Here is a 47,481-nt window from a genome sequence, read left to right on the forward strand (position 1 = left end):
TTCGAGCCCGAGGGCGAGCGCGTCCGCTACGGCCTGACGACGAACATCGAGACCCACAACCCGGTCAAGGTCGCGTACCACGAGTGGTACGCGCTGACGCGCGACGTCCGGCGTGCGCGGGGCTGGCGCGACCGGGTCTCCTACCTGCTGCGCGGACCGGGTTGGGCACCGGCCGGGGAGGCCGATCCCGCAGCGGACGCGGCGCCCCTGCGGACCGGGGGCACCTCTTCCGGGGCGGTCCCCGCGGGCTGACGGCGGGCACCCCGGGTGGCGCCGCGCGGCCCGGCCTGCCAGCCTGCCCGCATGGCCAAGGAGGAGACGACGATCGAGGTGGCCGGACACGACGTCCGGCTGTCCAACCCGAGCAAGGTCTTCTTCCCGTCCCGGGCGGACCGCGGGGACGGGCTGGGGCCGGAGAAGGCGATCACGAAGCTCGACCTCGTCGAGTACTACCTCGCGGTCGCGGGCGGACCCAGCGGCACGGAGCAGGCCGGCGGCGCCGTGCTGCACCTGCACGAGCGCCCCGGCGCGCTCAAGCGATTCACGGACGGCATCACGAAGGAGCCGTTCTTCCAGAAGCGCGTGCAGGACTCGGCTCCCGAGTGGCTGCAGACGGCCGTCGTCAGCTTCCCCAGCGGGCGCACCGCCCGCGAGCTCGTCGTGAACGACGCCGCGCACCTCGTCTGGGCCGTGCAGCTCGGGGTGATCGACTTCAACCCGTGGCCCGTGCGCCGCGCCGACCTCGACCACCCGGACGAGCTGCGGGTCGACCTGGACCCCTCGCCCGACGTCGGTTGGCGCGAGGTCCGCCTCGTCGCGATGGTGGTCAAGGACGTGCTCGAGGAGCACGGCCTGACCGGGTTCCCGAAGACCTCGGGCTCGCGCGGGATCCACATCAACGTGCGGGTGAAGCCCGAGCACGACTTCACGGGCGTGCGCCGCGCCGCGCTGGCCTTGGCCCGCGAGGTCGAACGCCGCGTGCCGGACCTGGCGACGTCGAAGTGGTGGAAGGAGGAGCGCGCGGGCGTCTTCCTCGACTACAACCAGAACGCCCGCGACCGCACGGTGGCGTCGGCGTGGTCCGTCCGCCCGACACCCGAGGCGCGCGTGTCGATGCCGCTCACGTGGGACCAGGTCCCGGACGCGGAGCTCGAGGACTTCCGGCTCGACACGGTGCCGGCGCTCTACGCGCAGCACGGCGATCCGCACGCGGCGATCGACGCCCACGCCGGAAGCCTGGAAGGGCTGCTCGACCTGGCCCGGCGGGACGAGGAGGGCGGCCTGGGCGACGCTCCGTGGCCGCCGCACTTCGCCAAGGGCGCGAGCGAGCCGAAGCGCGTGGCCCCGAGCCGCGCGAAGCCGTCGGAGTCGCGGGCGAAGAAGCGGCCCTCCGTCGCCGCGAAGAAGGCGGCGACGAAGAAGCCGGACCCGCGAAAGGATCCGGAGGCCCGGAAGAAGCGCGCGGAGGGCTGAGCGCGCCGGCGCTGCCGCGCGGCGCCGCCCAATCGGGCTGGGGTCGTCCGGAGGGTGCTGCGGCCGCGACTAGCGGCGGCGGCTGCGGAGCAGCGAGCGCAGCGCGCCCGCGCCCGCAGCGCCGGCGGCGCCCCGGCCGCCACGGCCGCGGCCCGCGCCGCGGCCGCCGCGCGCACCGCGCCCGGACGCCTGGGAGCCCGCGCTGAAGAGGGAGAAGAGCCGGCGGATGATGTTCATGCGTCCTCGGCTACCCGGGTGCGGTCCTGCCAAACGAGCGGTTGTACGCCAACGGATCGGGCGGCACCGGGGCGGATCCGGCGGCGAGGGGCGGGTCGCGCGATGCCGGGCGGGTCGCGCAGCGACGGGCGACCCCGTCGGGCGGCCGCGGTGGGTCAGCGCCCGATGGAGCAGCAGCGCCCGCGGCCGCGGGATGCGGTGGGACGTGCGTCGTCCGTCCGGGGGCCGGCGTCCGGCGAGGCCGCGCGCTCCGCCGGGCTCTCGCCGTCGCGCCGCGCCACCGCGGTGGCGACGGGCCGGGTGACGGAGCGCAGCGACACGACGGAGGGTGCCGGGGTCAGCGCGAGCGTGCCCGCGGCGGCCAGGCCGCGGCGCAGGAACGGGACGGGGGAGCGGCGGGGGGCCACGGCGATCGCCAGGCCCAGCAGCGTGACGGCGATTCCCGCGACCGCGTCGAAGAGGTAGTGGTTGCCCGTGGCGACGACCGTCAGGGCGATGATCGGCCCCCAGGCGAGGCCCAGCAGGCGGACGGGCCCGGAGCGGAAGGTCAGCGCGGCGGCGATCCCGACCGCGAAGGCGAACGCGACGTGGAGGCTGGGCACGGCGGCCAGCGGGTTGTAGAACGCGGTCGACAGCCCGGAGGTCAGGGCGCCCGAGCCGCTCGCGGTGATGGTGTCCGTGATCCCGATGTCGGCCAGCCGCGGCGGCGCGACGGCGAAGAAGGCGTTGACCGGGGTGGCGATGATCCAGGTGGCGACGAGCGTGTCGCGCAGGCGGCGGAACGCGGTGATCGACCGGGTGCGGACGAGGAACAGCACCGCCGGGACCACCAGGAACTGGGCCGCCATGTAGAGGTGGTTGAAGATCCAGATCGAGACGGACCCGTCGAGCGCCCGCTGGACGGGCCCCTCGACGTCCACGCCGAGGCCGCGCTCGAGCTCGACGACCCACAGCGCGTTGCTGCGGGCGACGCCGAGGTCGTCCGCGCCGACGAGCTTGGCCAGCGTGTAGCTGGCGTAGGCGATGACGAGGGCCAGCAGCGTCGTCCGCCACGTCCACGCGCGGCCGGACGACCAGGCGATGCGGCGAACGGACGGCCGGGCCACGGGGACGGCGGCGGAGCGCGGGGGCACCGTCGGTGACGGAGCGGCGGCGGGCTCTGCGCGGCGGCGTGCGGCGGGCGCCTCGATGGTGGACATGCGATCGACCTCACGCCGCGTGCTCGCGACGGCTCGGGGTGTTGGTCGGAGGCGGAGGATCCGTCGGCGGCCGGTGGTGAAACAGACGGTATCAGATATTTATCTGCGCAGGCAGCTAAATCGGTACTCTCGGGTCATGTCCGATGCCCCCCTCACCCAGCTGGAGCTCTCCGCCTGGAAGGGCTTCCTGCGCGCCCAGGCGTACCTGCGCAAGGAGCTCGAGGCCCGGCTGACCGAGGTCGGCGGCGGGCTCGGGATCGGGGAGTACGACGTGCTGATGGCGCTCTCGCAGGCGCCGCACCGCGCCTCGCGCATGAGCGACCTCGCCCAGCGCGTGGTGATGACGAGCGGCGGGTTCACGCGGCTCGTCGACCGGCTCGTCCGGGCGGGTCTCGTGGCGCGCAAGCGGTGCCCGGACGACGGTCGCGGCTCGCTCGCGGTGCTGACGGACGAGGGCGTCGCCCTGGTCGACCGCCTCGGCCCGGCGCGGGCCGAGCAGGTTCGCCGCCTGTTCCTCGACCACCTGGACGAGGAGGACCTGCGCCGCATGTCCGCGGCCTGGGAGCGCATGCTCGGCCCGGAGCCCGACGTCGCGTCCGACCCGTGCGGCGCGGCCATCGACGCATGCGCGGGCGAGGTCGAGGCCGGCCGCCTCACCCCGGCCCCCGTCTCTGCGCGAGGCTGAGCGCCCCTCACCCCTCCAGTTGGTCCACGGTGCAGGCGGCGGCCGGCTTGTCCTCCCGCCAGCGCTCGAGCTTCGCGCCGTGGCGGATGCGGCCGCCGGAGACCTGGTCGAAGCTCACCTCAACGACGAGCTCGGGCCGCAGCTCGACCCACTCGAGCTCCTTCTCGGACTTCCAGCGGCTCGGCTCGCCGGCCTGGACCCGGCCGGTGCCGTAGGGCTCGAGCTCCCCGACGAGCTCGCGCTTGCGCTTGGCGGAGAAGCTCGAGGTGTGGCCCACGGTGCGCAACTCGCCGTCCGGGGCGTAGAGGCCGAGGATGAGCGAGCCGACCGTGCCCTCCTCCTTGCCGTGGCGCCAGCCGACGACGACGCAGTCGATCGTGCGCTTGCGCTTGATCTTCACCATGCCCTTGCGCTCGCCCGGCAGGTAGGGCGCCCCGGTCTCCTTGGCCACGACGCCCTCCGTGTCCTGGAGCCAGCCCTCGGCCTCTGCGGCCGTCGTGACCGCGGGCGTGATGGAGACGCTGGAGTCGCCGAACTCCGGCTTGGCGAGGAACGTCTCGAGCGCGGTGCGGCGCTCGGAGAACGGGCGCTCGAGCAGCGCGAGGTCGTCCACGGCCAGCAGGTCGAAGGCGACGTAGCGCGCGGGCAGCTCGACCGAGAGCTTCTGGATCCGCGACGCCGCCGGGTGGATGCGCTGGGAGAGCGCGTCGAAGTCCTGGGCGGCGCTCGCCTCCGGGATGCCGGCGACGTCGGCACCGTCCGCGTCCGGATCGGGGTCGGCGGGCAGGTCGACGACGATCTCGCCGTCGAGCACGTAGCGGCCGGCGGGGAACCGCAGCTCGGGGAAGTACCGCTCGAGCGCCTTGCCACCGCGGGAGAGCAGCACGACGGACGGCTCGTCCCCCTCCTCGGGCACGTCGACGAAGGCGATCGCCCGGAACCCGTCCCACTTCGGCTCGTACGACCACCCTTCGCCCTCGGGCAGCGACGGCCGCGCCCGGGCGAGCTGGGGGGCGAACGGGGGCTGCAGGGGAAGGCTCACCGCGCGAGCGTAGACCGCGGACGGGCGGCGGAGAAGGGCAGGGCGCCGTCGCCCACGGTCCGGCGGACTACCGCGGGCGGAGCGTCACCACGGTCGCGAAGCGCTGGCGGTTGCCGGCGCCGTCGGTCGCGCGCAGCGTCAGGGCGTAGCGGCGGCCGGGGACGAGGCCGCGGAGGACGATGGTCCGGCGCCCCGCCGCCGAGGCGAGGCCGGAGTGGTCGCGGGCCCGACCCCGGGCGCACGGCCGTCCCGCCCGGCAGCGGCGGGCGAGGGTGCGCAGGCTCGCGCGCACGGTCAGCGGTCCGGCGGCCGCGGCGGGAGCCGTGACGCGGACCCGCACGGTGCAGCGGGTCCGCGTGCAGCTCCGCGCGTCGACCCGCAGGGCGGGGCGGAGGACGTCGCGGTCGGCCGGAGCCTCGCGCGTCGGCGCCGGGACGGGAGCGGGCAGACCGGCGGCGGTGCGCAGGAACGCGCCGACGTCCGGGTCGGCCACATGGGTGTAGAGGCCGGGACGCCCGGCCTGCGCGCAGCCGCTGCCCAGGCTGACGATGCCGACGAGGACGGGCGTGCCGCCGTCGTCCGCGGTCAGCGGCCCGCCGCTGTCGCCCTGGCACGCGTCGGCCCCGCCGGCGGGCTCGCCCGCGCAGAGCTGCCGGGCGTTCACGCGGATGCCGACGGCGGCGTACGTGGCCGTGCAGCCCGTGCGCGGCACCACGCGCACGTCGGCGACCTGCAGGTCCTGGGGATAGTCGTCGGCGCCCTGGCCGCCGGCCGTCTGCGGGGCGCGGTTGCCCCAGCCCGACACGCGGACGGGTGCCGTGCTCTCGACGCCGGCCACCGCGGGGAACGCGGTCGGGTCCGCCGGCGCGATCGGCGCGATCGCGGCGGTGCCGTCGGCGGCGGGCGTGCCCTCGTAGAGCGGCGCGTCGAGGGTGAGGACGGCGGCGTCGCCGTCGAGGTTCTGGAGCGTGAAGCCGGGCCGGGCGACCATGCGGAGCACCCCGACGTCGCGGGCCGTGGGCGCCTCGGGCTCGGTGCCGCCGCGCAGGCGTGCGGTGCCGGCGAGCACCCGGACGTCACCGACGGCCCGGGCCAGGCCGGTCTGCGGGTCGAAGAGGCAGTGCGCCGCGGTCACGACGTGGGTGGCGTTCAGGATCGCCCCGCCGCAGAACTGCCCCTGGTAGGGCGTGCGGGGCAGGTGCAGCGTGCCGCCGCGCGGGGCGTAGAGCGCCACCTGGAACGGACGGGCCGTGATCGGCGCGGCACTCCCGCCGACGACCCGCGGGGTGGCGCGAGCGGGGGACGCCGGGTCAGCGTGGCGCGGCGACGTTCCGGCGGCGTCCGCGCCGCTCGGAGCCGCCGCGGCCGAGCCGAGCGCCACGACGGCGGCCAGCACCGCGGCGACCACCGTCGCCCGTCGCCCGCCCGATGACCTCGTCCGCACCACGTCCACCCCGACCCCTTCGCTCCCGCCCCGCGGTGTCCTCCGTGACGACCGGCACGACCGGCGCCACCGGCACCGCGGCGGCCGAGGCGACCGTCGCCTCCTGAGCCGGGAGCGCTACCGCCGCACGATGACCCGCGCCGGGCGCACCTTGCCCGCCGAGACGCGCACGCTGAGCGTCGTCGCCGAGCGGCGGCGCAGGGCCTTGACGGTCGCGGGACGCAGGCGCACGCGGGTGGTCCAGGAGCGCTTGCCGCGGGCGACGCTCTTCGTCGCCACGACGCGGGAGCGCAGGCGCAGGCGCTTCGCCGTGGCCTTCGACACCGTGATCCGGACGCGCACGCGGCGGGCGTTCGGGCGGGTGCCGCGCAGCAGGACGCCCGAGCGGCGGACGGCGGCGAGGCGCAGGCGGCGCGTGGCGGGCCCGAGGCCGGCGGACGGTCGGGCGCCGGGCTTCGCGGTGCCCCCACCGGCGCCGGGTCCGGGGCCGGTGCCCGGTCGCGTGGCCGAGCCCGCCAGCACCGGGTCGGCCGGCGTGCCGGCCGGGTCGCCGACGGGCAGGGTGACCGTGGCGTCGGCGATGTCGACCGACCCCACGTTCGTCGTCAGGCCGTACACGTTCGTGCCGTCCGTGATCTGCAGGCGGTAGCGGCTCTTCGGCGTCAGGTGCATCGCGACCGCCTCGAGGCTGCGCTCCACCGTGTGCTCCTGGCCGTCGAGCGCGACGGGGATCGGCGTGGCCTGGTTGCCGACGACGACGCGCCGCTCCTCGTCGACGATCTGCGCGTAGACGTGGGCGTTCGTGAGGACCGCGTTGCCGCGGTAGCGGAACCGCAGCACCGGCTCGCCGACGACCTCGCGCTCCGCGGTCTGCGCCGGGATCGGCAGGTCGACCCCCGTCGCCGCGGGCCGCGCGGCGACGAGGATCCCGTTCAGCGTGGAGATCGGCGTGAGCGGCAGGGTGCCGGCGCCGCGGCCGGTGATCGTGCCGGCGTCCTTCAGCGGGAAGTCGTTCGCGGAGCGCACGACCCCGTCGTCGGCGACCCACTCGAAGCCGGGTCCGATGTCGGCGCCGGCGTCGTCGCGCAGCCAGCGGTCCATCCAGGCGAGGACGCGCGGCTCGATCTTCTCGCCCAGCGCGTTGCCGGTCTGGCACAGGCCGTGGCCGCCGCAGAACCAGAGCATCTTCGTCGGGGTGCCGGCCTTGCGCAGCAGCCGGCGCATGTCGACGGCCTGGCTCGGGGTGAAGAGCGTGTCGGCGGTGCCCTGCAGGATCAGCGAGGGCGCCTTGACGTTCGCGATCGCGTCCCCCGTCGAGCGGGCGGCGAAGAAGTCGTTCAGCCCCTGGTCAGCGCGGCCCGACACCGCCGCCCCCGCGGCGAGCGTCGTCAGCTCGAGCGGGAACCCGCCGAGTTCGAGGCCGTGGGGCGAGAGCGCGCCGAGCGCCGTGGCGGTCGGCAGTCCGAGGCCGATGAGGGGCAGGCCCCAGCCGAGCTTGAGCCGGCCCTCGCGGCCGAGCGCCTGCACGAGCGACGTCCACGAGATCGCAGGAGCGAGCGCGTCGATGCGCCGGTCGCGCGAGGCGGCGGCCCACTGCACGCCGCCGCCGTAGGACGCGCCGTGCATCCCCACCCGCGGATCGCCGGCGCCGTCGAGCTGCGCCTGCGGCCGGTTGGCCACCCAGTCGACGATCGCGGACGCGTCGCGCCCCTCGAACTGTGGCGCGTCGAGCTGGACCTCGCCGCCGGAGCGGCCGAAGCCGCGCGAGTCGAACGTGACGGTGTTGAAGCCGTGCTTGCGGAAGACGCCCGCGCCGACCTGGCCGAGGTCGCCCGAGGTCGTGTCGCCGTCCGCGGTCTCGCGCGTGGCTCCGAAGCCGTGGGTCAGCAGGATCGTCGGCGCCCGCTGCCCGGGCTTCAGGCCCGTCGCCGGTTGCCAGTCGGCGTCGATCTTCGTGCCGTCGAACGACGTGATAGCGACGTTCTCCGCCGACGCGACGGCCGGCGTGAGCGCCCCGAACGCGGCCACCAGGGCGACCGTTCCCCACCTGCGAGTGCCTGACATGGCGGCACCCTACTCCCGGTAGGGAGGGTCCGGGGGAGAACGTCGGGCGCGCACGAATCCGGGCCGGGCGGTCCTCCGCCGGGTGGCGGACGGGCCATGCCGGCCAAGAAGCCCGGGGGCCTGGAAGACCGGCCTGGACGACCTCGGCCTGGAGGACCGGCTCAGAGACCGGCCTAGAAGACCGTGACGTTCCAGGGCGCACGGGCGGTACGCGCGGCGTGGTCGAACGCGGCGGCCGCGCCGGGCGTGGCCTCCGTGACCATCCCCGCGTCGACGGCGCGCACGAGGGAGCCGCCGCCCAGGAACGCCGCGCCCAGCTCGGCGACCGGGAGGGCGAGGTCCGCGGGCTCGTCCGTCCTGGTGCAGCGGCCGCCGTCCGGGCCGAGGTCCAGCCGCCAGCGCCCCGCGTTCTGCGGCAGCAGGTCGTCCTCGAGCTCCACGGTCAGCCGCGCCGCTGCGGACCAGGTGCGACCCGCGATCGCGGCGGGGACGTCGAGCAGCCGCAGCCAGAGGGCGTCGTGCTCCGTCAACTCCGCTGTGCGCTGGTTGCGGAGCAGGGCGACCAGCGGGTCGTCGACGGGGAGCATCGGCACGTTCAGGCGACCGGCCAGATCGATCGACAGCAGGAACGCCCAGAGGTCGCATCGGGCCTGGGGTGTGAGGGCGACCAGCTCCTCGACGTCCACCACGCCGGACGCCTCCTCGGGTTGCGTGTCGTCGACGCGGACGCGGTAGAGCGCGTAGCCGTCCGCCGGCTCCCCGGCGGCCACGACGCGGAGCCGGCCGCCTCGGCGTTCGTCCTCCGGGTCCGCGAGCACCTCGTTCTCCCACCAGGCGGCGTCACGGCGCAGCACCCCCGCGCGCTCAGCCGCGAATCGCGCGTGGGCGCCGTCGAGCTCGGGACCGGCCGTCGCCGGGTCGAGCATCCGCACCGGCCGGGGGCGAAGCCCGTCGCGCAGCCCAGAGTCGCGGTCGCGGAGGCGGACCTTGGCGCTGTGGTTCGCCGTCGCGACGCCGAAGCCGAAGCGGCTGTAGATCGTCGCCTCGGCGGCCCACAGCACGGCCAGCGGCACGCCGCCTGCGGCCAGGCGACCCAGCTGGCCTTCCATCATGGCCCGCATCAGGCCGCGGCGACGGTGCGTCGGCGAGACGCCGACCCACGAGATCGCGCCGGACGGCAACGTTCCGCCCGGGACCGACAGCGACTGCGGGTAGACGACGGAGGACCCGACCAGCCGGTCCCCGTCGTAGGCGCAGAGCGTCTCCTCGTGCCGGATGACCGCGGCGTGCCGAGCCCGTCGCGCGGCCGGCCGCGGCTCGTGGAACGCCAGCTCGTCCAACTCGAACAGCTCCTCGAGCGTGTCGCCCACCGGGAGAGGTCGAAGCGCGATGCCGTCCATGGCGACGAGCCTATGCGCCCGGTCGGCGGGCCCGCGTCCGGCGGTGGACCACTGCGCAACGGCGGCGTCCGTCCGACGGCGGGAGGGACCTCTCGCCACCCCTCAGGCGTGCGCGGCGAGCAGCAGGTCGACCGTGCGGCGGTCGGCGATGCCGGTGCAGGGCAGGCCGCGGTGGCGCTGGAACGCGGCGACCGCGTCGGTGGTGCGGCGGTCCCAGTGGCCCGAGAGCGCGCGCGGGTCGAGCTCGCCGGCGCGGACGAGCAGCGGTTGCAGCTCGACGGCGCGCAGGGCCGGCACGACGTCGGCCGCGGCCTCGCCGGGGATCAGCGCGTCGACGAGGGCCCGCCACAGCGCGCGGCGCGGATCGCGGCCGCGGGGCATCCCGCCCGCCCAGTCCGGCAGGCCGGTGGGGGCGGGCACCGCGGAGCCCGTGGCGAGGACGCGCGCAACGCCGGGTCGGCGCTCGGGCCATCGGCGTCCCCGGAGGACCCGACGCCCGACCGAAGGAATGGCTCGCCGTTGCATGCCGGAGCTATCGGCCGCGGCCGGTGGAAGTCGCACGTCCATCGATCATCTGCGGAGCGCCGCCGCGGACGGCCGCACCGCCGGCGGTCCCACGCGTCACCGCCGGAGCCGCTCCCGCGCGACGACGCGCCCCGCAGCGTCGTACTCCGTGAGGACGAGGGGGCCCGCCCCCGGCCACGGCTCGGTGAACGCGAACACGCCCTGGTCGACCCGGAACCGGCGGGTCACGGCGCGCCGCAGGCGAGGGTCGGCGGCGCGCCGTGACCCGGGCGCGGGACGGACGACGACACGTACCGTGCGCGGGTCCGCGAGGCCCACGAATCGCTGCCTTCCGCGGGCGTGGCTCGACATCGCCACCCCGGTGGGCGTCTCGCCGCGAGGCGTGACCGAGATCCCAGTGCTCCCGACCCCGCCGGGACCCGTCGCCCGGCTGGGGAGGTCGGAGAGCCAGACGGTCTGCGCACCGGGAGCCGTGTCGCGTCGGTCGGCCAGCAGGACGAGGGCACGCGCCGTGACGGGGTCGTCGTCGCGCGCCCCCGCCCGGTGCTGGGCCCCCAGGAGGTGCTCGCGGCGCGCACGGGCGCACCCGGCTCGGTCCGGTGGGCCCCCGACGACGTCGGAGGTGCTCACGAACATCAGGATCCGGCCACCGTCGGGGAACCGCGCCACGCGCTCCGTTCCCCGGAGGACCGCCGATCCGACGCCGACCTGCAACCGCCGCGCGAACGCGAGCGCGCGGGCGGCCTCCCGGGCCCTGCCGCGCTCCCGAAGCCCCGGCGCGACCTCCGGTCGCGGCGCGAGGGCGGGCAACGCCCGGGCGATCTGCGGCAGGGGTGCGTCGTCGACCGGGGCCCGGTCCGGGATGTCGAGGGGCGCGCCGACGCGCCGGTCGGGGTCGCGGCACGCCGGATCCCGCCACGTCGCGGTGACGGCGGCCTGGACGAGCCGGGCTGCGGCTTCGTCCGTCCCCGGGCCGCCGACGAGCCCCGCGGCGCCCGCGGCCCCGGCGGCCAGCACCGCCGGGACGGCGAGCAGGCCGAACCACCGGCGTCGGGTGCGCCTCCGCGCTCCGTCGCCCGCCGCCTCAGATCCCGTCGCTCGCTCCCGGACGCTGCGCCGCAGCTGCCGCTCCAGGTCGTCGTACTCGGTCATGCGCGATCCTCCATCCGGGTGCGGAGTCGTCGCAGCCCGCGGTGCACGCGCTGGCGGACCACGGACGGCGAGCACTCCAGCTCGCGCGCGATCTCCTCGTACGGTCGTTCCTCCACGACCCGCGCCAGCACCGCATCGCGCTGCTCGTCCGGCAGGCCGTCCAACGCCTCGTGCAGCGCGGCCTCGTCGGCGCGGGACGCCTGCTCCTCCACCCGAGCGAACCCCGCGTCCTCGAGCTGCACCGGGTCGAGCCCGAGGTCGCGGCGGGCGCGATCCTCGACCTGGCCGCGGCGCAGGCTCTCGCGCAGCTTGTTGAGTGCGATCCCGTACAGCCAGGCCGTCGCGGGCCCGCGGTCGACGTCGAAGCTCGGCAGCCCGACGACGACCGCCGCGAAGGTCTCGGCCGTCAGGTCGAAGGCGAGCTCCGGCCGACCGGTCCGCCGCAGGTGGAACCGGGTGACCCCGGGGAGGTGCCGCCGGTAGAAGACCGCAAACGCGTCGTCGTCCCCGCCGGCCGCTGCGCGCAGGAGCGCCGCGTCGTCGGGGGACGGCGATCGCGGCGCGGCGGCGACGCTTCGGGACGGAACACGCATCACCTGGGTATTTGCGCGGCTCGCCCGGGTGTGACCGTTTCGGATGGTGAAGGCGCTTCGCCGCGAGCCTGCCGGACGGAGCACGGCCCGCCGACGACGCCGCTCTTCCCGTCGAGGCCGCTCGACGTCTCGGGCCGGGCTACTCGCTCACCTCGCGCGTCGCCCCTGCGTCGGTCGCGGCCCGTCCGCGGTCGCTCTCGGCCGCGGACCCCGCGGGCGGGGCGGCGGTCCAGCTCGCCAGCAGGGCGAGCGCCTCGGCGGAGCGCGAGCCCGGCGCCACGGTGTAGACGAAGAGGGTCTGCTCCGGGTCGCCCGCGACGGGGAAGGCCTCGTAGTCCACGGTGAGCTCGCCGACGACGGGGTGGCGGTAGACCTTGGTGCCGTAGCCGTGGCGGAGGACGTCGTGCTGGGCCCACCAGCGGGCGAAGTCCTCGTCCTTCACGGTGAGCTCGCCGATGAGCGCCGAGAGCTCGGGGTCGTCGGGATGGCGCCCCGCCTCCATCCGCAGGACCGCGACGTTGTCGCGGGCGACCGCCTCCCAGTCGGCGTAGAGCTCGCGCGATGCGGGGTCGAGGAAGACCCACCGCGCGTGGTTGCGCTGCGCCGGCGGCAGCGCGTCGAAGTCGCACAGGAGGGCGCGGGCCAGGTGGTTCGTGGCCAGCACGTCCAGCCGCCGCCCGGTGACGAACGCGGGGGTGGGCAGGCCCTCGACGAGCCGCCGCACGCCGGGCCGCACGCGTTGGGGGCGGGGGGCGGCGCGGCGACGGGCGGGCGCGGCCGGCTTGGCGAGGGTGAAGAGGTGGGCGCGCTCGTCGTCGTCGAGGCGCAGCGCGCGGGCGATCGCGTCGAGGACGGACGCGGAGACGCTCGTGCTACGGCCCTGCTCCAGGCGGATGTAGTAGTCGACGCTCACGCCGGCGAGCGCGGCGAGCTCCTCCCGGCGCAGGCCCGGCACGCGTCGCCCGCCCTCGCCGGGCGGCAGGCCGGCGTCCTCGGGCGTCAGCCGGCCGCGGCGCGTGCGCAGGAACTCGCGGAGCTCGACGTTCTGGGCCACGCACGGAGTATGCGTCGCGGCGGGCCCGTCGTGGGTGGTCAGGATGGACCTACGTTCGCGCCGACCCGGGGTCGATCCCGTCGCTGGTGGGGCCGCCCCGGCGCTGGTGTCCTGGCTCCATGACCCCCACCATTCCCCGCACCCTCGACGGCCGGATCGCCGTCGTCACCGGCGCGTCCAGCGGCATCGGCGAGGCCACGGCCCTGGCGCTCGCCGAGCGCGGCGCCGCCGTCGTCGTGACCGCCCGCCGGCAGGACCGCCTCGACGCCCTCGCCCGCCGGATCGCCGACGCCGGCGGCCGCGCCCTCGCGATCGCCCTCGACGTCACGGACGCCGACGCCGTGAACGCCGTCGCGTCCCGCATCGCCACGGAGCTCGGTCGCGTCGACCTCGTCTTCGCCAACGCCGGTGTGATGCTGCCCGAGCCGATCGAGCGTTTGACGCGGCAGCAGTGGGACCACCAGATCGACCTCAACCTGAAGGGCCTGCTCTACACGATCGAGGCGTTCGTGCCGTCGCTCGTGGACGCCGCCGCGGACGGCGCGACGGCCGACCTGGTGCTCACGGGCTCCATCGCCGGGCAGCACCTCTTCCCGGGTTTCGCGGTGTACTCCGCGACGAAGGCGTTCGTCTCCCACCTCGGCGACCACCTGCGGATGGAGCTCGGCCCGAAGATGGTCCGGACCTCCGTGCTCGAGCCCGGCATCGTGAAGACCGAGCTGAAGGACCACACGAACGCCGGGACGCAGGAGTGGCTCGCCGGCATGGACGAGCAGATCGAGCTGCTCCTGCCGCAGGACGTCGCCGACGTCGTGGCGTTCGTGGCGGAGCAGCCGCGGCGCGTCAACCTCTCCCACGTTCGGGTCATGCCCACGCAGGAAGAGGTCTGAGCCGCCGCCGGGCCGCGGGGCTGCGCAGCGCCCCGGTCGCCCGGCCTACAGTCCAGCGATGCACGTTCGCCGGTGGATCGCCGTCGCGGCGGTCGCCGTCGCGGCCGCCGGCACCACCGTCGTCCTGACCGGCGACGACGAGCCCGCACCCGCCCGCGCGGCGACCGTCCCCGGCGGGCCGCGGTTTCAGGCCGTGCGGCGGACGATCGAGCGCGTCGACCGGGCCGACGCGGTCCGCTACGACGTCAAGGACGACCGGGGGCGCAACCTGGAGGGCCTGAAGGTCGTCGCGACGGGCGAGGCCGGCGGGCGGCGCTACGTCGGCGTGTCGCACCACGCGCGCGGCGGCACGCTCGACGTCCAGGTCGTGACGAGCCGCGACCTGCTCACCTGGCGCGGCGGGCGGACCCTGCAGCGCGACGCGTCGCAGGCCACCGTCCGGCGGCTGGGCGACGGGTCGTACCTCGTCGCGTGGGAGCGCCACGCGCCGCGCAACCACGTGGCGCTGCGGCACTACGCCGACCTCGACGCGTTGCTGGCCGCGACCCCGGACGCGCGCTTCGACGCGCCGCTGACGCTGGCGCCGACGGCGGAGGGCACGCCCGACATCCGCGCGGTCGACCTGCGGGACGGCACGGGCGACTCGACGATCGAGCTGGGCCTGCACCACTACGCCGACGGCGACGTCGACCGGCAGGCGCTGGCCACGCTGGAGGACTTCACGCGCTGGAAGGCCCGTCGGCGGACGGCGCTGGACGCGGACCTCGACGCGCTCGGGCTGCGCGGCAACCACGGGGACCGCGACACGTTCGCGGTCGACGGCCGCGGCTACGAGGTGCTCGAGGCGCAACGCCGCAAGGACGACTGGTCCTCGTGGCGCACGTACCTGCGCGACGGGGCGACCGGCGCGCTGGCGCCGCTGCGCATGCGGTTCCGCTTCGGGCAGGCGTCCTACGGCAACCCGACGGCCTCGGTGCTGCCGGGCCCCGGCGGCGGGACGGTGCTGTTCACGAGCGTCTTCCTGTTCACGGAGGCGGCCCCGCGCGGCGCCGGCTCCGCGATCGCCTACACGCGGCTGCGCTAGTCGCCGCGGACCACGGCGTGCGCGACGGGCGCCGGACGCGCGCCGATCGCCGGCCGGCCCGTGGCGCGGAACGCCTCGAGCTCCAGCGCCTCGCGCCCGCGCGCCCGGACCGCGTCCTCGCGACGCCGGGCGGAAACCGTGTAGCCGACGCAGGCCGCGGCGCCCGCGGGCAGCACTGTCAGCGCGACGGCGGCCTGGGAGGCGAACGCCGAGGCGCCGCCGGCGACGAGCGCGACGACGAACCCCCAGCCCGCCAGCGCGTAGGCGGCGTGCGCGGCGGCCGATCCGCGCAGCACGCGGAACAGCACCCGGGTCGTGGTGGCCTGCACCGCGGTCTGCGCGGCGACGCCCGCGGCGGCCGCGACGGCGTGGGGGGCGGCGAGCAGCACCAGCGCGGTCCAGCCGACCACGACGCCGAGCGCGGCGCCGAGGAGCAGGGCGACGGAGAGGACGGCGGCGCGGGGAGAGGAGAGCGGCGAGGACATGACGAGGGGGTGGGCCGCGGCACACCGTACCCCGCGCACGGCCGGTCCCGGAAGGCCGAGATCCGTCCGGGGCCCGAGGCCGCCGGGCCCCGGGAGACGCCCGGACGTCCAGCGGGACCGAACCCGATCGGGCGCGGGGCGTCCAACCGCGCCGGACGCCCGGCCCGGTTCGCGGCGCCCGGCCGCGCCTGCCGGTCGAACCCTCGTCCGTTCCCGGAGCGCCGGGCGCCCGGCCGGTAGCGTCCCCGCCCGCGTGGTGTCCGTCGATCCCACCGCCCCGGTGTCGCCGGGCGGCCCCTGACCGTGCTGCGCCGGGCGCTCTCCGCCGGGGTCCTCGGGACCGCCGGCCTGGTGTGGATCGTGCTCGTGACGATCGCGCTCGGCGGCGTGTGGTCCTCGTTCGAGCGACCAGCGCGCCGGACGATCGCGACGCCGGCGCCGAGCCTCGCCGCGCTGGACCGGGCGATCGCGCTGGCCGAGCCGTTCATCGACGGGCTGTACGCCCCGCGCGCCGACGGCACCGCGGCGATGGCCGAGTACTACGGCCTCCCCGTCCGCGTGCGCCTCGACAACGGCCCCTGGCTCCTGCCCGGCGCGGGTGAGAACCGCGTGGTGCGCGTGTCCTCCGTGCGCGACCGCGACGTCTCCGACGTGACGTTCCGCGCGGGCGACGCCGTCCTCCGGGGCCGCCTGACCGTCGACTGGGCGCCCGCGCCGGCGCCCGCCCGGATCACGTTCGTGCCGCGGGCGCTGGACGGCGCGCGCCGCGCGACGCTCGCGCTGCAGGAGCGTCCGCTGGCCACCGTCACGCCGGGGGACGTCGGCCGGCGGCTCGTCGCGCTCGTCCCCGGCGACCGACGTGGGCTCTACCGCTCCTTCCGCTTCACCGTCCGCCACGCCACGAACGACGCCGAGCAGTACGCGTTGCTGCGCGGCGACCGCGACCGGGCCGCGCGCCTGGGGAGCACCGCGCGCGCCGGCGGATTCCCCGCGGGGCGCGACATCTACGCGGCGCTGTGGAACGCCTCGGGCGCGTGGGGCGACGACATGCCGGTGTCCGCCGCGGCCTACGCGGACTGCGACCACCGGCTGGCCCCGGACGACCGCTCCTACCTCTACCGCTCCAAGACCTGCTCGCTGCCGAGCCGCGCCTACCTGTGGCTGTCCACGTTCGACCCGCTCGTCGGGATGCTCCACGGCCTGCACGTGCTCCAGCGCCACCACGACCCGGGACGCCGCTACGGCGACCTCGACCGGCAGGGCATCAGCGTGGCGGACGAGATCGGCCGCTGGGAACGCCTGTTCCGCGCCCAGGACGGCATGCCCCGCTGCTCGCCCGCCGCGTGCGACCTGACCTGGAGCTCCGGGGTGCGGACGGCGGTCTTCGGCGCGCTGGAGACCGAGCTGGGCTACGGCCACGACGACCGCATCAGCCGCACGTACGCCGACCGCACCGCCGCCGTGATCCTCGCGACGCAGATCCGCCCGCCCGGCGTGATGGACACCGCCTACGGCACCCTCCAGCGCCCGCTGCAGGTCGGCGGCTTCGCGATCGCCTGGCGCCCCGGGGGCCGCCTTGGGTTCTCGCCCAAGCTGCTGGCCCGCAGCGTCGACCGGGCCGCGGACGCCCTGTCGATGCCGAAGGAGTACACGGGCTTCGTCGCCTCGAACGCCGAGTCGGCGCTGGCGGCCTACGCGTTCCTCGTCCGCTACCGCTGCCGCAAGTACGCCGTCGGGTGCCGCGGGCAGTTCGCGATGCCGCGGATGCGCGCAGCGCGGCGGTAGAGGCGGACGGCGCGGCGGTAGGGGCGGCACGGCGGCGCGGGCGGAGTACGGTCGTCCCATGAGCCGAGCCCTCGTCATCGTCGACATCCAGCGCGACTACTTCCCCGGCGGGAAGATGCCGCTCCACGAGCCCGAGGCGGCCGCCGCCAACGCGGGGAAGGTCCTCGAGGCCTTCCGCGCCGCCGGCGACCCCGTGTTCCACGTCCAGCACCTCAGCCCCGCGGGCGGCGGGTTCCTCGAGGAGGGCACGGACGGCGCCGACATCATGGCCCCCGTGACGCCAGCCGAGGGCGAGCCGGTCATCACGAAGCACGCCCCGAACTCGTTCCTCCGCACGGACCTCGAGGAGCGCCTCCGCGAGAAGGACGTCGACGAGGTCGTGGTCGTCGGGATGATGACCAGCATGTGCGTCGACGCCACGACGCGCGCGGGCGCCGACCTGGGCTTCTCCATGACCCTCGTCCCGGACGCCTGCGCGGCCCCGGGCCTCGAGTACGGCGGCCGGAAGGTCGACGCGCAGGACGTCCACGCCTCGTACGTCGCCGCGCTGGGCCAGTTCTACGCGACGGTCACGCCGGCGGACGAGCTGGCGTAGGGGCGTCGAACGCCGCCAGGACCCGCTTCGGGGCCCGGGTCCGCCAGGCGTCCTCCAGGTGCTCGGCCAGCTCCGCCCGCCCGACGGCGGCCAGGCGGAGGAGCACGTGCGGGTGACCGTCGTAGTGCGGGGTCGTGAAGCAGATCGGGGGCTCGGCGGCGAGGAGCAGCTCCTTCGTCTCGAGGTCGGCGCAGCGCAGGACGAGCACGCCGTCCTCGCCGTCCCACACGCGGGCGAAGAGCTTGCCGCGGACGTAGAACCCGGGCGTGCCGTAGCAGGGGCGCTCCGTCGTCTCGGGCAGCGCCAGCGCGGCGGCGCGGGCGTCGTCCTCGTTGCACCCGAGCGAGTCGTCGGCCATGGCGACATCCTCGTCGCCAGCGGTGGGGGCGTCCAACGGCCGGTCGGCGCCGGGCGGGTCGTCGGCCATGGCGGCATCCTCGCCGCCACCGGCGGCGGCGTCCAGCGTCGGGGCCCGACCGGCTCTCGGGGGTTCCTCAGGGTCGCCCCAGGTCTCTCCCGCAGGCCGGCTCCAGGCTTGCCCCATGAGCTCCCCGACCCTCCCCGCCGCGCGGTCCGTCGCCCTGGCCGCGCGTCGCCCGGACGACCGCCGGACGCCGGTCGTCGAGATCGTCGTCCCGGTCCACAACGAGCAGGCCGCGCTGCCGGGCTCGATCCGGCGCCTGCACGACCACCTCTCCGACGGCTTCCCGTTCGGCTGGCGAATCGTGGTGGCCAACAACGCGAGCACGGACGCGACGGCCGACGTCGCCCGGGCGCTGGCCGACGACCTCGACGGCGTCGCCCTGCTCGACCTGCCGGAGAAGGGGCGCGGACGCGCGCTGCGGGCCGCCTGGTCCCGCAGCGACGCCGACGTCCTCTGCTACATGGACGTGGACCTGTCGACGGACCTCGCCGCGCTGCTCCCGCTCGTCGCGCCGCTCGTATCGGGCCACTCCGACCTGGCGATCGGCACGCGGCTCGGGCGGGGCGCCAACGTCGTCCGCGGCCCGAAGCGCGAGTTCATCTCCCGCGCCTACAACCAGATCCTGCGGCTCTCCCTGCACGCGCGGTTCACCGACGCGCAGTGCGGGTTCAAGGCGATCCGCCGCGACGTCGCGGGGCGCCTCCTGCCGCAGGTGCAGGACCAGGCGTGGTTCTTCGACACCGAGCTGCTCGTGCTCGCCCAGCGCGACGGCCTGCGCATCCACGAGGTGCCGGTGGACTGGGTCGACGACCCCGACTCGCGCGTCGACATCGTGCGCACGGCGACGGACGACCTGAAGGGCGTCGCGCGGCTCCTGATGGGTGCGCCGATGGCGCGCTTCGTGGCGATCGGCGTCGTCTCGACGCTCGCCTACGCGCTGCTCTTCCTGCTCCTGCATCCGGGCCTGGGCGCCGCAGCGGCCAACGCCGTCGCGCTCGCCGTCACCGCGGTGGCCAACACCCAGGCCAACCGCCGGTTCTCCTTCCGCGTCCGCGGGCGCGAGGGCCTGGTCCGCCACCACGCGCAGGGTGCCGCGGTCTTCGTGCTCACGCTGCTGTTGACGAGCGGTGCACTCGCCGCCCTCCACGCCGTCGACCGGACCCCGGGGCACGTCGTCGAACTCGTCGTCCTCGTCGCCGCGAGCGTGCTGGCCACCGTCTCGCGCTACGTCGCGCTGCGGTTCTGGGTCTTCGCGCACCCGGCCGCCGAGCGGGCGTCGCTCGAGATCGGCGGTCCGGCCCCGGCGAGCGCCGCCTCCCCGGCGCTCGCCCCGGAGCGCCCCGGCCGCTGACCCGCACGCGGCGCCGGACCCAGCGCCGCACACCGTCCTCCCTCGACCACCACGGAGCACCCCATGGCCATCCAGACCCCGCCGCCCTCGCTGCGCCCTCGCGGCGCGCACGACCCCGCCCACGACCACCCCACCCGGGCCACGGACCCGCCCGGCGACGACGGCGCGTCGGCCCCGGTCCGCCGCGGTCGCGCCCGGAACGTCGCCGCCGCCCTGCGCGCCCGGCCGGAGCTGCCGGCCCTGCTGCTGCTCGCGGCCGTCCTGCACCTGTGGGGGCTCTCCGTCAACGGCACCGCGAACGACTACTACGCCGCCGCGGTGCGCTCCATGACGCAGAGCTGGCACGCGTTCCTCTACGGCTCGTTCGACGCCTCGGGCGTCATGACGGTCGACAAGCCGCCGTTGGCCCTGTGGATCCAGGCCCTGTCGGCGCGCGTCTTCGGCTTCTCGTCCTGGAGCCTGCTCGTCCCGCAGGCGTTGATGGGGGTCGCCACCGTCGGGCTGACGTACGACGTGGCGCGCCGCGTCTTCGGGCGCGTGGCCGGCGGCGCGGCGGGTCTGACCCTCGCGCTCACGCCGATCGCCGTCGCGATCTCGCGCCACAACAACCCCGACGCGCTGCTCGTCCTCTGCTCCGTCGCGGCCCTGTGGTCTCTCGTCCGCGGGCTCGAGGACGGCCGCACCCGCTGGCTGGCGCTCTCCGGGCTGATGATCGGCCTGGGGTTCGAGACGAAGATGGCGGCGGCGCTGACGATCGTCCCCGGCATCGTGCTCGCCTGGCTGTGGGTCGCCCCGCGCGGCCGGGTCGCCGCGGTGCGCGGGCTCGGCGTGTTCGGCGCCGTCGCCGCGGTCGTCGGGCTGGCCTGGCCCGTCCTGATGTGGCTCACGCCCGCGTCGAGTCGCCCGTGGATCTCGGGCACGAACGACAACTCGATCTGGTCGCTGATCCTCGGCTACAACGGCCTCGGCCGCCTGTTCGGGCAGAGCGGCGGGCCCGGCGGCACGGCCGCCGGCACGGGCGCGGCCGGCATCGGTGGCGGCGCACCGGCAGGCCTGGGCGGTGGCACGCCCGGCGGGATGGGCGGCGGAGGCGGCATGGGCGGGGTGTTCGGCGGCGACGCCGGACCGCTGCGGCTGCTGAACGCCTCGCTCGGCGGCCAGGCCGGCTGGCTCATCGGCGCGGCGCTCGTGGCAGGAGTCGGCCTCCTCGTCCTCACCCGCCTGCGGCGCTCCGACGTCCGCACGGGTTGGCTCATCGCCCTGGGCGGTGCGTTCCTCGTCACCGCGGTCGCCTTCAGCCGCGCGGCCGGCATCTTCCACCCCTACTACGTGTCCCTGCTGGCACCGTTCGTCGCCGCGCTCGTCGGCGCCGGCGTCGGCACCGTCGCCCACGGTGGCCTGCCGGGTCAGCGGCGGGCGCTCGTCACCCGGATCCTCGGCCCCGCGCTGATCACCGGCGGTGTGGCCACCGAGCTCGTGGTCCTGCACGGGTCGGCGACGGACCTCTCGTGGCTCGGACCGGTCCTGGTCGGCGGCGGGCTCGTCGCGGGGGCCGTCCTCGCCGTCGGCCGCGGCGGCGGACGGGTCCGGGGCGTGGTGCTCGCGGCCGCCGCGGCGCTGCTCCTGGCGGCCCCCGCGACGTGGGCCGTGCAGACGCTCGGCCACGCGACGAGCACGACGTTCCCGGCCGGCGGCCCCGAGTCCGCGGGCATGGGGGGCCCGGGCGGCGGCCGCGGTGGCGCCGGTGGTCCTGGCGGCGCGCGGAGGATGCGCGGCGGCCCGAACGCGGCCGGCGGCCTGCCCACGGTGCCGGGTGTGGCGGGCGGCACTGCCGCGACGCCGGGCGCCCGGAGCGGCGGGATGTTCGGCGGGAACACCCAGGAGCTCTCCGCGGCCGTGACCTACGCCGCGGCGAACGGCGGCGGCACGATCGCCGTCGCGAGCCAGAGCGGCGCGGCGACGTCGATCCTCTCGAGCGGCGGCACCGCCCCCGTGGTGGGCATCGGCGGGTTCTCCGGCAGCGAGAGCGCGGTGACGCTCGACTGGTTGGCCGACGAGGTCGAGGCCGGGCACATCCGGTGGGTCGTCACCGCGAGCTCCGGCCGGGGTGGGAGCGACGGCCGCGTGGGGGCCACCGCCGTCATGGCCGCGGTGCAGGCCGTCGGGAAGCCGGTCGCCAGCGTCGAGGGGCTCTACGACCTGCAGGGGCTGGCGGCCGCGCTGCGCGCGGCGGGCTGAGCGGCCACCGGCGGCACCGGGTCGGTGTCGCCGGCGGTCGACCTGCCCCAAAACCTGGACAGGACTGGGACACGGCATCCCATGTAGACCAATTTGAGACGAAACCGCTACGAAGGTGATACGGTCACCGGGCGTTGACCGCCGCTATGCGGCTCGACCTTGACCGACTCCCGAACGGGGTCGGGGATGGCGAGTCGCGACCCGGGTGCAAGCCCACGGCGGAAGGCGTGACAGACAGAAGTGGCCCGCCCCTGGACGCGTTGCGTCCGCTGGTGCCCGCTGGAACGTCACAGCCCTGTAGGAGACGCCCATGCTGCAGTCCGCAGCCAGGCGCGATCAGCTCGACCTCGAGTTGCTTCGCCGTTACCACGATCACCACGACGTCGCCGCCCGCGACGCGATGGTCGAGCGCGCCATGCCGCTCGTCCGCTCCCTCGCCCGCCGCTATCGCGACCGGGGCGAGGTCTTCGAGGACCTCGTGCAGGTCGGAGCCCTCGGCCTCGTGAAGGCCATCGACCGCTTCGACCCGTACGCCGGCAAGCGCTTCATCTCGTTCGCCGCGCCCACGATCACGGGGGAGATCAAGCGCCACTTCCGTGACCACTGCTGGGCGCTGCACGTGCCCCGCGCCACCCAGGAGCTCGCCGCCCGCCTGCAGACGGCCCGCAGCGAGATCGCCGACCGCACGGGGACCGAGCCCACCGCGGCGGAGCTCGCCGAGGTGCTGGAGGCCCCGGTGTCCGACGTCCAGAACGCCATCGCCGCGAGCCGCAGCTACCGGGCAGGGTCGCTCGAGCGGCCGGGGACCGACGGCGGGGCCGTCCAGGTCCTCGACTCGCACGGGTCCGTCGACGACGGGTACGGCCACGTCGAGGAGCGCGAGCTCGTCGAGCGCGCGGTCTCCGTGCTGGACGACCGGGCCCGCCGCATCGTGCGCGACCGCTTCGTCGAGGAGCGCCTGCAGCGCGAGATCGCGGAGGACGTCGGCGTCTCCCAGATGCAGATCTCGCGGATCGTCACGAAGTCGCTGGATCGCATGCGCGAGCACCTCGAGGAGCAGGGTCACCAGCCCGAGGCCCTCGCGGCCTAGGACCGGCTGCGTCACGGCCGCGCCGCCCGCGGGCGGCGCGGCGTCCGGTCGCCGCACTCGGTGCCCGCCGCCTTCCCAGCCGGCGCGCGGCCGCCGCACGGGTCGGGCGCCTCAGCTCGGCGGGCGCTGCCTGCGCCGGGCGCCGAGGTCCATCGTGAGGAAGAGGATCCCCATGATCACCCCGAAGCCGACGGAGGACGCGGCGTCGCCGCCGAAGAGGGCCCACACCAGTCCCGCGACGGCGCCCATGACCGCGCAGCCGATGAGGACCTGCAGCAGCGTGCGGGTGTCCTCCGGCTTCTGTCCGTCGGCGCCCATCCCGAGGTACCGGCGGACGCGATCGGAGCGGTTCGACACGCCGCCGGTTCTAGCAGCCGGCGGCAAACGGGAGGCGGCGGCTCCCGTCGCCGGTCGGTAACGGGGCCCTGGGGCGGCCGCCCCAGCTTCCTCCCAGGACGCTCACAGGCTCGGGGGCGATACTCGGTCCATGAGCACGGAGGAGACCGCGGGCCACCGCGTCCTGGTGGTGGACGACGAGCCGAACATCGTGGACGTCGTCTCCATGGCGCTGCGGTTCCAGGGCTTCGAGGTCGCCACGGCCGGGACGGGGGAGGAGGCGCTGGCGCAGGTCGACGCGTTCCGGCCCCAGATCATGGTCCTCGACGTGATGCTGCCCGACATGACGGGCTTCGACGTCGCCGACCGGCTCGGCGCCCAGCGCGGCCTCGTGCCGATCGTGTTCCTCACCGCCCGCGACGCCACGGAGGACAAGCTCCGCGGCCTCACCTCGGGCGGCGACGACTACGTCACCAAGCCGTTCTCGCTCGAGGAGCTCGTCGCCCGCATCCGCGTCATCCTGCGCCGCACCGGCCAGGCGACGGAGGACGCGTCCGTCCTGCGGTTCGAGGACCTCGAGCTGGACGAGGACACCCGCGAGGTCACGCGCGCCGGCCATTCGATCGAGCTCACCGACACGGAATACCGGCTGCTGCGCTACTTCCTGCGCAACCCGCGCCGGGTGCTGACCCGGGCGCAGATCCTCGACCACGTGTGGGACTACGACTTCGGCGGCGACGCGCGGGTGCTCGAGACGTACGTCTCGTACCTGCGCAAGAAGCTCGACGGCGTCACGACCCCCGCGGGGGAGCCCGTCGCGCCGCTCATCCACACCGCCCGCGGCGTCGGGTACGCGCTGCGCGCCCCGAGGCGCCCAGCATGACGCTGCGCGCCCGGCTGATCGCGACGCTGTTCGTGATCACCGCCCTGGGCATGCTCGCCCTCGCCGCGGTCACGTACACGAGCCAACGCGGCGCGCTGCTGGACCAGGTCGACGCGCGGATCGCGACGGCGCGCGCCGCGGCCCAGATCGGGCTGGCGGAGCAGAACGGGCTGAGGGCGACGGAGTGGCCCGGCCGGCGTGGCGGTCCCGCGGACCCGGGCCCCGGTCGGGGCGACGACGGTCCGCGGGGCGGCAACCTGCCTCCCGGCACCTACGCCGAGCTGCGGGCCGCATCAGGCACGACGGTCGGCGCCGTCGTCCGCATCCCCACCTCGTACTACGCCGCCGCGCTTGCCCCGCCCGAGCTGCCGAGGACGCTGAGGGCCGGCGCCACGTTCACCACCGACGCCGTGGGCGGCGGGGACCTGCGCTACCGGGTGCGCACGTACCCGAACCGCGGCGGACCCGGACCCGGACCCGGCGGACCGTTCGGACCCGGCGCGAGCGGACCGTCGGGCTCCGGTGCCGGCGCGGCGGGCGCCCCGACCACCACGGCGACGACCGGCTCCCCGAGGGCCGCGGCGCGGGTCGCCCTGAGGCGTGGGGTGACGGTCGTCGCCGTCCCGCTGACCGAGGTGGACGACACGCTCTCGCGGCTGATGCGGACCGAGGCGATCGTGATCGGCGTGGCCCTCGCGCTGCTCACGGCGGTGGCGTGGGCGATCGTCCGCGTCGGCCTACGGCCGCTGGACCGCATGGCATCGACGGCGGGGGAGATCGCCGCGGGGCGCCTGGACCAGCGCGTGGCCGACGACTCGCCGCGGACCGAGGTCGGGCGGCTCGGGCAGGCGCTGAACGGGATGCTCGGCCGGCTCGAGGGCGCGTTCGCCGAGCGCGAGGCCAGCGAGGGCCGGCTGCGACAGTTCCTCTCGGACGCCTCGCACGAGCTGCGCACGCCGCTGGCCTCGATCCGCGGGTACGCCGAGCTGTTCCGGGTCGGCGCGGTCCGCGAGCCCGACGACGTCGCCAGGGCGATGGGGCGCATCGAGGACGAGGCCGCGCGCATGGGCACCCTCGTCGAGGACCTGCTCGTGCTCGCCCGCCTGGACGAGGCGCCGGAGCACGCGCGGCAGCCCGTCGACGTGGCGCTGATCGCGGAGGACGCCGCCCACGACGCCCGCGCCACCGACCCGGAGCGGCCGCTGCGGGTCGACACGGACGGCGAGGCGATCGTCCTCGGCGACGACGGCCAGCTGCGCCAGGTCCTCGCCAACCTCGTCCGCAACGCGCTCGTCCACACCCCGCCGGGCACCGAGGTGGCGATCGCCTCGCGCCTCCGCGGCGACGTCGTCGAGCTCGAGGTCCGCGACCACGGCGCCGGCCTGCCGACGGACGACCCGGCGTCGCTCTTCGGGCGGTTCTGGCGCGCCGAGGGCGGCCGCGCGCGCGGCCGCAGCGGCGCGGGGCTCGGCCTGGCGATCGTGGCCGGCATCGTCGAGGCGCACGGGGGCGACGTGCGGGCCGCCGACGCCCCGGGCGGCGGGGCGTCCTTCGTCGTCACGCTCCCGCTCGCGCCGGGCGACGACGCCCCGGAAGGGCCGCGCCGCGCGTAGCCCGCGGGCCGGAGGACGACGCCGGCGTAGGCCGGGCCCGCGCGTGGCGCGCCCGCTCAGACGCGCCGGGCGTGCGGGTCGATCCGCGAGAGCTCGTCGAGCAGGCCGACGGCGAAGGACCCCGGCCCGCGGGCGCCGCTCGCCGCCCGCTCCGCGGCCACCGCGACGACCGCGTGCGCTGCGACCGCCGCCCGCAGCGGGTCCGGCGCGACGGCCAGGAACGCGGCGACGAGGGCGCCGAGCGCGCAGCCGGCGCCCGTCACGCGGGTCAGCAGCTCGTGGCCGCCGGGCACGCGGACGACGGAGCCGTCGGGCGAGACGAGGTGGTCGACCGGCCCCGAGACGGCGACGATCGCCCCGGTCTCGGCCGCGAGCCCACGGGCCGCGCCGAGGGCGGCCTCGGGCCCGGCGGTCGAGTCGACCCCGCGCGCCTCGCCGCCCGCGCCGACCTCGGCGATGCCGGCGGCGCGGGCGAGGGCGAGGGTCTCGGAGGCGTTCGCGCGCACGACCGCGGGGCGCTCCTGCACGAGCTCGCGGGCCAGGGCCGTGCGCATGGACAGCGGCCCGACGGCCACGGGGTCCAGCACCCACGGCACGCCGTGCTCGTTCGCGGTGCGGACGGCGATGCGCGCAGCCTCGCCCTGCTCCGCGGTCACCGTGCCGAGGTTGACGAGCAGCCCGCCGGCGACGGCGGCCAGGTCGGCGACCTCCTCCGGCGCGTGGACCATCGCGGGTGAGGCACCCGTCGCCAGCAGCACGTTGGCCGTGACGTTCGCGACGACGACGTTCGTGATGCAGTGCGTCAGGGGCGCCGCGCGCCGGAGCGCGCCGAGGTCCTCGGCGACCTCGGGCTGCGGCCAGTGGCGGGACGGCGTCGCGTCGGTCATGGCCGTCCACGCTAGCGCGGCGGCGACCCGCGCCTACCCGCGTTGCGTGACCGGCGTGGGCTCCGCCGGGCCCCGAGTGCGCTAGAACCAAGGGAGGCCGGGACTGTCCCCTCCGCCCGGCCGCGCGTGCGATCACCCATGTCCTCTCCCCACGGTCAGCCCACACGCGTCCAGCCGCCCGCTCCGGCGCCGCCCGCGCCGAAGGCGTCGAGCGAACTGGACCTCAAGACCCTCGTCATCACCGCGGTCGCGTCCGCACTCGCGGCGACCATCTGCTCGAAGGTGTGGGCCCCCGGCACGCTGGTTTCGGCGGCGTTCACGCCCGTCGTCGTCGCGCTCTGCCGCGAGGCGGTCCGGCGCCCGACCGAGGCGGTCGCGGCGGTCCTGCCCGTTCCCCGCCGCGGCGGCACGCAGGACCTCTCGGCGCTCCCGCGCGAGACCCCGCTGGCCTCGTCCGACCCCACGCGCGTGCACCGGGCCGGCGCCGCCGTGCCCGGCCCGCAGGAGGACCCGACGCGCGTGACGCCCGGTGCCGCACACCCGGAGCGCCCCGTCGGGGCCGAGCCGGTCACCGTCTACAGCGTGAGCAAGCCGCGGCGCCACCGCTGGCGCATCGCGGCGATCACGGGGCTGCTCGGCTTCGTCGTGGCGGCCGTCGTCGTGACCGTCCCCGAGCTCGTCGCGGGCAAGGAGCAGACGACGTTCTTCAACCCGCCCGCCAAGAAGGCGTCGAAGAAGGACGTCCCGCCGGCGACCACGACGACGAAGACGACGGAGACGGAGCCGACGGAGACCGTCACGACGACGAAGACCGAGACCGTCCCGGAGGAGTCCACGACGACGACCGCCCCGGGCACCGCGACCACGCCGGAGGGGACGGGCACGGCCACGACGACGACCACGACGCCGTCGACGCCCGCCACGCCCGCGACCCCGGAGACGCCGGGCGCGACGGACGGGTCCGGCGCCGCCGGTACCGCGGGCGGCGCGGGCGCGACCGGCTCCGGCACGTCCGGCGGCGCGACGCCCTAGTTGGCCGCCCCTAGACGGTCGCCCGCAGCGACCGCAGCGCCGCCTCGACGCGCACGAGCTCGTCGAGCATCGCGCCGGCCGAGCCCGTCAGGGTGTCGTCGGGGACGAACGTCCCGTCCTGCAGGTGCTGCCAGACGAACGGGATCGCCACGGCCGGCACGAGCGGGGTCATGCTCAGGGCGGTCAGGACCGGCTTGAGCTGCTGCGCCGCCCGGGTCCCGGCCGACACCCCGCCGTAACTGACGAGCCCGACGGGCTTGTGCGCCCACTCGCCGTAGAGGTAGTCCAGGGCGTTCTTCAGCGGCGCGGTGTAGGAGTGGTTGTACTCGGGGAACACCAGGACGAACGCGTCGGCGGCGTCGACGCGGGCGCTCCACGCCTGCGTATGGTCGTGCTCGTAGCGCCGCAGTCGCGGGTGGTGGGGCTCGTCCATCATCGGCAGCGCCAGCTCGGCCAGATCCGTCACCTCGACGTCGAAGCCGCCGTGGGCTCGAGCGGTCTCCTCGATCCAGCGGCCGACGGGGAGTCCGACCCGGCCGGGGCGCGTGCTGGCGATCACGATCTGCAGCGTGGGCATGCCGGGATGGTCGCAGGACCCCCCTCCCGGACCCTTCTCGGGCCCGTCGGAGTAGGGGGGGCTCAGAGGGGGTAGATGGACATGCGCCCCGTCCTTGGACCGTCTCCCGGGACCGGAACGACTCCCCCCATGCGCATCGTCCTCATCGCCCATCACGTCGCTCCGATCCGCGCCCCGTTCGTCGGTGGCGTGGAGTCGTTCACCTGGTACCTCGCGCGGTGGCTGGCGCGTCGCGGGCACGACGTGCTCATGTACGCGCCGGCCGGGTCGGCGGTCCCGGGCGTGCGGGTCCGTGAGCTCGACCTGCAGCCGCGGCTGAGCGATGCCGCCCGCAGCGACGTCGACATGCCGCCCGAGGCGTTCATGGCGGCGCACCACGCGTACCAGCGGGTGATGGTCGAGCTCGCGGCCGACCCCGACCCGTGCGACGTCGTGCACTCCAACACGCTGCACTACCTCCCGCTCCTGATGGCGCCGACCCTGACCGTGCCGCTGCTGACGACGTTGCACACGCCGCCGACCCCGTGGCTCGAGTCGGCGATGCGGTCCGTCGCCGGCCACACGGCGCTCGCCCTCTCGGCCGTCTCCCCGGCCACCCTCGACGCCTGGCGCGGCATCGCGCCCGTGCTGCCCGTGGTGGGCAACGGCGTGGACACGGACTCCTGGACGGCCGGCCCCGGCGGCCCGGGCGCCGCGTGGAGCGGGCGGATCGTGCCGGAGAAGGCGCCGCACCTCGCGATCGACGCGTGCCGCGCCGCCGGGCTGCCCCTGCGCCTGGCCGGGCCCGTCATCGACCGCGCGTACTTCGACGCGGAGGTCGCGCCGCGCCTGGGCGACGACGCCGTCCACGTCGGGCACCTCGACCACCGCGAGCTCCGGGACCTCATCGGCGAGAGCTCCGTCGCGCTGATGACGCCGGCGTGGGACGAGCCGTTCGGGCTCGCCGCGGCCGAGGCGATGGCGTGCGGCACCCCGGTGGCGGCGTTCGACCGCGGCGGCCTGCCCGCCCTCGTGGGCCGCGAGGGCGGGCGCATCGCCCGCGCCGGCGACGTCCCCGACCTGGCCCGCGCCGTGCGCGAAGCCGCCCGCATGGACCGGGCCGCCGTCCGGGCGCACGCGGTGCGCACCGCCGGCATCGACGCGATGGGCCACGGCTACGAGCGCCTCTACGGCCGCCTGGTCACGCCGCGTCCGGCGATCGTCCCGGCCGCGAGCACGACGACGCTGCGCCCGCGGCCGGCGCGCCGCTCGCGGGTGCTGCCGCGCGCCGAGGTCGGCGTGCGGCTCGGCACCTCGTGAGCGTCGGCTGGTACGTCCACCACCACGGCGCCGGGCACCTGCACCGGTTCCTGGCCGTCCGTCGCCTGCTCCCCGGGGTCGTCGGCCTGAGCTCCCTCCCGCGCCCGGAGGGCGTGCCGGAGGACGCCTGGGTCGCGCTGCCCGGCGACGTCCCCGCGTCCGAGCCGGACGACCCGACCGCCGGCGGCACGCTGCACTGGGCGCCGCGCGGCGTCGACGGCCTGCGTCGGCGGACCGCGGCCATCGCGGGCTGGGCGGCCGCGGCGGATCCCCGCGTGCTCGTCGTCGACGTCTCCGTCGAGGTGGCGCTGCTCGGCCGCCTGCTGTCACTGCCGGTCGTGGTCGTCGCCCAGCGCGGCCACCGCACGGACGGCCCGCACCTGCGCGCCTACGCCGCGGCCTCGGCCGTGCTGGCGCCGTGGACGGCGGCGGTCCACGCCGCGGGGGACGGCCCGCCGGAGGATCGCCTCGTGCTGACGGGCGCGGTGTCGCGCTTCGACGACGACGCCGCGGTCCCGGCCGGGGCGGCGGCGCCGGGCGACGTGCTCCTGCTCGTCGGCGGCGGCGGCCACGCGCTGCGCGCCCCCGACGTGGCCGCCGCGGCTGCGGCCACCGGTCGCACCTGGCACGTGGCCGGTGCGCTGCGCGTGCCCGATGCCCCCGGCGTGCGCGACCACGGCCCCCGCGCCGACGTCGCCGGGCTGCTGCGGGCGTGCGGGATCGTGGTCGCGACGGCCGGCGGCAACGCGGTCGCCGAGGTCGCGGCCGCCCGCCGGCCCCTGGTGCTGCTGCCGCAGGAGCGCCCGTTCGACGAGCAGCGGCGCCAGGCCGCGCTGCTGGCTGCGGCCGGGCTCGTCGACGCCCACGAGGCGTGGCCCGCTGCCGACGCGTGGCCCGCGATCCTGGCGACGGCCGCGCGCCGCGACCCCGCGCGCTGGAACGTGCTGCACGACGGCCGGGGCGCGGAGCGCTTCGCCGCCGCCGTGCGGGCGGTCGCCGCGGGTGAGGACCCGCGGGCGGCCGCGGCCGCCGTGGCGTGGGGAAGCGCGCGATCGCGGCCGGGGGCCCCCGCGGATCGAGCTCCGGCGGGTCCCGGTCCGACCGATCCTGCCCCGACGGTGCGGGGCGTGGCGTGCGCGTAGGCGTCGCCACGATCCGTCGCGGGCGGGAGCGGCACCTCGCCCGGCAGGCGCGCGGCGTGCGGGAGGGCACCCGCATGCCCGACGACTACGTCGTGGTGTCGATGGACCCGGACGAGCCCGAGGCGTCGCCGAGTGGCCCCCGGGTCGTCCGGATGCCGGTGCCCGACGGCGCGCCGCTGCCGCTGTCGGCCGCCCGCAACGCGGCGATCGCAGCGCTCGGCGACGTCGACCTAGCGGTGCTCCTCGACGTGGATTGCATCCCGGGACCCAGGCTCGTCGCCGGCTACGTCGACGCGTGGGCGGCGGATCCGGACGCCCAACGCCTGCTCGCCGGGCCCGTCGCCTATCTGCCCCCGGGGCGGCCGGCCGAGGGTGACGTGCTGTCGACGGACGACCGGCGGTCGGCCCGGGCGCCCGACGCCCGCCCCGTCCCGGCCGACGGCGAGATCCGCGACGAGCCGCGCCACGCGCTCTTCTGGTCGCTCTCCTTCGCCGTCACCCCGGCCGTCCACCGGCGGATCGGCGGCTTCGACGAGGGCTACGTCGGCTACGGCGGCGAGGACACGGACTACGCGTTCCGCGCCCGCGCCGCCGGGGTCCGTCTGGCCTGGGTCGGCGGGGCGTGGGCGTACCACCAGCACCACCCCGTCTCGCACCCGCCCCGCGAGCACGTCGCGTCCATCGTCCCGAACGCCCGGCGGTTCCGGGCGCTCTGGGGGCGCTGGCCGATGGAGGGCTGGCTGCGGGTGTTCGCGGCCGAGGGCCTCGTCCGGTGGGAGCCGGACGGGACCGTGCTAGAGCTGCGCTGAGCGGCGCTCGTCCGCGGGGCGGTCCGGCGCTCAGGCCACCCGCGCGAGGGCCAGCCCGAACAGCCCGTCGTCGTCCGTGAGCAGGTCCTCGAGCTCCAGGCCGGAGGCGGCCAGGTCGCCCGCGATCCGCTCCCGGGTGAACTTGCTCGAGATCTCCGTCCGCAGCTCCTCGCGGGCGGCGAAGGGGACCTCGAGCCCCAGTGCGGGGATGCGGACGACGTGGTCGCGCACGGCCCGCAGGCGGATGTCGATCCACTCGTGCCGGCGGTCGAAGAACGCCACGTGCTCGTACTCGTCGACGGGGAAGTCGGCGCCGAGCTCGCGGTTGAGCATCGTCAGGACGTTGCGGTTGAACGCGCTCGTCACGCCCGCCCCGTCGTTGTAGGCGGCCTCGATCACCGCGGGGTCCTTCACGAGGTCGATCCCGATCAACATGCGCCCCTCCTCGCCGAGCAGGCCCCGCAGGCGGCCGAGGAAGTGCCGGCGGCTGCCCGGCGGCAGGTTGCCGAGCGTGCCGCCGAGGATCGCCACGATCCGCGGGCCGATCGGCTCCGGGACGAGGTCGAGGTCGCGCTCGAAGTCGCCGACGATGCCGTGGACGGGAATGCCGTAAGCGGCGGAGATCTCCCCGCTGCACTGCCGGACCGTGGGTGCGGAGACGTCGAACGGCACGAACCGCCGCAGCGTTCCGCCGGCCTGCATCGCGTCCAGCAGCACGCGGGTCTTCGTGGCGAACCCGGCGCCGAGCTCGACGAGGTCGACGGCACCGGTGCGCTCCGCGAGCTCCGCGGAGCGCGCGACGAGGATGGACCGCTCGGTGCGCGTGGGGTAGTACTCCGGGAGCTCGCAGATCTGCGCGAACAGGTCGGATCCGTGGTCGTCGTAGAGGTGTTTCGGGGGGAGCTGCTTGAACGGCTGCGTCAGGCCGTCGTGCACGTCGTGGGCGAGCGTGCGCGGCGCGGGGTCGGCGTCGGCGATCGTCAGGGTGACGAGCTCGTCGGGGGTGGTGGTGCTCTGGGTGCTCATGCGCGGCCTCCGGCCGTGGGACGCCGGGACGCAGGGGCGCCCGACGGGTGGTCGGGGGCGTCGGCGGCGAGCCGCACCCCGGAGAAGATCTGGTGCCGCTCGGGCAGGTCCCAGTTGCGGAAGCTCGCGGTGGCGACGCGCGGGTGGCTGGCGAAGGAGCCGCCGCGGAGGACCCGGTACCCGCGGCCGAAGAACACGGCGGAGTACTCGGGGTAGGGGCGGGGAACGAACCCCGGGTAGCCCTCGAAGGGGCTGGCCGTCCACTCCCAGACGGCGCCGGCGTCATGGAGGAGCCCGGAGGCGCGGGCGTGCTCCCACTCGGCCTCGGTCGGCAGGCGCAGGCCGCACCACGCGGCGATCGCCTCGGCCTCGAAGAACGAGAGGTGGCACGCGGCCTCGTCCTCGCCGCGGGCCCCCGGGGGCGGCCCGGCGTACCCGCCGCCTCCCGTGCTGTCGCGCACGTCGGTCCCCGCGCCGCCCGCTCGCCAGGCCCAGCCGTCGTCGCTCCACAGCGCCCGGTCGTCGTAGCCGCCGTCGGCCGCGAACGCCCGCCAGGTCTCGACGGTGACGGGGCGCCGGGCGATCCGGAACGGCTCCAGGGGCCGCTCATGGCGCGGGCGCTCGTTGTCGTACGCGAAGCCCTCGGGGTCGGCGCCGACGCTCACGCGCCCGTCCGGCGCCGGCACGTCGATGAGGGCCGGCCGACGGACGCGGGCGAGGGCGCGAGCCGCGACGTCGTCGGACTGCTCCCGCGGGCGGGCGTCGGCCCCGGCCGGCCGCGCGTCGCCCGCGCCGCCCGGCAGCGCGTCGAGCCACGGCGCGAGCCCGCCGAGCCGCATCGCCTGGAGCATCGTCTCCGTGTGCTGGAGCTCGTGGCGGAGCACGAGCTCGTGCAGCTCGGGGTCGACCCCGCGCTCCGCCACCACCTCGTCGACGCGGCCGCGGACGTCGTCGAGGTACGCCCAGGCGGCGGGCACGTCGAGCAGCTCGAGGTCGCCGCGGACGGCCCGCGGGGTCTCGAACGCGTCGTACATCGCGGCGAGCTCCGGGTGCAGGAGCGGGCGGCCGCCGTGGCGGTGCACGAGCCACAGGTCCTCGTAGGCGGCGATGTGGGCGAGGTCCCACACCAGCGGGCTGAGCAGCGGGTCGAACTGGGTCTCGAGCTGCGCCCGGGTGAGTCCGGCGACGAGCGTGCGCGTGCGCTCCCGGACGGCGTGGAGCGCCTCGTGGGGGTCCTCCGGCAGCGGCGCGCGCAGCACCCCGGTCGGGTCGTGGGCGGTCGGGGCCTGTGCGGTGCTCACGGAGGGTCTCCGTTCGTCTCTGGGCGACCTCGGACGACCGACGCCACGCGGGGGCGCTTGACCGACCGGGATCCGGCACGCACAGTCTCGCGCGCCGGCCGGATGCTGTGGGATACGCACGTGCGGCGGCGCCGGATGCGAGGACGCCGTAGACGCGACCGCGCACCGGGGCTAGGGTAGAACCGATGCCGTGCCCCGTCACGCGATGCGAACTCGGCGACCAGCGGGGCGACGTCCTGCGAGCGCTCGACCGGGGTGAGCGCGTCGTCGTCACGCTCGAGGGTGAGGTGGTCGGGGAACTGACGCCCGTCGGCCACGGTCCGTTCGTGGACCGGGAGGCCGTGCTCCGGGTGTTCGCCGGGACCCCGGCCGTCGATGCGTGGACGTTCGCGGACGACGTGGATCAGGACCCGACGCCCACGGTCTGACCCGCACCTGGGGGCGGCGCCGGCGCCTCGGTCGTTGCGACCTTCGGCACCTCGACGCCTCGAGGTCGTCGAGGTGGCGCGGGTGCGCCGAGTCTCGGCGCCGGACTCCGTCAGCCCGTCGCGGCCCGGAACGACGCCTCGAGGTGGTCCACGAGCGCCTCGCGCTCGACCGACGGCTCCGCCACCCAGTCCAGGGCGAGCTGCTCGGCGAAGGCGAGCCATGCGCGCGCCGACTGGGTCCGCAGGAGCGCGAGCGGGCCGTCGGCCGGGGCGTCGCGCCCCGCGTCCGCCGCGGCCAGCAGCCCGTCGGCGATCGTGGCCCGCGCGTCGCGCAGGATCGCGGCGAGCTCCGGGTCGGCCGACCACGAGCCGCCGGCCATCTCCATCACCCGCCCGGGGCGACGCTCCACGAACGCGAGGTAGCCGTCGATGGCCCCGCGCAGCCGCTCGTCCGCCGGACGCTCGTCTGCCGGCCACATCGCGCGGTGCAGGCGGCGCAGCCCGGCCGCCGCGACCTCGCGGTGGAAGGCCTGCTTCGACGCGAAGTAGTGGAAGAGCAGGCCGCGCGAGATCCCCGCGCGGCGGGCGACCTCGTCGACGGTGATCGCGTCGAGCGGGCGCTCCCGCAGCAGGCCCAGGCCGATCCCGACGAGCTGCCGACGGCGCTCCTCCGGCGGCATGCGGCTGCGGGCGGGCGCGGGTGCGTCGTCCTCCGGCACGCTGTTGAGCATACGCTCAACAAGCGCTAGGGTCGACCGCGTACCCCGTTTCCGGAAGGCCCCGCATGGACTTCGCCCCGACGCCGCGCGCCCTCGAGCTCCTCGAGCGCGTCGACGCCTTCATCCACACCGAGATCGAGCCCCACGAGGAGGAGCACCTCCAGGGGACGCTCGCCCAGGCCGAGGGCGCGTTCTCCGTGCCCCCGCTCGTCGCCGAGCTCAAGCGCAAGGCGCAGGAGCAGGGGCTGTGGAACCTCTTCCTGCCCGAGCCCGCCGCCGTGCCGGGCGTGCCCGAGGCGCTGGCGGGACCGGGTCTGAAGAACGGGGAGTACGCGGTCCTGGCCGAGCGGATGGGCCGCTCACAGCTCGCCTCGGAGGTCATGAACTGCAACGCGCCGGACACGGGCAACATGGAGGTGCTGCTGCACTTCGGCTCCGGGGCGCAGCAGGAGCGCTGGCTCGCCCCGCTGCTGCGCGGCGAGATCCGCTCCGCGTTCTGCATGACGGAGCCCGACGTCGCCTCGTCCGACGCGACGAACATGCAGGCCACGGCGATCGTCGACGGGGACGAGATCGTCCTGAACGGGACGAAGTGGTGGTCGACGGGGATCGGGCACCCCGAGTGCGAGGTCCTCATCTTCATGGGGCTGACCGACCCCTCGGCACACCGCTACGCGCAGCACTCCATGGTCCTCGTCCCGCTCGACACCCCCGGGGTGCGGGTCGAGCGGATGCTGCCCGTGATGGGGTTCCTCGACGCCCCCTCGGGCCACGGCGAGGTGTCCTTCACCGACGTCCGCCTGCCCCTGGACGCGGTCATCGGCACCCCCGGCGGCGCGTTCGGCATCGCCCAGCAGCGGCTGGGGCCGGGGCGCGTGCACCACTGCATGCGCCTCATCGGCCTGGCCGAGCTGGCGCTCGAGTACGCGTGCCGCCGGGCGATGACCCGCACCGCGTTCGGCAAGCCGCTGGCCAACCTCGGCGGCAACCGCGAGCGGATCGCGAACGCCCGCATGAAGATCGACCAGGCCCGCCTGCTCGTCCTCCACGCCGCGTGGCTGCTCGACACCCAGGGCCTGCAGGGCGCGCTCGGCGCCGTCTCGCAGATCAAGGTCGTCGTGCCGAACATGGCCCAGGAGGTCGTCGACATGGCGATGCAGCTCCACGGGGGCGGCGGGCTCTCGAACGACTTCCCGCTCGCGGGCGCCTGGGCCGTCGCGCGCTCGCTGCGCCTGGCCGACGGCCCGGACGAGGTCCACCGCGGCGTGATCGCGCGCCTCGAGCTCTCCCCCTACAAGCCCGAACCGGCAGGATCGACCGCATGACCCCCGACCGCATCCTCATCACCGGCGCCGCGTCGGGCCTGGGCCTGGCGCTCGCCACGCGTTACGCCGCCGCGGGCCGCCGCGTGCTGCTGACCGACCTGGACCAGGAGGCGCTGGACCGCGCCGTCGCGACGCTGCCCGCCCCGGGCCGCGCCCGCGCCGCGACCCGGGTGCTCGACGTCCGCTCGGACGAGGACTGGGAGGACGCCCGTGCCTGGGTGCAGGAGCAGTGGGACGGCCTCGACGTGCTCGTCAACAACGCCGGCGTGGCCACCGGTGGCCGGTTCCCGCAGACGCCGATGGAGGACTGGGACTGGATCGTCTCGATCAACCTCATGGGCGTCGTCCGCGGCTGCCGCACCTTCGCCCCGCTCATGCAGGCGCAGGGATCCGGGGCGCTCGTCAACATCGCCTCGGCCGCCGGACTGCTGAACCCGCCGGTGATGGCGTCCTACAACGTGGTCAAGGCCGGCGTGGTCTCGCTCTCCGAGACCCTGCGCTACGAGCTCGAGCCCGACGGCATCACGACCTCGGTCGTCTGCCCGACGTTCTTCCGCACGGGCCTGGCGGGCACGTTCCGCACCCCGGACGAGGCGGTGCGCCGCACGATGGAGAAGCTCGTCACGAAGAGCTCGACCCCGGCCGACCGGATCGCGGGGAAGATCTTCGACGGCGTCGAGAAGGGCCGGTTCCTGATCCTCACCGACCGCGAGGGCGCCGTCGCCTACGCGGTCAAGCGGTTCGCGCCCCCGCTGTTCCAGCGCGAGGTCCGCAAGGGCGCCGCCCGCCTGCTGGGGTCGATCAAGCAGGCCGAGCGCGAGGCCGCCGCCGAGACCCCGCGCACGCCGGCATGAGCGGCGGCGCGCAGGAGGGGGCGGCCGGCGTCGGTGGGGCGGCCCGCCCGCCCGTCGACGAGCCGAGGGCCGTCCGCGACGAGGACGCGTTCGACCCCACGCCGCTGCACGCCTGGCTCCGCGGGCAGCTCGGTGACGAGGGCGCCGCGCTGGGCGACGCGCCGCCCGAGGTCCGCCAGTTCTCCGGCGGCGCGTCGAACCGCACGTACCTGCTGCGCTACCCGGGCCGCGACCTGATCCTGCGCCGGCCCCCGGCGGGCGAGCGCCACGGCACCGCCCACGACGTGCTGCGCGAGGCGCGGATCCAGCAGCGCCTGAAGTCGGCCTACCCCTACGTGCCGACCGTCATCGCGGCGGGCGAGGACGACGTCGCCCAGGCGCTCCTGGATGGCCCCTTCTACGTCATGGACCGCATCGAGGGGTCGATCCTGCGCGGCAACCTGCCGAAGGGCACGGCGCTCACCCCGGAGGAGGCGCGGCGCCTGAGCGAGGAGGCCATCGACCGGCTCGTCGAGCTGCACGCCGTCGACGTGCGTGCCGCCGGGCTCTCCGATCTGGGCCGCGGCGCGGGCTACGTCGGCCGGCAGGTCGAGGGCTGGTCCAAGCGCTACCGCGCCGCCCGCACGCCGCGCTCGCCGCGGTTCGAGAGGACGATGGCGTGGCTCGAGGAGCACCGCCCGCCCGACGTCGGCACCTGCGTCATCCACAACGACTGGCGCCTGGACAACCTCGTCCTCGATCCGGACGGCTCCGGGAGCGTCGTCGGCGTGCTCGACTGGGAGATGGCCACGCTCGGCGATCCGCTCATGGACCTCGGCGGCGCCATGGCCTACTGGGTGCAGGCCGACGACGACCGCTTCATGCAGCTCCTGCGTCGCCAGCCGACGCACCTGCCCGGGATGCTGACCCGTGAGGAGGTCGTCGACCGCTACTGCGCCCGCGCCGGCATCGACCGGCCCGACTGGGCGTTCTACGAGGTCTTCGGCCTGTTCCGCCTGGCGGTCATCGCTCAGCAGATCTACAAGCGCTACCACTCGGGCCAGGCGAAGAACCCGGCGTTCAAGCACCTGTGGGTCGGCGTGCGCTACCTCGACTGGCGCTGCCGGCGGATCATCCGCCGGAGCGGTCGCTGAGGAGCCCGCCGTGCCCGCGCTGCACCTCGTCCGCCACGGCCAGGCGTCCTTCGGCGCCGGGAACTACGACCGCTTGAGCGCGGTCGGCCACGAGCAGGCGCGGGCCGTCGGCGTGGCGCTCCGCGAGCGGGGCGTCGCGCCGGCCGTCGTCGTCCACGGGAGCCTGCGCCGACAGCGGCAATCGGCCGAGGCGATCGCCGCGGCCTGGGCCGACGCGCCCGGGGGCCCGCCGCCGCTGCGCGAGGACGCCCGCTGGGACGAGTACGACCACGAGCGGCTCCTCACGGCGCTGTCCGCCGATCCGGCCTACGCGGCCCGCCCGGGTGCCGACGCGGCGGCGTCCGATCCGGCCCGCGCGTTCCAGGCCGCGCTCGACGAGGCGCTCGAGCGCTGGACGGGCGGCGCGTTCGACGAGGAGTACGCCGAGACCTTCGGGGCGTTCGGCGAGCGCGTCGGCCTGGCGCTCGACGAGGCCGTCGCGCGGGCGGGGGAGGGCGACCGGTCCGGCACGACGGTCGTCGTCAGCTCGGCGGGCGCGATCGGAGCCGTCGTCTCCGCGCTCCTGCGGCTCGACCCCGAGGCGTGGGCGGCCCTGAACCGGGTGGCCGTCAACACGGGGATCACCACGGTGGTGGCGGGCGCCCGCGGGCGCAGCGTCGTGACCTTCAACGACCACGGCCATCTCGGCGGCCCCGGCCGGCCCGAGCGCACCACGCGCTGAGGGCCCCGCGCCGCACCCGCGATCCGCGCCCACGCGCCACGCACCCGCGACCCGCACCGACCGTCGACCGCCTTGACGCACCCCCACCCCCGAAGGAGCATGGGCCATGAGCGCCGCACCCGGAACCACCGCTGAACGCCCCCGGCGTCGTCCCCGCGACCCGCGGCGGCTGCTCGAGAGCCTCCTCACGGCGGCCCCGGAGACGATCGCCGACGGCGTCACGCTGCTGCGCGGCGGGCTGACGCGAACGATGAACGTCTACCTCCTCGACGACCCCGCCTCGGGCGGCGTCGTGGTCTACGACGCGGGGGAGAAGGGGATGGCCCCGGCGATCCTCGCCGCGGCCCGTGAGCGCGGAGGGATCACGAAGGTCGTGCTCGGCCACGGCGACACGGACCACCGCGGATCGGCACCCGCCCTGGCCGCCTCGGGCGACGTCCCGATCCTCTGTCACCCCGACGCGGTCGAGCAGGCCCAGGGGTCCGGCGGCCGCGACTACTGGCGTCCGGAGCAGCTGCCCCGGGCGGTCCGCGCGGTCCACGGCGTCATGCACCACGTCTGGGACGGCGGCCCCGTCACGATCACGGGGACCGTCCAGGCGGGCGACGACATCGCGGGCTTCGAGGTCGTCGAACTCCCCGGTCATGCCCCGGGACTCATCGGCCTGTGGCGCGAGCGCGACCGGTTGGCTCTCGTCTCCGACGCCTTCTACATGACCGACATGTGGGGCCGCCCGCAGGACCCGGCGTTGCCGCTCGACGCCTACAACCAGGACACGGAGCGCGCCCGCGAGAGCCTGCGGGCCCTCGCCGCGCTAGAGCCGCGGATCGTCGGCCCGGGGCACCTGGGGCCGCTGACCGGGCCGGACCTGCGGGCGGTCTTCGAGCGCGCGGCGAGCGCGCCGCTGGGCTGAGTCGCCCCCGAAGGAGTTGGGGCCCGGCGGCGCGAACGCCACCGGGCCCCGGAGGAGAGAGGGTGCACCGTCAGGCGCTCGACCCGTCACCCATGATGCGGGCCGGGCCTCCGGCGCACCTCGGACCGTGGGCCCGAACCGGCGGCCGGGGTCTTGGACACCGGGAGTGACGGACGTCCGCTCCCCCGGCGCGGACTCGTGCTGGTCGTCCGCCGCTACGATCGCCGGGTGCCGCGCCCCCACCCCACCTGGATCGTCGCCCCGCTGTCCCTGATCCTCGGGTTCGGGGTGGCCGACCTCACCGGCGTGCGGCCCCTCGGCGGCGTCGTGCTCTTCCTCGCCGCCCTCTGGTGCGGGCTGGAGTGGCGACGCGAGCGCGGCCTGCCCGTCGCGCTGCTGCTCGTGGCGGTCTACCTGCTCGCGTTCGGTCTCTCGCACCCCCTGGGCAAGCAGGTCGGAACGTGGCCGTCGGTCTTCGCGGTCAGCGCCATCGTCGGTGGCGTCATCTACGCCGTGATGAAGCGGCACCCGCGCACCGCGCTGTAGGCCTCGTCGCTCCGTGGCGGCGCATCCGCCCGCATGGCGCCGTCGTTCCTCGGGTAGCGGTTTCACGAGCAACCACCCCGAGAGGACCCGCATGCCTGTCGCATTCCGCAAGGCCACCACCGAGTGGCAGGGCACCGCCGCCGAGGGCGCCGGCACCACGACCTTCGTCTCCTCCGGCGCCGGAGGCCCGTTCCCCGTCAGCCTCACGAAGCGCACGGACCAGGAGGACAAGACGCAGACCAACCCGGAGGAGCTGCTCGCCGCGGCGCACTCCACGTGCTTCGCGATGGCGCTCTCCAACGTCCTGAGCCAGAACGACACGCCGCCGTCCAAGCTCGACGTCGCCGTGCGCGTCACCCTCGACAAGGTGGGCGAGGGGTTCGGGATCACGAAGTCCGAGCTGACGGTCACGGGCGACGTGCCGGGGCTCGACCAGGCGGAGTTCGAGCGCCTCGCCGGGGAGGCCGAGAAGGGCTGCCCGGTGTCGAACGTCATCCGCGGCAACGCCGAGATCACCCTGAAGGCCACGCTCTCCTGAGCGAGGCCCTTGACCTGGAGCGCGCTCCAAGTCGTACGGTCACCGAGATGGCCACCGCACCCCAGTCGCTCACGGGCACGTCCACGGTGGACGCGCCCGCGGCGCCGCCGTCCGTCGGCGCGTCCCACCCGGACGCGCCCCCGGCCGCCCCGCCCGCCGGTCGCGACGCAGCCGTTCCGACGGCGCTCACGATCGCCGCCGCGGCCCGCGAGACCGGGCTGACGCCGGACACGCTGCGCTACTACGAGCGTGAGGGGCTGATGCTGCAGCCCGTCGACCGCGTGTCGTCGAGCCACCGCCGCTACGGCGACGACGACCTCTACTGGATCCGGCTGCTGACGAAGCTGCGCGGCACGGGCATGCCGATCCGGGCCGTGCGGGAGTACGCCGCGCTCGTCCGGGCCGGCACCGGCAACGAGGCGGAGCGGCTCGCGCTGCTCGAGGACCACCGCACGGCGGTCCTCGCGCAGCTCGAGGCGACCCGGCAGAACCTCGAGGCCATCGACCACAAGATCGCCGTCTATCGCGAGCGCGCCGCCGAGCCCGCCGCAGGAAGGACCGTCACCCCGTGACCATCCCCACCGTTCCCCTGGGCACCCAGGGCCTCTCCGTCTCCCGCCTCGGCCTCGGCTGCATGGGCATGTCGGAGTTCTACGGCGACGCCGACGAGACCGAGTCGATCGCCACGATCCACCGGGCCCTCGAGCTCGGCGTCACGTTCCTCGACACCGCCGACATGTACGGCGTCGGGCGCAACGAGGAGCTCGTCGGCCGCGCGCTCTCCGACCGTCGCGACCAGGTCGTGCTCGCCACGAAGTTCGGCAACGTCCGCGACCCCGAGAACGAGGGCTTCCGCGGCATCGACGGCTCGCCCGAGTACGTGCGGTCCGCCTGCGACGCGTCCCTGAAGCGCCTGGGCGTCGACCACATCGACCTCTACTACCAGCACCGCGTCGACCCGAAGACGCCGATCGAGGAGACCGTCGGCGCGATGGCCGAGCTCGTCCAGGCGGGCAAGGTCCGCTACCTCGGGCTGTCCGAGGCCGCGCCGGACACGATCCGCCGCGCCCACGCGGTCCACCCGATCTCGGCCCTCCAGACGGAGTACTCCATCTGGGCGCGGGAGCCCGAGGTGGAGATCCTCGCGACCGTCCGCGAGCTCGGCATCGCCTTCGTGCCCTACAGCCCGCTGGGCCGCGGGTTCCTGACGGGCACGATCCGGACGCTCGACGACCTCGCCCAGGACGACTTCCGCCGCCACCAGCCGCGGCTGCAGGGCGAGAACCTCGAGAGCAACATCGCGATCGTCGAGGTCGTCGACCGCATCGCTGCGGACCGCGGTGCCACCGCCGCCCAGGTCGCCCTGGCCTGGGTCATGGCCCAGGGCGACGACGTCGTGCCGATCCCGGGTACGAAGCGCCGCGCGTACCTCGAGGACAACGCCGGCGCGGTCGACGTGACGCTCACGGAGCAGGACCTCCACGACCTGGGGGAGGCCGGGCAGGCGATCGGCGAGCGCTACCCGGACATGTCCTCCATCGACGAGTAGGACCGCGGCCGCCACCCACGGTCGGCCGGCCACCCGCGGCCGGCCGGGCGTGGCGTTCCCGCCTGGCCGGCCCGGTCCGGGCCGCCGGGCCGGATCTACCGCCCGTCCGTCCGCTCAGAGACCGGACGGGTGCGCCGGCGCCACCGCGGGCGGGGCCGGCTCGCCGTGGGCGCGACGCAGCGTGAAGTAGAGGACCGCGGTGGCCAGCGCGCTGATGGGTGAGACGAGCGCGCCGAGCAGCACCTGGACGAAGCGGCCGACGCCGTCGCCCGAGGCCTCCGTGAAGATCGCCGCGACGAACGCGACGCCGATGACGAGCAGCAGGACGAGCAGGAGCAGGCCGAGCACGCGCTTGCCGTTGCCCCGCACGAGCTCGCGGCTGCGCCCGAACGCCGCCCCGATCCCGAGGCGCTCCACGACGACCACCGGGGCCACGACGGCCCAGATCGTGAGGAGGATCAGACCGGGGACGATGAGGAAGATCATGCCGATGCCCGCGCCGACGCCGGCGAGGACGCTGACGATGAGCAGCCGCGGGAGCACCGGCGCGACCTCGGCGAAGAGCTCGCCGGCGCCGCGGTCCCCGGTGCCGCCGGTCTCCACGTCGCGCACCAGCCCGGCCACGATGCCCTGCAGGAACGTGGCCGCCACGAGGGAGATGCCGAGCCCGATGCCTGCGCCCCCGGTGCCCGCGTCCCGCAGCGCGTAGGTGGCGATCGCCTCGAAGAGGGCGATCACGAGCGCGAGCGGGAACAGCACCGCGAAGTGCTGACGGAAGAGCTGCAGCGCACGGTCCAGCACGGCGCCGGGGGAGATCGGTTCGGGCGTCATCCCGGCGGATCTTCGCCGACGTGGCGCGTCGCCGCGCCCCGGCGGCGTCCCAGGGTCCTCCCAGGCGGGCCTCGGACGGCTCCCACGCGCGGCCCCGGCGGATGCGTGCGGGTGGCGTGCTGGTCCCGCCATGACCGGGGCCCGGGAGTCGGTGATCGGCGACGATGGGGGCATGCGCTCCCGCCGCTCGTCCGCGACCCCGCGCTCCCTGTGCGTCGCGGTGCTCGTCGGGGTCACGACCGCGGGCGGCCTCGCCGGCTGCGGGGGCGACGCGTCGCCCGAGCCCGGGTTGGCGGCCGGCACGGCCACGTCGCCGCGGACGACGACCACCGATCGGCCGTCGGCCACGACGGGGACCGGTGCCGACGCGCCGACTCGCGCGGCCACGCGGCGCCCGCCCGCGCGCTGGACGGCGCGCTGCCCGACGAGGACGAAGAGCCCGCTGGGCTGCCGTGGCGTGCGCGCCAGGGTGCTGTCGATCCAGTCCGTGGACCCCGACGGCGACGGCGACCTCCACGTCGTGGCCGTCGGTGGCTCCGTGACCGGCCCCGGGCTGACGGTCTTCGACGTCCGCCCGGCGCTGCGGCCGAAGCGCGACCCGCGGCCGGGGGAGTGGGTCACGGGCGCCGGGCCGGTCTTCCGCGGCTCCTACCGCCAGCGGCAGATCCAGGTCGACGTCTTCCGGGTCTGGCGTCCGCGGGGCTGACGGCCGACGGCGGGCGCTCCGCCCCGCCGCGGGCCGCGGCGGGGGGCGAGGTCAGCCGCGGGGCGGGCGCCAACCCGACATGGCCCGCAGCACGCCGTCGCGATCGAGCGGCGGGACGGGCATGGGCGAGTGGGCGTGGCCCTCGGCGCGCAGGCCGTCGAGCACGACGGTGAGCAGGCGCCGCCAGACCTCGGGGTCGACGTCGCGGGTGTAGTCCGCGACGGCGCTGACCATGAGCTGGACGAGCGGGACGTCGTAGGGCGACGCGTCGGGCCGCAGCGCACCGGCGTCGTGGGCCCGCTCCACGAGCCGCACGACGAGCGGCTCGATGCGGTCGCGGCCGCGGGGGCCGCAGCCACCGGACTCGCTGATTCCCGCACCGAGCAGCAGCTCCTTCAGCCCGCGGTTGTGCGCCTGCTTCTCGAGCGCGACCCGGAAGAAGTGCTCCAGGCCCTCCCACGCGTCGTCGATCGCGAGCGCCTCCTCCGCGACCCCGGCGATCGTGTCGAGCTGGTCCTCGAACAGCGCGTCGATCAGCGTCTGCTTGTCCGGGAACCGCCGGTAGACCGTGCCGACGCCGACGTCGGCGTGGTGGGCGATCTCGTCGAGGCTGACGCCGAGCCCCTGCTCCGCGAAGAGCGTGCCGGCGGCGTCCAGGATGCGCCGGCGGTTGCGCTCCGCGTCCTTCCGGAGGGGCCGCCCCGTGGCCTCCTCGGGGATCGAATTCATAGGTACAGGCTAGCGGCATCCGTGTATGCGGAGGCTCACACTCCAATTGGAGGACAGCTCTCCGTTTGATTGCTACGGTGTTTGTCAGGACTGGGCAGCCCTGCGCTCCCGCGCCTCCTGCCCGTCGTCGTCACCACCTCCGAAGGACCCGCATGTCTTCCTCCCCGACCGCCGCGCCGGTCGACCCACACCACGAGCGCCGCTGGCTCATCCTCGGCATCCTCGGCATCGCGCAGCTCATGGTGATCCTGGACGCCACGATCGTGAACATCGCGCTGCCGTCCGCCCAGGGCGACCTCGGCTTCGACGACGAGAACCGCCAGTGGGTCATCACGGCCTACGCCCTCGCGTTCGGCTCGCTGCTGCTGCTCGGCGGCAAGATCGGCGACCTCGTCGGCCGCAAGCACATCTTCATCATCGGCCTGGTCGGCTTCGCCGTCGCCTCGGCCCTCGGCGGCGCGGCGGGCAGCTTCGGCGTCCTCGTCGTCGCCCGCGCCCTCCAGGGCGTCTTCGGTGCCCTGCTGGCGCCGGCCGCGCTGTCCCTCCTGACGACGACGTTCACGGACCCCGTCGAGCGCAACAAGGCCTTCGGCGTCTTCGGCGCGATCGCCGGCGTCGGCGGCGGCGTCGGGCTGCTGCTCGGCGGCGTGCTCACGGAGTACCTCTCCTGGCGCTGGTGCCTCTACGTGAACCTCTTCTTCGCGATCCCCGCCGCGATCGGCGCGTTCACCGTCCTGCACGGCGGCACGCAGCACGGTGCCGGCCAGCGCCCGAAGCTCGACATCCCGGGAACGGTCGCCGTCACCGGCGGCCTCTTCGCCCTCGTCTACGGCTTCTCGAACTCCGAGACGAACGGCTGGGGCGACTCCATCACGATCATCTCGCTGGCGCTCGCCGTGATCCTGCTGGTCGCCTTCGTGGTCATCGAGCAGCGCGTGAAGAACCCGCTCCTGCCGATGCGCGTCGTCCTCGACCGCAACCGCGGCGGGTCCTACCTCGCCTTCGGCATCGTCAGCACGGGGATGTTCGGCGTGTTCCTGTTCCTGACCTACTACCTGCAGCGCACGCTGGGCTACTCCCCGGTGGAGACCGGCCTCGCGTTCCTGGCGATGAACTTCGCGATCATGGCCTCGATCGGCGTCTGCAGCCAGGTGCTGCTGCCGCGGTTCGGCCCCCGCCCGCTCGTCTCGGGCGGCATGGCTCTCGCCGCGGTCGCGATGGCGATCTTCGCGCAGCTCGAGACGTCGTCGAACTACGTGACCGGCGTCCTCCCGGGCCTCATCGTCATGGGCCTCGGCATGGGCGGCGTCTTCTCCGCCGCGATGGCGTCGGCCACCCTCGGCGTCGACCCGAAGGACGCCGGCGTCGCCTCCGCCATGGTCAACACGACCCAGCAGGTCGGCGGCTCCATCGGCACCGCGCTGCTCTCGACGCTGTTCGCCAGCGCCGTCACGAGCTACGCGACGGACAACGCCGGCCGCCTCCAGGGTGCCCAGCTGGCCGGCGAGGCCGCGATGCACGGCTACGTCACGGCGTTCTGGATCGCCGCGGGCATCCTCGCCTTCGGCGCCCTCGTGACCGGACTGCTGCTGCGGCCGGGCGCCGTCCCGGTGGGCGACCCCGACGCCGCGCCGGTGATGGCGCACTGACCCGCGCCGCGCTCCGGCGCGGCGCCTGCAGGACCCGGAGGGCCGCGATGCGTCGCGGCCCTCCGTCGTTCCGTGGTGGGCCCGTTCGGCCGCGCCGACGTCCTCAGCGGGGGGTGCGGACGGTGAACGTGCTGCTGAGGACGGTGGCGGGCCGGCCCGTCCGGCGGATGACGATCCGGATGCGGTAGCGGCCGGTCGCCGCCGCGGCCTCCGGGAAGACCACGACACGCTGGGACCCGGTCCGGCGCAGTGTGCGCTGGCCCGTGGCGATCGTCCTGCCGCCCTGGGTGATCGTCACGGTCACGGTGCGCGTCGCGGTGCCCCGGACGAGCTCCACGACGCAGCGCGCGCGGCGTCGCCGGGTGGCGGGGGTGCAGCGGTAGACGGCGGCCTCGCCGTTTCGGCCGCGGGGGCCGATGAGGCCGACGTGTCCGGCAGGTCCGGGTCGGCCGGCAACGCCGCGGTGGCCGGGAGTGCCCTTCGCGCCGGCCGCTCCGGCGGCGCCGACCGGACCGGGAGCACCCTGCGCGCCCGTCGCACCGGACGGACCGGCCACCCCCGGTGCGCCCTGCGGCCCCGACGCGCCGTCCTGACCGTCACGGCCGGGACCACCGCCGGCGCCGGCAGGACCCTGCGGCGCCGCGCCGGCCTCACCGGTCAGCGACACGATGTCGCCGAACAGCCCGCCACCCGCGAGGACCTGCACCTGGGCGGTGCGCATCGGCCGCGCCGTGTCCAGCGCCGGGACGAACCGCACCCAGAAGGTGCACGTCCCGCCGACGGGCAACGTCTCGCGCGAGCAGTCGTCCGCGGTCAGGACGAAGTCCGACGCGTCCGGACCGGTCAGCCGCAGCCGCCGGACCTCCGCGGGCACCCCGGCCGTGTTGCGGACCGTCAGCCGCTGCGCCGGGCCCGCCGTCCCACCCGCCTGCACGCCGAACGGCGCCGGGGCGCCCGACGTCACCGTCGCCGCGCTGGTGTTGCGCAGCACCGTCACCGAGCGTGCAGTGAGGTTGGCGGTGGCGATGTCGGGGCGTCCGTCGCCGTCCAGGTCACCGATCGCCAGCGCGAGCGGGTTGGCGCCGGTGGTGCCGGCGGTCGTGGCGGTGTAGCCGTCGCCGGTCG

48 protein-coding genes and 1 pseudogene (1 of these 49 only partly in view) are annotated in these 47,481 nt (G+C 75.8%); 28 read left to right on the forward strand and 21 right to left on the reverse strand.

Going from position 1 to position 47,481, the window contains the following annotated elements:
- Positions 1-252: the end of a sterol desaturase family protein gene (locus F593_RS24745; RefSeq protein ID WP_022929008.1), read on the forward strand. Its footprint begins 666 nt before the window's first position; only the last 252 of its 918 coding nucleotides appear in the window; the start codon falls outside the window, past its left edge; its stop codon occupies positions 250-252.
- A 51-nt stretch (positions 253-303) separates the two neighbouring features.
- On the forward strand, positions 304-1,473 hold the full coding sequence (locus tag F593_RS24750) for a DNA polymerase domain-containing protein (protein ID WP_022929009.1): 1,170 nt from the start codon (positions 304-306) through the stop codon (positions 1,471-1,473).
- A gap of 69 nt (positions 1,474-1,542) precedes the next feature.
- Here the strand turns inward: F593_RS24750 and F593_RS29895 are convergent, their stop codons facing one another.
- Both F593_RS29895 and F593_RS0112055 read right to left on the reverse strand, forming a co-directional pair.
- Positions 1,543-1,710, reverse strand: a complete 168-nt coding sequence (locus F593_RS29895) for a hypothetical protein (RefSeq protein WP_022929010.1) — start codon at positions 1,708-1,710, stop codon at positions 1,543-1,545.
- Positions 1,711-1,865: 155 nt separating this feature from the next.
- A complete protein-coding gene (locus tag F593_RS0112055) occupies positions 1,866-2,909 on the reverse strand; it encodes a phosphatase PAP2 family protein (protein ID WP_022929011.1) in 1,044 nt (347 codons plus the stop codon).
- A gap of 136 nt (positions 2,910-3,045) precedes the next feature.
- Between F593_RS0112055 and F593_RS30350 the strand changes: the two genes are divergently transcribed.
- Positions 3,046-3,594: a MarR family winged helix-turn-helix transcriptional regulator gene (locus tag F593_RS30350; RefSeq protein WP_022929012.1), complete on the forward strand. Its 549-nt coding sequence runs from the start codon at positions 3,046-3,048 to the stop codon at positions 3,592-3,594.
- Between the two features lie 7 nt (positions 3,595-3,601).
- Here F593_RS30350 and F593_RS0112065 read toward each other — a convergent pair whose 3' ends face one another.
- From F593_RS0112065 to F593_RS0112100, 8 genes are all read right to left on the reverse strand, one after another.
- The gene (locus F593_RS0112065; RefSeq protein WP_022929013.1) at positions 3,602-4,636 is read right to left on the reverse strand and encodes an ATP-dependent DNA ligase; all 1,035 of its coding nucleotides are present in this window, start codon (positions 4,634-4,636) and stop codon (positions 3,602-3,604) included.
- A 67-nt stretch (positions 4,637-4,703) separates the two neighbouring features.
- Entirely contained in the window at positions 4,704-6,032 is a 1,329-nt protein-coding gene (locus F593_RS28320; protein ID WP_022929014.1) for a S1 family serine peptidase, read from the reverse strand.
- Between the two features lie 165 nt (positions 6,033-6,197).
- The gene (locus F593_RS24765) at positions 6,198-8,144 is read right to left on the reverse strand and encodes an alpha/beta fold hydrolase (protein WP_084629947.1); all 1,947 of its coding nucleotides are present in this window, start codon (positions 8,142-8,144) and stop codon (positions 6,198-6,200) included.
- A 173-nt stretch (positions 8,145-8,317) separates the two neighbouring features.
- A complete protein-coding gene (locus F593_RS0112080) occupies positions 8,318-9,544 on the reverse strand; it encodes a GNAT family N-acetyltransferase (RefSeq protein ID WP_022929016.1) in 1,227 nt (408 codons plus the stop codon).
- A gap of 102 nt (positions 9,545-9,646) precedes the next feature.
- Positions 9,647-9,964, reverse strand: coding sequence for a peptidoglycan-binding domain-containing protein (locus F593_RS0112085; protein WP_022929017.1), 318 nt, complete (start codon positions 9,962-9,964; stop codon positions 9,647-9,649).
- A gap of 201 nt (positions 9,965-10,165) precedes the next feature.
- The gene (locus F593_RS0112090) at positions 10,166-11,221 is read right to left on the reverse strand and encodes a hypothetical protein (RefSeq protein WP_022929018.1); all 1,056 of its coding nucleotides are present in this window, start codon (positions 11,219-11,221) and stop codon (positions 10,166-10,168) included.
- Positions 11,218-11,814, reverse strand: coding sequence for an RNA polymerase sigma factor (locus F593_RS0112095; protein ID WP_022929019.1), 597 nt, complete (start codon positions 11,812-11,814; stop codon positions 11,218-11,220). The genes F593_RS0112090 and F593_RS0112095 overlap by 4 nt, the downstream gene beginning before the upstream one ends.
- A 139-nt stretch (positions 11,815-11,953) precedes the next feature.
- The gene (locus tag F593_RS0112100) at positions 11,954-12,868 is read right to left on the reverse strand and encodes a helix-turn-helix domain-containing protein (protein ID WP_022929020.1); all 915 of its coding nucleotides are present in this window, start codon (positions 12,866-12,868) and stop codon (positions 11,954-11,956) included.
- Between the two features lie 119 nt (positions 12,869-12,987).
- On the opposite strand from F593_RS0112100, the gene F593_RS0112105 reads away from it, so the two are divergent.
- Both F593_RS0112105 and F593_RS24770 read left to right on the forward strand, forming a co-directional pair.
- Positions 12,988-13,758, forward strand: a complete 771-nt coding sequence (locus F593_RS0112105; protein ID WP_022929021.1) for an SDR family oxidoreductase — start codon at positions 12,988-12,990, stop codon at positions 13,756-13,758.
- Positions 13,759-13,816: 58 nt separating this feature from the next.
- Positions 13,817-14,842, forward strand: coding sequence for a hypothetical protein (locus F593_RS24770; RefSeq protein WP_022929022.1), 1,026 nt, complete (start codon positions 13,817-13,819; stop codon positions 14,840-14,842).
- On the opposite strand, the gene F593_RS0112115 is transcribed toward F593_RS24770, so the two are convergent.
- Positions 14,839-15,327, reverse strand: coding sequence for a hypothetical protein (locus tag F593_RS0112115; protein WP_022929023.1), 489 nt, complete (start codon positions 15,325-15,327; stop codon positions 14,839-14,841). The genes F593_RS24770 and F593_RS0112115 overlap by 4 nt on opposite strands.
- 303 nt (positions 15,328-15,630) lie before the next feature.
- On the opposite strand from F593_RS0112115, the gene F593_RS0112120 reads away from it, so the two are divergent.
- Positions 15,631-17,112, forward strand: a complete 1,482-nt coding sequence (locus F593_RS0112120; RefSeq protein WP_022929024.1) for a hypothetical protein — start codon at positions 15,631-15,633, stop codon at positions 17,110-17,112.
- Positions 17,113-17,170: 58 nt separating this feature from the next.
- Entirely contained in the window at positions 17,171-17,707 is a 537-nt protein-coding gene (locus tag F593_RS0112125; RefSeq protein ID WP_022929025.1) for a cysteine hydrolase family protein, read from the forward strand.
- On the opposite strand, the gene F593_RS24775 is transcribed toward F593_RS0112125, so the two are convergent.
- Entirely contained in the window at positions 17,682-18,134 is a 453-nt protein-coding gene (locus F593_RS24775; RefSeq protein WP_022929026.1) for an MmcQ/YjbR family DNA-binding protein, read from the reverse strand. The genes F593_RS0112125 and F593_RS24775 overlap by 26 nt on opposite strands.
- Positions 18,135-18,249: 115 nt before the next feature.
- Between F593_RS24775 and F593_RS24780 the strand changes: the two genes are divergently transcribed.
- The 3 genes from F593_RS24780 to F593_RS24790 all read left to right on the forward strand — a co-directional run bounded on the left by F593_RS24780 (position 18,250) and on the right by F593_RS24790 (position 22,810).
- Positions 18,250-19,482 carry a bifunctional glycosyltransferase family 2/GtrA family protein gene (locus tag F593_RS24780; RefSeq protein WP_022929027.1) on the forward strand — a complete coding sequence of 411 codons (1,233 nt, stop codon included), beginning with the start codon at positions 18,250-18,252 and terminating at the stop codon, positions 19,480-19,482.
- 63 nt (positions 19,483-19,545) lie between these two features.
- The gene (locus tag F593_RS24785; RefSeq protein ID WP_022929028.1) at positions 19,546-21,720 is read left to right on the forward strand and encodes a glycosyltransferase family 39 protein; all 2,175 of its coding nucleotides are present in this window, start codon (positions 19,546-19,548) and stop codon (positions 21,718-21,720) included.
- 310 nt (positions 21,721-22,030) lie between these two features.
- Complete coding sequence (locus tag F593_RS24790; RefSeq protein ID WP_051160515.1) at positions 22,031-22,810, forward strand: SigB/SigF/SigG family RNA polymerase sigma factor; 780 nt, start codon at positions 22,031-22,033, stop codon at positions 22,808-22,810.
- Between the two features lie 111 nt (positions 22,811-22,921).
- Here the strand turns inward: F593_RS24790 and F593_RS0112150 are convergent, their stop codons facing one another.
- Positions 22,922-23,167, reverse strand: coding sequence for a hypothetical protein (locus tag F593_RS0112150; protein ID WP_022929029.1), 246 nt, complete (start codon positions 23,165-23,167; stop codon positions 22,922-22,924).
- A gap of 130 nt (positions 23,168-23,297) precedes the next feature.
- On the opposite strand from F593_RS0112150, the gene F593_RS0112155 reads away from it, so the two are divergent.
- Positions 23,298-24,029 carry a response regulator transcription factor gene (locus F593_RS0112155; protein WP_022929030.1) on the forward strand — a complete coding sequence of 244 codons (732 nt, stop codon included), beginning with the start codon at positions 23,298-23,300 and terminating at the stop codon, positions 24,027-24,029.
- Positions 24,026-25,642, forward strand: a complete 1,617-nt coding sequence (locus F593_RS24795; RefSeq protein ID WP_022929031.1) for a sensor histidine kinase — start codon at positions 24,026-24,028, stop codon at positions 25,640-25,642. The genes F593_RS0112155 and F593_RS24795 overlap by 4 nt, the downstream gene beginning before the upstream one ends.
- 56 nt (positions 25,643-25,698) lie before the next feature.
- On the opposite strand, the gene thiM is transcribed toward F593_RS24795, so the two are convergent.
- On the reverse strand, positions 25,699-26,529 hold the full coding sequence (gene thiM / locus F593_RS0112170; protein WP_022929032.1) for a hydroxyethylthiazole kinase: 831 nt from the start codon (positions 26,527-26,529) through the stop codon (positions 25,699-25,701).
- Between the two features lie 138 nt (positions 26,530-26,667).
- Here thiM and F593_RS0112180 point away from each other — a divergent pair, with 138 nt between their 5' ends.
- The gene (locus F593_RS0112180; protein WP_157251765.1) at positions 26,668-27,561 is read left to right on the forward strand and encodes a hypothetical protein; all 894 of its coding nucleotides are present in this window, start codon (positions 26,668-26,670) and stop codon (positions 27,559-27,561) included.
- Positions 27,562-27,571: 10 nt separating this feature from the next.
- Here F593_RS0112180 and F593_RS0112185 read toward each other — a convergent pair whose 3' ends face one another.
- A complete protein-coding gene (locus F593_RS0112185) occupies positions 27,572-28,138 on the reverse strand; it encodes an NADPH-dependent FMN reductase (RefSeq protein WP_022929034.1) in 567 nt (188 codons plus the stop codon).
- A 129-nt stretch (positions 28,139-28,267) separates the two neighbouring features.
- On the opposite strand from F593_RS0112185, the gene F593_RS24800 reads away from it, so the two are divergent.
- From F593_RS24800 to F593_RS0112200, 3 genes are read left to right on the forward strand one after another with little or no spacing between them, the layout of a single operon-like run.
- Positions 28,268-29,437 carry a glycosyltransferase gene (locus F593_RS24800; protein ID WP_022929035.1) on the forward strand — a complete coding sequence of 390 codons (1,170 nt, stop codon included), beginning with the start codon at positions 28,268-28,270 and terminating at the stop codon, positions 29,435-29,437.
- On the forward strand, positions 29,434-30,579 hold the full coding sequence (locus F593_RS24805; protein ID WP_022929036.1) for a hypothetical protein: 1,146 nt from the start codon (positions 29,434-29,436) through the stop codon (positions 30,577-30,579). Before F593_RS24800 ends, F593_RS24805 begins: the two co-directional genes overlap by 4 nt.
- Positions 30,570-31,388 (forward strand): glycosyltransferase family 2 protein, encoded by an 819-nt coding sequence (locus F593_RS0112200; protein WP_022929037.1) that lies wholly within the window; start codon positions 30,570-30,572, stop codon positions 31,386-31,388. Before F593_RS24805 ends, F593_RS0112200 begins: the two co-directional genes overlap by 10 nt.
- 30 nt (positions 31,389-31,418) lie before the next feature.
- Here F593_RS0112200 and egtD read toward each other — a convergent pair whose 3' ends face one another.
- Positions 31,419-32,414: an L-histidine N(alpha)-methyltransferase gene (gene egtD / locus F593_RS0112205; RefSeq protein WP_022929038.1), complete on the reverse strand. Its 996-nt coding sequence runs from the start codon at positions 32,412-32,414 to the stop codon at positions 31,419-31,421.
- Positions 32,411-33,715, reverse strand: coding sequence for an SUMF1/EgtB/PvdO family nonheme iron enzyme (locus F593_RS24810; RefSeq protein WP_022929039.1), 1,305 nt, complete (start codon positions 33,713-33,715; stop codon positions 32,411-32,413). The genes egtD and F593_RS24810 overlap by 4 nt, the downstream gene beginning before the upstream one ends.
- 185 nt (positions 33,716-33,900) lie before the next feature.
- Between F593_RS24810 and F593_RS0112215 the strand changes: the two genes are divergently transcribed.
- A complete protein-coding gene (locus tag F593_RS0112215) occupies positions 33,901-34,143 on the forward strand; it encodes a hypothetical protein (RefSeq protein WP_022929040.1) in 243 nt (80 codons plus the stop codon).
- A gap of 110 nt (positions 34,144-34,253) precedes the next feature.
- Here F593_RS0112215 and F593_RS0112220 read toward each other — a convergent pair whose 3' ends face one another.
- Positions 34,254-34,862, reverse strand: a complete 609-nt coding sequence (locus F593_RS0112220; RefSeq protein WP_028721642.1) for a TetR/AcrR family transcriptional regulator — start codon at positions 34,860-34,862, stop codon at positions 34,254-34,256.
- A 65-nt stretch (positions 34,863-34,927) separates the two neighbouring features.
- Here F593_RS0112220 and F593_RS0112225 point away from each other — a divergent pair, with 65 nt between their 5' ends.
- The 9 genes from F593_RS0112225 (at position 34,928) to F593_RS0112265 (ending at position 42,441) form a co-directional block, all read left to right on the forward strand.
- A complete protein-coding gene (locus F593_RS0112225) occupies positions 34,928-36,187 on the forward strand; it encodes an acyl-CoA dehydrogenase family protein (protein ID WP_022929042.1) in 1,260 nt (419 codons plus the stop codon).
- On the forward strand, positions 36,184-37,041 hold the full coding sequence (locus F593_RS24815; RefSeq protein ID WP_022929043.1) for an SDR family oxidoreductase: 858 nt from the start codon (positions 36,184-36,186) through the stop codon (positions 37,039-37,041). The genes F593_RS0112225 and F593_RS24815 overlap by 4 nt, the downstream gene beginning before the upstream one ends.
- Complete coding sequence (locus F593_RS0112235) at positions 37,038-38,174, forward strand: phosphotransferase family protein (protein ID WP_022929044.1); 1,137 nt, start codon at positions 37,038-37,040, stop codon at positions 38,172-38,174. The genes F593_RS24815 and F593_RS0112235 overlap by 4 nt, the downstream gene beginning before the upstream one ends.
- A gap of 10 nt (positions 38,175-38,184) precedes the next feature.
- Positions 38,185-38,895: a histidine phosphatase family protein gene (locus F593_RS0112240; RefSeq protein WP_022929045.1), complete on the forward strand. Its 711-nt coding sequence runs from the start codon at positions 38,185-38,187 to the stop codon at positions 38,893-38,895.
- Positions 38,896-39,001: 106 nt separating this feature from the next.
- Positions 39,002-39,808, forward strand: a complete 807-nt coding sequence (locus F593_RS0112245) for an MBL fold metallo-hydrolase (RefSeq protein ID WP_022929046.1) — start codon at positions 39,002-39,004, stop codon at positions 39,806-39,808.
- 228 nt (positions 39,809-40,036) lie between these two features.
- Positions 40,037-40,354: a hypothetical protein gene (locus F593_RS0112250; RefSeq protein ID WP_022929047.1), complete on the forward strand. Its 318-nt coding sequence runs from the start codon at positions 40,037-40,039 to the stop codon at positions 40,352-40,354.
- Between the two features lie 91 nt (positions 40,355-40,445).
- On the forward strand, positions 40,446-40,892 hold the full coding sequence (locus F593_RS0112255; RefSeq protein ID WP_022929048.1) for an OsmC family peroxiredoxin: 447 nt from the start codon (positions 40,446-40,448) through the stop codon (positions 40,890-40,892).
- A 47-nt stretch (positions 40,893-40,939) separates the two neighbouring features.
- A complete protein-coding gene (locus F593_RS24820) occupies positions 40,940-41,464 on the forward strand; it encodes a MerR family transcriptional regulator (protein WP_022929049.1) in 525 nt (174 codons plus the stop codon).
- A gap of 2 nt (positions 41,465-41,466) precedes the next feature.
- Positions 41,467-42,441 carry an aldo/keto reductase gene (locus F593_RS0112265; protein ID WP_028721644.1) on the forward strand — a complete coding sequence of 325 codons (975 nt, stop codon included), beginning with the start codon at positions 41,467-41,469 and terminating at the stop codon, positions 42,439-42,441.
- A 114-nt stretch (positions 42,442-42,555) separates the two neighbouring features.
- On the opposite strand, the gene F593_RS28325 is transcribed toward F593_RS0112265, so the two are convergent.
- Complete coding sequence (locus tag F593_RS28325; RefSeq protein WP_022929051.1) at positions 42,556-43,272, reverse strand: hypothetical protein; 717 nt, start codon at positions 43,270-43,272, stop codon at positions 42,556-42,558.
- A 172-nt stretch (positions 43,273-43,444) separates the two neighbouring features.
- Between F593_RS28325 and F593_RS0112275 the strand changes: the two genes are divergently transcribed.
- Positions 43,445-43,978, forward strand: a complete 534-nt coding sequence (locus F593_RS0112275; protein WP_022929052.1) for a hypothetical protein — start codon at positions 43,445-43,447, stop codon at positions 43,976-43,978.
- A 51-nt stretch (positions 43,979-44,029) separates the two neighbouring features.
- On the opposite strand, the gene F593_RS0112280 is transcribed toward F593_RS0112275, so the two are convergent.
- Complete coding sequence (locus F593_RS0112280) at positions 44,030-44,707, reverse strand: TetR/AcrR family transcriptional regulator (RefSeq protein ID WP_022929053.1); 678 nt, start codon at positions 44,705-44,707, stop codon at positions 44,030-44,032.
- Between the two features lie 152 nt (positions 44,708-44,859).
- Between F593_RS0112280 and F593_RS0112285 the strand changes: the two genes are divergently transcribed.
- Positions 44,860-46,356 carry an MFS transporter gene (locus tag F593_RS0112285; protein WP_022929054.1) on the forward strand — a complete coding sequence of 499 codons (1,497 nt, stop codon included), beginning with the start codon at positions 44,860-44,862 and terminating at the stop codon, positions 46,354-46,356.
- 103 nt (positions 46,357-46,459) lie between these two features.
- Here F593_RS0112285 and F593_RS28330 read toward each other — a convergent pair.
- A pseudogene (locus F593_RS28330) lies at positions 46,460-47,481 on the reverse strand (hypothetical protein); the annotation flags it as partial.

This window comes from Patulibacter americanus DSM 16676, assembly GCF_000420025.1.
Taxonomy (GTDB): domain Bacteria; phylum Actinomycetota; class Thermoleophilia; order Solirubrobacterales; family Solirubrobacteraceae; genus Patulibacter; species Patulibacter americanus.

Coding starts and splice junctions, on each gene's coding strand:
- F593_RS24750 (WP_022929009.1), top strand. CDS start 304: ATGGCCAAGGAGGAGACGACGATCGAGGTGGCCGGACACGACGTCCGG.
- F593_RS29895 (WP_022929010.1), bottom strand. CDS start 1,710: ATGAACATCATCCGCCGGCTCTTCTCCCTCTTCAGCGCGGGCTCCCAG.
- F593_RS0112055 (WP_022929011.1), bottom strand. CDS start 2,909: ATGTCCACCATCGAGGCGCCCGCCGCACGCCGCCGCGCAGAGCCCGCC.
- F593_RS30350 (WP_022929012.1), top strand. CDS start 3,046: ATGTCCGATGCCCCCCTCACCCAGCTGGAGCTCTCCGCCTGGAAGGGC.
- F593_RS24765 (WP_084629947.1), bottom strand. CDS start 8,144: ATGTCAGGCACTCGCAGGTGGGGAACGGTCGCCCTGGTGGCCGCGTTC.
- F593_RS0112080 (WP_022929016.1), bottom strand. CDS start 9,544: ATGGACGGCATCGCGCTTCGACCTCTCCCGGTGGGCGACACGCTCGAG.
- F593_RS0112090 (WP_022929018.1), bottom strand. CDS start 11,221: ATGACCGAGTACGACGACCTGGAGCGGCAGCTGCGGCGCAGCGTCCGG.
- F593_RS0112095 (WP_022929019.1), bottom strand. CDS start 11,814: ATGCGTGTTCCGTCCCGAAGCGTCGCCGCCGCGCCGCGATCGCCGTCC.
- F593_RS0112105 (WP_022929021.1), top strand. CDS start 12,988: ATGACCCCCACCATTCCCCGCACCCTCGACGGCCGGATCGCCGTCGTC.
- F593_RS24770 (WP_022929022.1), top strand. CDS start 13,817: ATGCACGTTCGCCGGTGGATCGCCGTCGCGGCGGTCGCCGTCGCGGCC.
- F593_RS0112115 (WP_022929023.1), bottom strand. CDS start 15,327: ATGTCCTCGCCGCTCTCCTCTCCCCGCGCCGCCGTCCTCTCCGTCGCC.
- F593_RS0112125 (WP_022929025.1), top strand. CDS start 17,171: ATGAGCCGAGCCCTCGTCATCGTCGACATCCAGCGCGACTACTTCCCC.
- F593_RS24775 (WP_022929026.1), bottom strand. CDS start 18,134: ATGGCCGACGACCCGCCCGGCGCCGACCGGCCGTTGGACGCCCCCACC.
- F593_RS24780 (WP_022929027.1), top strand. CDS start 18,250: ATGAGCTCCCCGACCCTCCCCGCCGCGCGGTCCGTCGCCCTGGCCGCG.
- F593_RS24785 (WP_022929028.1), top strand. CDS start 19,546: ATGGCCATCCAGACCCCGCCGCCCTCGCTGCGCCCTCGCGGCGCGCAC.
- F593_RS24790 (WP_051160515.1), top strand. CDS start 22,031: ATGCTGCAGTCCGCAGCCAGGCGCGATCAGCTCGACCTCGAGTTGCTT.
- F593_RS0112155 (WP_022929030.1), top strand. CDS start 23,298: ATGAGCACGGAGGAGACCGCGGGCCACCGCGTCCTGGTGGTGGACGAC.
- F593_RS24795 (WP_022929031.1), top strand. CDS start 24,026: ATGACGCTGCGCGCCCGGCTGATCGCGACGCTGTTCGTGATCACCGCC.
- thiM (WP_022929032.1), bottom strand. CDS start 26,529: ATGACCGACGCGACGCCGTCCCGCCACTGGCCGCAGCCCGAGGTCGCC.
- F593_RS0112180 (WP_157251765.1), top strand. CDS start 26,668: ATGTCCTCTCCCCACGGTCAGCCCACACGCGTCCAGCCGCCCGCTCCG.
- F593_RS0112185 (WP_022929034.1), bottom strand. CDS start 28,138: ATGCCCACGCTGCAGATCGTGATCGCCAGCACGCGCCCCGGCCGGGTC.
- F593_RS24800 (WP_022929035.1), top strand. CDS start 28,268: ATGCGCATCGTCCTCATCGCCCATCACGTCGCTCCGATCCGCGCCCCG.
- egtD (WP_022929038.1), bottom strand. CDS start 32,414: ATGAGCACCCAGAGCACCACCACCCCCGACGAGCTCGTCACCCTGACG.
- F593_RS0112215 (WP_022929040.1), top strand. CDS start 33,901: ATGCCGTGCCCCGTCACGCGATGCGAACTCGGCGACCAGCGGGGCGAC.
- F593_RS0112225 (WP_022929042.1), top strand. CDS start 34,928: ATGGACTTCGCCCCGACGCCGCGCGCCCTCGAGCTCCTCGAGCGCGTC.
- F593_RS24815 (WP_022929043.1), top strand. CDS start 36,184: ATGACCCCCGACCGCATCCTCATCACCGGCGCCGCGTCGGGCCTGGGC.
- F593_RS0112235 (WP_022929044.1), top strand. CDS start 37,038: ATGAGCGGCGGCGCGCAGGAGGGGGCGGCCGGCGTCGGTGGGGCGGCC.
- F593_RS0112245 (WP_022929046.1), top strand. CDS start 39,002: ATGAGCGCCGCACCCGGAACCACCGCTGAACGCCCCCGGCGTCGTCCC.
- F593_RS0112255 (WP_022929048.1), top strand. CDS start 40,446: ATGCCTGTCGCATTCCGCAAGGCCACCACCGAGTGGCAGGGCACCGCC.
- F593_RS24820 (WP_022929049.1), top strand. CDS start 40,940: ATGGCCACCGCACCCCAGTCGCTCACGGGCACGTCCACGGTGGACGCG.
- F593_RS28325 (WP_022929051.1), bottom strand. CDS start 43,272: ATGACGCCCGAACCGATCTCCCCCGGCGCCGTGCTGGACCGTGCGCTG.
- F593_RS0112275 (WP_022929052.1), top strand. CDS start 43,445: ATGCGCTCCCGCCGCTCGTCCGCGACCCCGCGCTCCCTGTGCGTCGCG.
- F593_RS0112280 (WP_022929053.1), bottom strand. CDS start 44,707: ATGAATTCGATCCCCGAGGAGGCCACGGGGCGGCCCCTCCGGAAGGAC.
- F593_RS0112285 (WP_022929054.1), top strand. CDS start 44,860: ATGTCTTCCTCCCCGACCGCCGCGCCGGTCGACCCACACCACGAGCGC.